Source organism: Microbacterium sp. GXF7504, assembly GCF_054798235.1.
The window spans coordinates 1-55,954 of sequence record NZ_JBSJZI010000004.1 but is presented as its reverse complement, the minus strand read 5'-3'; the positions used below and the strand labels follow the sequence as shown (position 1 = coordinate 55,954).

56 protein-coding genes (1 of these 56 cut by a window edge) are annotated in these 55,954 nt (G+C 71.0%); 34 read left to right on the top strand and 22 right to left on the bottom strand.

The annotated features are described in order from the left end of the window. The 4 genes from ACWAUO_RS10835 to dnaA all read right to left on the bottom strand — a co-directional run. Positions 1-54, bottom strand: partial view of a DciA family protein gene (locus ACWAUO_RS10835; protein WP_460775349.1) — the 5' end (the start) only. It extends 432 nt beyond the left edge of the window; only the first 54 of its 486 coding nucleotides appear in the window; it begins with the start codon at positions 52-54; its stop codon lies off the left edge, out of view. Next, the gene (gene recF, locus ACWAUO_RS10830) at positions 47-1,201 is read right to left on the bottom strand and encodes a DNA replication/repair protein RecF (RefSeq protein ID WP_460775348.1); all 1,155 of its coding nucleotides are present in this window, start codon (positions 1,199-1,201) and stop codon (positions 47-49) included. Before recF ends, ACWAUO_RS10835 begins: the two co-directional genes overlap by 8 nt. 40 nt (positions 1,202-1,241) lie before the next feature. After that, complete coding sequence (gene dnaN, locus ACWAUO_RS10825; RefSeq protein WP_460775346.1) at positions 1,242-2,387, bottom strand: DNA polymerase III subunit beta; 1,146 nt, start codon at positions 2,385-2,387, stop codon at positions 1,242-1,244. Positions 2,388-2,874: 487 nt separating this feature from the next. Beyond that, positions 2,875-4,284: a chromosomal replication initiator protein DnaA gene (gene dnaA, locus ACWAUO_RS10820; RefSeq protein ID WP_460775345.1), complete on the bottom strand. Its 1,410-nt coding sequence runs from the start codon at positions 4,282-4,284 to the stop codon at positions 2,875-2,877. A 289-nt stretch (positions 4,285-4,573) separates the two neighbouring features. On the opposite strand from dnaA, the gene rpmH reads away from it, so the two are divergent. From rpmH to ACWAUO_RS10775, 9 genes are all read left to right on the top strand, one after another. Beyond that, positions 4,574-4,711 carry a 50S ribosomal protein L34 gene (gene rpmH / locus ACWAUO_RS10815; protein ID WP_058724833.1) on the top strand — a complete coding sequence of 46 codons (138 nt, stop codon included), beginning with the start codon at positions 4,574-4,576 and terminating at the stop codon, positions 4,709-4,711. A gap of 8 nt (positions 4,712-4,719) precedes the next feature. Continuing rightward, complete coding sequence (rnpA, locus tag ACWAUO_RS10810; RefSeq protein WP_460775343.1) at positions 4,720-5,055, top strand: ribonuclease P protein component; 336 nt, start codon at positions 4,720-4,722, stop codon at positions 5,053-5,055. 2 nt (positions 5,056-5,057) lie between these two features. Further along, the gene (yidD, locus tag ACWAUO_RS10805; RefSeq protein WP_460775787.1) at positions 5,058-5,408 is read left to right on the top strand and encodes a membrane protein insertion efficiency factor YidD; all 351 of its coding nucleotides are present in this window, start codon (positions 5,058-5,060) and stop codon (positions 5,406-5,408) included. 16 nt (positions 5,409-5,424) lie between these two features. After that, complete coding sequence (gene yidC / locus ACWAUO_RS10800) at positions 5,425-6,540, top strand: membrane protein insertase YidC (RefSeq protein WP_460775342.1); 1,116 nt, start codon at positions 5,425-5,427, stop codon at positions 6,538-6,540. Between the two features lie 16 nt (positions 6,541-6,556). Next, positions 6,557-7,063, top strand: a complete 507-nt coding sequence (locus ACWAUO_RS10795) for a Jag family protein (RefSeq protein WP_460775340.1) — start codon at positions 6,557-6,559, stop codon at positions 7,061-7,063. After that, positions 7,063-7,713, top strand: a complete 651-nt coding sequence (rsmG, locus tag ACWAUO_RS10790) for a 16S rRNA (guanine(527)-N(7))-methyltransferase RsmG (protein WP_460775339.1) — start codon at positions 7,063-7,065, stop codon at positions 7,711-7,713. The genes ACWAUO_RS10795 and rsmG overlap by 1 nt, the downstream gene beginning before the upstream one ends. A gap of 88 nt (positions 7,714-7,801) precedes the next feature. Continuing rightward, positions 7,802-8,740 carry a ParA family protein gene (locus tag ACWAUO_RS10785; protein ID WP_460775338.1) on the top strand — a complete coding sequence of 313 codons (939 nt, stop codon included), beginning with the start codon at positions 7,802-7,804 and terminating at the stop codon, positions 8,738-8,740. Beyond that, positions 8,740-9,708, top strand: coding sequence for a ParB/RepB/Spo0J family partition protein (locus ACWAUO_RS10780; RefSeq protein ID WP_460775336.1), 969 nt, complete (start codon positions 8,740-8,742; stop codon positions 9,706-9,708). The genes ACWAUO_RS10785 and ACWAUO_RS10780 overlap by 1 nt, the downstream gene beginning before the upstream one ends. A gap of 37 nt (positions 9,709-9,745) precedes the next feature. Continuing rightward, positions 9,746-10,093, top strand: coding sequence for a tryptophan synthase subunit alpha (locus ACWAUO_RS10775; RefSeq protein WP_460775335.1), 348 nt, complete (start codon positions 9,746-9,748; stop codon positions 10,091-10,093). Between the two features lie 138 nt (positions 10,094-10,231). On the opposite strand, the gene trxA is transcribed toward ACWAUO_RS10775, so the two are convergent. The 4 genes from trxA to ACWAUO_RS10755 form a co-directional block, all read right to left on the bottom strand. Further along, a complete protein-coding gene (trxA, locus tag ACWAUO_RS10770) occupies positions 10,232-10,555 on the bottom strand; it encodes a thioredoxin (RefSeq protein ID WP_460775334.1) in 324 nt (107 codons plus the stop codon). Positions 10,556-10,620: 65 nt separating this feature from the next. Beyond that, entirely contained in the window at positions 10,621-11,598 is a 978-nt protein-coding gene (trxB, locus tag ACWAUO_RS10765) for a thioredoxin-disulfide reductase (protein WP_460775332.1), read from the bottom strand. Positions 11,599-11,722: 124 nt separating this feature from the next. Then, positions 11,723-13,324, bottom strand: coding sequence for a murein biosynthesis integral membrane protein MurJ (murJ, locus tag ACWAUO_RS10760; protein ID WP_460775331.1), 1,602 nt, complete (start codon positions 13,322-13,324; stop codon positions 11,723-11,725). After that, on the bottom strand, positions 13,321-15,459 hold the full coding sequence (locus ACWAUO_RS10755) for a DUF6049 family protein (protein ID WP_460775330.1): 2,139 nt from the start codon (positions 15,457-15,459) through the stop codon (positions 13,321-13,323). Before ACWAUO_RS10755 ends, murJ begins: the two co-directional genes overlap by 4 nt. Positions 15,460-15,571: 112 nt before the next feature. Between ACWAUO_RS10755 and ACWAUO_RS10750 the strand changes: the two genes are divergently transcribed. Beyond that, a complete protein-coding gene (locus tag ACWAUO_RS10750; RefSeq protein ID WP_460775328.1) occupies positions 15,572-17,035 on the top strand; it encodes a DUF7059 domain-containing protein in 1,464 nt (487 codons plus the stop codon). Positions 17,036-17,082: 47 nt separating this feature from the next. After that, the gene (locus ACWAUO_RS10745; RefSeq protein ID WP_460775327.1) at positions 17,083-18,510 is read left to right on the top strand and encodes a CCA tRNA nucleotidyltransferase; all 1,428 of its coding nucleotides are present in this window, start codon (positions 17,083-17,085) and stop codon (positions 18,508-18,510) included. A gap of 8 nt (positions 18,511-18,518) precedes the next feature. Here the strand turns inward: ACWAUO_RS10745 and ACWAUO_RS10740 are convergent, their stop codons facing one another. From ACWAUO_RS10740 to ACWAUO_RS10725, 4 genes are all read right to left on the bottom strand, one after another. After that, a complete protein-coding gene (locus tag ACWAUO_RS10740) occupies positions 18,519-19,136 on the bottom strand; it encodes a signal peptidase I (protein WP_460775326.1) in 618 nt (205 codons plus the stop codon). Then, a complete protein-coding gene (locus ACWAUO_RS10735; protein WP_460775324.1) occupies positions 19,133-19,819 on the bottom strand; it encodes an LPXTG cell wall anchor domain-containing protein in 687 nt (228 codons plus the stop codon). The genes ACWAUO_RS10740 and ACWAUO_RS10735 overlap by 4 nt, the downstream gene beginning before the upstream one ends. Continuing rightward, positions 19,806-20,588 carry a hypothetical protein gene (locus ACWAUO_RS10730; RefSeq protein ID WP_460775323.1) on the bottom strand — a complete coding sequence of 261 codons (783 nt, stop codon included), beginning with the start codon at positions 20,586-20,588 and terminating at the stop codon, positions 19,806-19,808. The genes ACWAUO_RS10735 and ACWAUO_RS10730 overlap by 14 nt, the downstream gene beginning before the upstream one ends. Positions 20,589-20,757: 169 nt before the next feature. Beyond that, positions 20,758-21,402, bottom strand: a complete 645-nt coding sequence (locus ACWAUO_RS10725) for an alternate-type signal peptide domain-containing protein (RefSeq protein ID WP_460775321.1) — start codon at positions 21,400-21,402, stop codon at positions 20,758-20,760. 374 nt (positions 21,403-21,776) lie between these two features. Here ACWAUO_RS10725 and ACWAUO_RS10720 point away from each other — a divergent pair, with 374 nt between their 5' ends. The 8 genes from ACWAUO_RS10720 (at position 21,777) to ACWAUO_RS10685 (ending at position 31,633) form a co-directional block, all read left to right on the top strand. Next, positions 21,777-23,102, top strand: coding sequence for a GAF domain-containing protein (locus tag ACWAUO_RS10720; RefSeq protein ID WP_460775320.1), 1,326 nt, complete (start codon positions 21,777-21,779; stop codon positions 23,100-23,102). A gap of 342 nt (positions 23,103-23,444) precedes the next feature. Continuing rightward, complete coding sequence (gene exaC / locus ACWAUO_RS10715; protein WP_460775319.1) at positions 23,445-24,995, top strand: acetaldehyde dehydrogenase ExaC; 1,551 nt, start codon at positions 23,445-23,447, stop codon at positions 24,993-24,995. A gap of 110 nt (positions 24,996-25,105) precedes the next feature. Continuing rightward, a complete protein-coding gene (locus ACWAUO_RS10710) occupies positions 25,106-25,507 on the top strand; it encodes a DUF779 domain-containing protein (RefSeq protein WP_460775317.1) in 402 nt (133 codons plus the stop codon). A gap of 42 nt (positions 25,508-25,549) precedes the next feature. Further along, positions 25,550-25,981 (top strand): cupin domain-containing protein, encoded by a 432-nt coding sequence (locus ACWAUO_RS10705; RefSeq protein ID WP_460775316.1) that lies wholly within the window; start codon positions 25,550-25,552, stop codon positions 25,979-25,981. 187 nt (positions 25,982-26,168) lie between these two features. Continuing rightward, the gene (locus ACWAUO_RS10700; protein ID WP_460775314.1) at positions 26,169-27,800 is read left to right on the top strand and encodes an ABC transporter substrate-binding protein; all 1,632 of its coding nucleotides are present in this window, start codon (positions 26,169-26,171) and stop codon (positions 27,798-27,800) included. Positions 27,801-27,864: 64 nt separating this feature from the next. Further along, on the top strand, positions 27,865-28,938 hold the full coding sequence (locus tag ACWAUO_RS10695; RefSeq protein ID WP_460775313.1) for an ABC transporter permease: 1,074 nt from the start codon (positions 27,865-27,867) through the stop codon (positions 28,936-28,938). Beyond that, positions 28,938-29,963: an ABC transporter permease gene (locus ACWAUO_RS10690; RefSeq protein WP_460775312.1), complete on the top strand. Its 1,026-nt coding sequence runs from the start codon at positions 28,938-28,940 to the stop codon at positions 29,961-29,963. The genes ACWAUO_RS10695 and ACWAUO_RS10690 overlap by 1 nt, the downstream gene beginning before the upstream one ends. Beyond that, a complete protein-coding gene (locus ACWAUO_RS10685) occupies positions 29,960-31,633 on the top strand; it encodes a dipeptide ABC transporter ATP-binding protein (RefSeq protein ID WP_460775310.1) in 1,674 nt (557 codons plus the stop codon). The genes ACWAUO_RS10690 and ACWAUO_RS10685 overlap by 4 nt, the downstream gene beginning before the upstream one ends. Before the next feature lie 107 nt (positions 31,634-31,740). Here the strand turns inward: ACWAUO_RS10685 and ACWAUO_RS10680 are convergent, their stop codons facing one another. Genes ACWAUO_RS10680 through ACWAUO_RS10670 form a run of 3 tightly spaced genes read right to left on the bottom strand, consistent with a single transcriptional unit; the run spans position 31,741 to position 34,210 of the window. Next, a complete protein-coding gene (locus tag ACWAUO_RS10680) occupies positions 31,741-32,046 on the bottom strand; it encodes an antibiotic biosynthesis monooxygenase family protein (protein ID WP_460775309.1) in 306 nt (101 codons plus the stop codon). 56 nt (positions 32,047-32,102) lie between these two features. After that, positions 32,103-33,236, bottom strand: coding sequence for a hypothetical protein (locus tag ACWAUO_RS10675; RefSeq protein WP_460775307.1), 1,134 nt, complete (start codon positions 33,234-33,236; stop codon positions 32,103-32,105). Next, positions 33,233-34,210, bottom strand: coding sequence for a hypothetical protein (locus ACWAUO_RS10670; RefSeq protein WP_460775306.1), 978 nt, complete (start codon positions 34,208-34,210; stop codon positions 33,233-33,235). Before ACWAUO_RS10670 ends, ACWAUO_RS10675 begins: the two co-directional genes overlap by 4 nt. 195 nt (positions 34,211-34,405) lie before the next feature. Here ACWAUO_RS10670 and rpsF point away from each other — a divergent pair, with 195 nt between their 5' ends. Genes rpsF through rplI form a run of 4 tightly spaced genes read left to right on the top strand, consistent with a single transcriptional unit; the run spans position 34,406 to position 36,042 of the window. Next, entirely contained in the window at positions 34,406-34,762 is a 357-nt protein-coding gene (gene rpsF / locus ACWAUO_RS10665) for a 30S ribosomal protein S6 (protein ID WP_460775786.1), read from the top strand. A gap of 5 nt (positions 34,763-34,767) precedes the next feature. Continuing rightward, positions 34,768-35,268 carry a single-stranded DNA-binding protein gene (locus ACWAUO_RS10660; protein WP_460775305.1) on the top strand — a complete coding sequence of 167 codons (501 nt, stop codon included), beginning with the start codon at positions 34,768-34,770 and terminating at the stop codon, positions 35,266-35,268. 54 nt (positions 35,269-35,322) lie between these two features. Further along, entirely contained in the window at positions 35,323-35,577 is a 255-nt protein-coding gene (rpsR, locus tag ACWAUO_RS10655) for a 30S ribosomal protein S18 (protein WP_133541417.1), read from the top strand. A gap of 12 nt (positions 35,578-35,589) precedes the next feature. After that, positions 35,590-36,042 carry a 50S ribosomal protein L9 gene (gene rplI / locus ACWAUO_RS10650; RefSeq protein WP_460775303.1) on the top strand — a complete coding sequence of 151 codons (453 nt, stop codon included), beginning with the start codon at positions 35,590-35,592 and terminating at the stop codon, positions 36,040-36,042. 127 nt (positions 36,043-36,169) lie between these two features. Here rplI and ACWAUO_RS10645 read toward each other — a convergent pair whose 3' ends face one another. Next, positions 36,170-37,741 (bottom strand): chaplin family protein, encoded by a 1,572-nt coding sequence (locus ACWAUO_RS10645; protein ID WP_460775301.1) that lies wholly within the window; start codon positions 37,739-37,741, stop codon positions 36,170-36,172. 83 nt (positions 37,742-37,824) lie between these two features. Further along, on the bottom strand, positions 37,825-38,793 hold the full coding sequence (locus ACWAUO_RS10640; RefSeq protein WP_460775300.1) for a hypothetical protein: 969 nt from the start codon (positions 38,791-38,793) through the stop codon (positions 37,825-37,827). 530 nt (positions 38,794-39,323) lie between these two features. On the opposite strand from ACWAUO_RS10640, the gene dnaB reads away from it, so the two are divergent. Beyond that, on the top strand, positions 39,324-40,694 hold the full coding sequence (gene dnaB, locus ACWAUO_RS10635; protein WP_460775298.1) for a replicative DNA helicase: 1,371 nt from the start codon (positions 39,324-39,326) through the stop codon (positions 40,692-40,694). Positions 40,695-40,754: 60 nt separating this feature from the next. On the opposite strand, the gene ACWAUO_RS10630 is transcribed toward dnaB, so the two are convergent. Beyond that, complete coding sequence (locus ACWAUO_RS10630; protein WP_460775297.1) at positions 40,755-42,422, bottom strand: catalase; 1,668 nt, start codon at positions 42,420-42,422, stop codon at positions 40,755-40,757. A gap of 247 nt (positions 42,423-42,669) precedes the next feature. Here ACWAUO_RS10630 and ACWAUO_RS10625 point away from each other — a divergent pair, with 247 nt between their 5' ends. Further along, the gene (locus tag ACWAUO_RS10625) at positions 42,670-44,013 is read left to right on the top strand and encodes an APC family permease (RefSeq protein WP_460775295.1); all 1,344 of its coding nucleotides are present in this window, start codon (positions 42,670-42,672) and stop codon (positions 44,011-44,013) included. A 39-nt stretch (positions 44,014-44,052) separates the two neighbouring features. Further along, entirely contained in the window at positions 44,053-45,528 is a 1,476-nt protein-coding gene (locus ACWAUO_RS10620; protein WP_460775294.1) for an SDR family NAD(P)-dependent oxidoreductase, read from the top strand. A 10-nt stretch (positions 45,529-45,538) separates the two neighbouring features. Here ACWAUO_RS10620 and ACWAUO_RS10615 read toward each other — a convergent pair whose 3' ends face one another. Next, a complete protein-coding gene (locus ACWAUO_RS10615; protein WP_460775293.1) occupies positions 45,539-45,874 on the bottom strand; it encodes a heavy-metal-associated domain-containing protein in 336 nt (111 codons plus the stop codon). Between the two features lie 147 nt (positions 45,875-46,021). Here ACWAUO_RS10615 and ACWAUO_RS10610 point away from each other — a divergent pair, with 147 nt between their 5' ends. After that, complete coding sequence (locus ACWAUO_RS10610) at positions 46,022-46,675, top strand: acyl-CoA synthetase (RefSeq protein WP_460775291.1); 654 nt, start codon at positions 46,022-46,024, stop codon at positions 46,673-46,675. Then, entirely contained in the window at positions 46,672-47,004 is a 333-nt protein-coding gene (locus tag ACWAUO_RS10605) for an amino acid transporter (protein ID WP_460775289.1), read from the top strand. Before ACWAUO_RS10610 ends, ACWAUO_RS10605 begins: the two co-directional genes overlap by 4 nt. Before the next feature lie 192 nt (positions 47,005-47,196). On the opposite strand, the gene purB is transcribed toward ACWAUO_RS10605, so the two are convergent. Together purB and ACWAUO_RS10595 are read right to left on the bottom strand one after the other, a co-directional pair. Continuing rightward, entirely contained in the window at positions 47,197-48,576 is a 1,380-nt protein-coding gene (gene purB / locus ACWAUO_RS10600; protein WP_460775288.1) for an adenylosuccinate lyase, read from the bottom strand. Next, positions 48,573-49,112 (bottom strand): low molecular weight protein-tyrosine-phosphatase, encoded by a 540-nt coding sequence (locus ACWAUO_RS10595; protein ID WP_460775287.1) that lies wholly within the window; start codon positions 49,110-49,112, stop codon positions 48,573-48,575. Before ACWAUO_RS10595 ends, purB begins: the two co-directional genes overlap by 4 nt. 115 nt (positions 49,113-49,227) lie before the next feature. Here ACWAUO_RS10595 and ACWAUO_RS10590 point away from each other — a divergent pair, with 115 nt between their 5' ends. Then, positions 49,228-49,497, top strand: coding sequence for a hypothetical protein (locus ACWAUO_RS10590; protein ID WP_460775285.1), 270 nt, complete (start codon positions 49,228-49,230; stop codon positions 49,495-49,497). Continuing rightward, a complete protein-coding gene (locus ACWAUO_RS10585) occupies positions 49,494-50,813 on the top strand; it encodes a hypothetical protein (protein WP_460775284.1) in 1,320 nt (439 codons plus the stop codon). The genes ACWAUO_RS10590 and ACWAUO_RS10585 overlap by 4 nt, the downstream gene beginning before the upstream one ends. Here the strand turns inward: ACWAUO_RS10585 and ACWAUO_RS10580 are convergent. Continuing rightward, on the bottom strand, positions 50,782-51,174 hold the full coding sequence (locus ACWAUO_RS10580; protein ID WP_460775282.1) for a phage holin family protein: 393 nt from the start codon (positions 51,172-51,174) through the stop codon (positions 50,782-50,784). The two genes, ACWAUO_RS10585 and ACWAUO_RS10580, sit on opposite strands and share 32 nt — an antisense overlap. 61 nt (positions 51,175-51,235) lie before the next feature. Here ACWAUO_RS10580 and ACWAUO_RS10575 point away from each other — a divergent pair, with 61 nt between their 5' ends. From ACWAUO_RS10575 to ACWAUO_RS10560, 4 genes are read left to right on the top strand one after another with little or no spacing between them, the layout of a single operon-like run. Beyond that, positions 51,236-52,336, top strand: coding sequence for a histidinol-phosphate transaminase (locus ACWAUO_RS10575; protein WP_460775281.1), 1,101 nt, complete (start codon positions 51,236-51,238; stop codon positions 52,334-52,336). Then, positions 52,314-53,495, top strand: a complete 1,182-nt coding sequence (locus tag ACWAUO_RS10570) for a thiamine pyrophosphate-dependent dehydrogenase E1 component subunit alpha (RefSeq protein WP_460775280.1) — start codon at positions 52,314-52,316, stop codon at positions 53,493-53,495. Before ACWAUO_RS10575 ends, ACWAUO_RS10570 begins: the two co-directional genes overlap by 23 nt. After that, complete coding sequence (locus ACWAUO_RS10565; protein ID WP_460775278.1) at positions 53,492-54,475, top strand: alpha-ketoacid dehydrogenase subunit beta; 984 nt, start codon at positions 53,492-53,494, stop codon at positions 54,473-54,475. The genes ACWAUO_RS10570 and ACWAUO_RS10565 overlap by 4 nt, the downstream gene beginning before the upstream one ends. 43 nt (positions 54,476-54,518) lie before the next feature. Then, positions 54,519-55,886, top strand: coding sequence for a dihydrolipoamide acetyltransferase family protein (locus tag ACWAUO_RS10560; RefSeq protein ID WP_460775276.1), 1,368 nt, complete (start codon positions 54,519-54,521; stop codon positions 55,884-55,886). Positions 55,887-55,954 lie beyond the last annotated feature (68 nt).

The following is a 55,954-nucleotide window of genomic DNA, read 5'->3' as shown; positions in this document are numbered from 1 at the left end:
ACCGCGCAACCGCAGATACGTGGTGAGCGTCTCGGGGAGCTGCTCGTCAGTCATCGTCGACGCTCCGGATGGTGCCGGCGGCGACCCTGACCGTGCGACCGCGGAGTCCGTCGGGCACGTCGGCCTCGACCGCGGCCGTGACGATGACCTGCTCGAAGTCGCCGACGAGGCCGGCGAGCCGGCTGCGTCGATCGGCGTCGAGCTCGGCGAAGACGTCGTCGAGGATCACGATCGGGTCGCCGATGAGCGACTCCGCACGCAGCAGCTGCGCGGACGCGAGCCGGAGCGCGAGGGCGACCGACCAGGATTCACCGTGCGAGGCGTACCCCTTCACGGGGAGCGAACGGATGCGGATGAGCAGGTCGTCGCGGTGCGGCCCCACGAGGGTGAGCCCGCGGTCGAGCTCGGTCGCCCGCTTCGCCGCCAGGGCGGTGCGGAAGAGGTCGGCCGTGGGGACCGTCCCCGCGGCGGGGAGGTCGACCGCATCCTCTTCGGGGTCGATGCCGTGGATCGAGCTCGCCCATTCGAGTTCGGGCCGGTGGTCGGCGCCGGCGATCGCGGCGTACGCCTCGGTGAGCGGGGCGTGGAGTTCGGTGGTGAGGGCGGCGCGGGCGTCGATGATCTGCGACCCGAGGGCGACCAGCTTGTCGTCCCACACGTCGAGGGTCGACAGCTGGGCGCCCTTCACGCCCCGGGCGCGCGCCGACTTCAGCAGCGCGGTCCGCTGCCGGAGGACCCGGTCGTAGTCGCCGAGAACACCGGCCATCCGGGGCAGCCGCTGCACGAGCAGCTGGTCGACGAACCGGCGGCGGGCGGACGGGTCGCCGCGGACGATCTGCAGATCCTCCGGGGCGAACAGCACCACCTGCGCGTAGCGGGGGAGTTCGGCCGTGCGCACCGGCGAACCGCCCACGCGTGCCTTGTTCGATCCCTGCTTCGCGATCTGGATCTCGAGCACGACGCGACGCTCGCCGTGCGCGAGCCTCGCCCGGAGGAAGGCGCTCTCCGCGCCGGCACGGACCAGCGGGGCGTCGGCCGAGACCCGGTGCGACCCGAGGGTCGCGAAGTACGCGATGGCCTCGGCGAGGTTCGTCTTGCCCTGCCCGTTGCTGCCGACGAAGAGGTTGGCGCCGGCCGCGAGCGAGACGTCGGCCGTGGTGTAGTTGCGGAAGTCGACGAGACTCAGCTGCTCCACGATCACCGCGTCACACTACCCGGAACGTCCGACGGCGTCGGACGGATCAGCGCAGCAGCAGGTTCGGCTGCAACAGGTACTTGAACGAGTCCTCGCCACCCTTGTCGATCGAGGTCTGCGGGGTGACCAGGATCGGGCTGAGCTTGTTCGCGTTCTCGCTCGAGGTGAACGTGATGCGGCTGAACTCGCTGCGCACCGCGGAGAGCGACTCGAGAAGGTACTGCGGGTTGAGGCCGAGGGTGACCTCCTCGCCCGTCAGCGTGGCGTCGACCGACTCGGTCGCGCGTGCCTGCTCCGTGCCGGAGGCCTCCATCGCGACGCTGTCCACGCCGAAGGTGAACCGCAGCGGCGCGGAACGGTCGAGCACGAGCGACACGCGCCGGACCGCCTCGATGAGCTCCGCGGTGTTGACCACGGCGTGGTGCTCGGTCTGTTCCGGGAAAAGGCGCCTGACCGGGGGGAAGTTGCCCTTGATGAGCAACGACGTCACGGTCTTGTTGCCCGAGCTGAACGCGATGATCTCGCGGTCGCCGGAACCGGAGAACGCGATCGAGATGTTCTCGCCGTGCGCGAAGGTCTTGCCGACCTCCTGCAGGGTCCGAGCCGGGACGAGCGCGGTCGCCTCTTCGGTGACGGCTGCACCGCCGTCCCACGGGATCTCACGGAGCGCGACCCGGTAGCGGTCGGTGGCGACGAGGCTGAGGCGGTTGCCGGTGACCTCGAGCTGCACGCCGGTGAGTACCGGGGTGACGTCGTCACGCGATGCGGCGAACGCGACCTGCGCGATCGCGGTCGCGAAGACCTCGGCGGGGACGAGACCGGACTCGCCGGTGACCTCGGGGATCGCGGGATATTCCTCGACCGGCATCGACGAGAGCGTGAACCGGGCGGAGCCGCAGGTCAGGACGATGCCGTCGTCGTCGACCGCGATCTCGATCGGGGCGTTCGGCAGTCGGCTCGCGATGTCCGACAGGAGCCGGCCGTGGACCAGGATCGTGCCCGGCTCGTCGACGGTCGCCTCGATCGTGGTGCGGGCGGACGCCTCGTAGTCGAACGCCGACAGCGAGAGTTCGGCATCCGAGGCCTCGATGAGCACGCCGGCGAGGATCGGCTGCGGGTTGCGCTGGGGGAGCAGCTTGACAACGAACGACACCGCGTCGCTGAACACATCGCGGTTGACCTGGAATCTCACGGACTCTCCCTCGTCGTCGGGCTGGGGTCTCCCATGCTAGTCCGGCAGTCGTCGGCGACGCAGCGCGGCATCGCCTCGAGCGTGCTGGTGATCGGATGTCCCGATTCGATGAAGAGATTTGTCATGGTGTTAACAGCTGTGGAAACTGTGGACAACTCGGTGGAGAGCTTGTCGCGACTGGGAACTACAAACTTGTGACTTGTGGACGGGCTGCGGATGCGATGGTGACAAGAATTCTTGTGAAGGCCCGTCGTCTCGCGGGTTTTCACGTGTCGTCCACCGTTCGTTCACAGATCCGGGCCGACGATTCACAGTTATCCACAAGTTGTCCACACTGTGCAGAAGCAGATATTGGCGAGCATGCCCGGGCGTGTCAAGGACGAATTCGGGCATGTGCGGGACCTCGTCGGGCAGGTCGAGGGGTCGTCCCGGGTGCACGAAGAAGCGCCGCCCCGGAGGGCGGCGCTCGAACGGGGTGTGCGCGGCGTCAGCGGCCGGCGCGGCCGAGCTGCGAGGTGATCTCGGTCACCTGGTTGTAGATCGAGCGGCGCTCCTTCATGAGGTCGCTGATCTTCTTGTACGCGTACATGACCGTGGTGTGGTCGCGGCCGCCGAAGAGCTGGCCGATCTTCGGGAGCGAGAGGTTCGTCCGCTCGCGGCACAGGTACATCGCGATCTGTCGTGCGATGGCGACGGCCTGCGACCGGCTGGAGCCGTACAGGTCGTCGACCGACAGCTTGAAGTACTGCGCGGTCGCCGAGATGATGTCGGTCGGCGAGATGACGTTGGCGTCGTCCTGGTCGACGATGTCCCGCAGCACCGTCTGCGCGAGCGAGATGTCGAGGCTCGAGCGGTTGAGGCTGGCGAAGGCCGAGACCCGGATGAGCGCACCCTCAAGTTCGCGGATGTTGCTGGAGACCACCGTGGCGATGTACTCGAGCACCTCGTCCGGGATCTGCAGGCGTTCGTTCTGCGCCTTCTTCCGGAGGATCGCGATACGCGTCTCGAGGTCGGGCGCCTGCACGTCGGTGATGAGGCCCCACTCGAAGCGGCTGCGCATGCGGTCCTCGAACCCGGTCAGCAACCGGGGCGGGACATCGCTGGTGATCACGACCTGCTTGTCGTGGTCGTGCAGCGTGTTGAAGGTGTGGAAGAACGCCTCCTGCGTCTCGGCGCGACCCTGCAGGAACTGGATGTCGTCGATGAGGAGGATGTCGACCTCGCGATACCGGGCCTGGAATGCGGCGCCGCGGTTGTTCGCGATGGAGTTGATGAAGTCGTTCGTGAACTCCTCGCTCGAGACGTACCGGACACGGACGCCCGGATACATGCTCAGCGCGTAGTCGCCGATGGCGTGGAGGAGGTGTGTCTTGCCGAGGCCGGAGTCGCCGTAGATGAAGAGCGGGTTGTACGCCTTGGCCGGGGCTTCCGCGACGGCGACGGCCGCGGCGTGCGCGAACCGGTTGGACTGGCCGATGACGAACCGGTCGAAGGTGTACTTCGGGTTGAGCCGGGTGTCGGAGCGCGGGGATGCCGGCGGGGGAGCGATGCTCTGCGCGGGCGACTCGATGACGGGCTCCGGATCGAGCTGCTGGACCGCGATCGGCGCCGTCTGGTGGGAGTCCATCAGCTCCGGGTTCACGACGACGCGGTAGTTCGTGACCGATTCGTCGTCGCACTGCGCGAGCGCTTCGAGGATCGGCATCCGCAGTCGCTTGCTCAGTTGCGCCGCGGTGAGTTCGTTCGGCACGTCCAGATAGAGGATGCCGCTGATGATGCCCTGCGCGACGGCGAGGTTGAGGAAGCCGTGCATCTGGGGCGAGACGCGGTCATCCGCTGCGAGCAGGCGCAGCACCGACGACCAGACAGGGACGTCCGGTGTCTCGTGCACTGACATTCGCCTTTCGCCTGCATGGGGGTCGGGCGCGATCGGGCCCGGACCTGTGGATAACCGCCGGAGCAACGGTAGTTCGCGCGGCCCTGGAGAGCAAACCCCCGCGGAAACTCAAGCGGTGTGTCGCGCGATCGGTCGCCGAGCGGGCTGTGGATAATGATCCTTTGGCCTGCCCCGGTTTGAGTTCTCGCGCGTGTCGTCGTAGCCTTAGTCGGTTGACTTATGCCTGCACAAGGCAGACCATCCAGCCCCGGTATGAGCGTTCCGGTGGCATCTGATCCGGAGTGATCCCATGAGCAAGCGCACGTTCCAGCCCAACAACCGCCGCCGCGCCAAGAAGCACGGCTTCCGCGCCCGCATGCGCACCCGCGCCGGCCGCGCCATCCTGGCCGCCCGCCGCGCCAAGGGCCGCACCGAGCTGTCGGCCTGACCGATCCGGTGCTTCCGCGGGCCAATCGACTGACCGACGGTGCCGAGTACAAGGCAGTCGTCCGTCGTGGTGCGCGGTGCTCCGGACCCAACACGGTCACCTACGTCGTCGCGTCCCCGCACGGGGGCGCGACGCGTTTCGGTTTCATCGTGAGTAAGCAGGTCGGCACGGCCGTCGTGCGCAACACCGTGCGCCGTCGGCTCAAGGCGATCTGCGCGGAGGCGATGCCCTCCGTCCGCCCCGGGACGCAGGTGGTGATCCGCGCATTGCCCGGTGCCGCCGGCACCGGCTTCCACGACCTTCGTCACGAGGTCGTCCGGTGCTTGGAACGGAAGGCCGCATGAGCGTGTCGACGCTTCCCGCCGCAGCCCTCGGCGACGCCCGGATGTCGGGACGGTCGTGGGTCGAGGCGATCCCGCTCCTCCCGCGGAACGCCGCCCTCGCCGTGCTGCACGGCTATCGCTCGACGATCTCACATCTGTACGGCGACGTGTGTCGGTACTATCCCTCGTGTTCGGCGTACGCCGTCGGAGCGATCCAGCAGCACGGTGCGGTCAAGGGTTCCGCCCTGGCCGTGGCACGGATCGCCCGGTGCCACCCCTGGGCGGCCGGTGGCGTCGACGATCCCCCGCAGCATCCGCGCTTCGCCAACGAGCTGACCCGGCACGGGTTCGTCGTGCCCCCCAGAAAGGACTGATCCCTTGGATCTGGTAATGGCCACCGCCGCGCAATCCTCCGGTGGTTTCGACCTGCTCGGCACGATCCTCTGGCCGCTGAAGTGGGTCGTCGAGCTCGTGCTCGTCGCGTGGCACGCCATCTGGACCTTCCTCGGCCTCCCGGCGGCGTCGGGCATCACCTGGGTGCTCTCGATCGTCGGCCTCGTCGTCGTCGTGCGCGCCGCGCTCGTGCCGCTCTTCGTGAAGCAGATCAAGAGCCAGCGCAAGATGATGGAGATCGCGCCGCAGCTCAAGAAGATCCAGGAGAAGTACCGCGGCAAGAAGGATCAGCTCTCTCGCGAAGCCATGAGCCGCGAGACGATGGCGCTGTACAAGAAGCACGGCACGTCGCCGGTCTCCGGCTGTCTGCCGATCCTCGTGCAGATGCCGATCTTCTTCTCGCTCTTCTCGGTGCTGAGCGATGTGTCCAAGCACGCGATCGCCGGCACCGGTGGTGTCGGACTCCTGGATCAGGAACTGACCACCGAGTTCTACAACGCGAAGCTGTTCGGCGTCGCCTCCCTGCACGAGACCCTCACGAACGCGATCTCCACCCAGTCCGACGGCTGGCAGGTCACCGTCACGATCCTCGTCGTGCTCGTGATCCTCATGATCGCGTCGCAGTTCTTCACCCAGCTGCAGATCATCTCGAAGAACCTCTCGCCCGAGGCCAAGACCGGCCAGGCGTACCAGATGCAGCGCATCATGCTCTTCATCATCCCGCTGGGCATGATCTTCTCGGGCGTGTTCTTCCCGCTCGGCGTCGTCATCTACTGGTTCATCAGCAACCTGTGGACGATGGTCCAGCAGTTCCTCGTCATCCGGAACATGCCCACCCCGGGCTCGGAGGCCGCGAAGCAGCGGGAGGAGCGTCTCGCCAAGCGTGGCAAGGCACTCGACGCCCAGGGCCGGATCATCTCCATGGAGAAGTACCAGGCTGAGCAGCAGCGTCTGCTGGAGGAGGCCGAGCGCAAGCGCGAGGCGGCACCCAAGCGGCAGCAGCCCGTGGGGAAGCAGCGCGCGAAGAAGCAGGCCGCCAAGCAGGCGCCGGCGCAGAAGCCCGGTGACCCGAAGCCCGCGGCGAAGCCCGACGCCCCCGCATCCGACTCCTGATTCCGAAGGATCACCGATGACCAGCACCCCTGACACCCAGGCGGCCGTCGAGCCGGTCCGCGACGAGGCCGAACTCGAGCGCGAAGGCGACATCGCCGCCGACTTCATCGAGGGGCTCCTGGACATCGCCGACATCGGCGGTGACCTCGACCTTGACGTGCGCAACGGTCGCGCGTACGTCTCGGTCCAGTCCTCCGACGACGATTCCCTCGACCGGCTGGCCGACCCGGACACGGTGAACGCCTTGCAGGAGCTGACCCGTCTGGCCGTTCAGAACCGCACCGGTCAGTTCTCGCGACTCATCCTCGACGTCGCGGGTTCCCGTGACGCCCGGCGCCGTGAACTCGAGACGCTCGTGGATCGCGCCGCCGAGCGGCTGGATGCGGGTGCGTCGCAGGCGTCGCTGCCTCCGATGTCCTCGTACGAGCGCAAGCTCGTGCACGACATCGTCTCCGCCCGCGGTCTCATCTCCGAGTCGTACGGCGAGGGCGCTGAGCGTCACACGGTGATCCGTCCCGCGTGATGGATGTTTCACGTGAAACACCGGGCGTCGAACCCGAGCCGGCCGCTGCGGTCGAACTCTTCGGCGACCGGATCGAGCGAGCACGTGCGTACACGGACGCGCTCGCTCGGGAGGGTGAGCTCCGTGGCCTGATCGGGCCCGACGAGTTGCCGCGCATCTGGACACGGCACGTCCTCAATTCCGCGATCATCGCCCCTCTGTTCCACGGACGTGTCGCGGACATCGGGTCGGGGGCGGGCCTGCCCGGTCTCGTCTGCGCCATCGCGCGGCCGGACGTGGAGTGGACGCTCATCGAGCCGATGGAGCGCCGGACGCTGTGGCTGCAGGAGCAGGCGGACGCACTCGATCTGACCAACGTCACCGTGGTCCGGGCTCGCGCGGAGGAGTGGGCGGGTGGCCCGGTGTTCGACGCCGTCACCGCGCGTGCGGTCTCCGCGCTCCGGACGCTGATCCCTTGGACCGCGCCGCTGGTGCGGGACGGTGGAGAACTCATCCTGCTCAAGGGTGCGAGCGCCCCGCTCGAGATCGAGAAGGCAGCCAAGCAGATTCGCGCCGCCAAGCTGAAGGATGTCCGGGTGGAGGTCGTCGGTGACGGCGTGCTGGCCGAACCCACCCGCGTCGTCCGCGCGGCGTTCCGCGCAACGGAATGAATGTTTCACGTGAAACGCGCCCGGGAGGTGTCCGGGGTGGCGGTTACAGTGGAGACACGGGGCGACGAGGAAAGGTGACCTGTTTCACGTGAAACATTCGGAAGACGCCACGACGGCGACCGCCTTCGACGACACCCCACTGGCCCGCGAGATCGCTGATCTGAGCGCACGGCGCCGTGCGCTGGAAGACGTGAAGGTCACACTGCCGCGTCAGACCCGCGTCATCACGGTGTCGAATCAGAAGGGCGGCGTGGGGAAGACCACGACGACCGTGAACATCGCCGCCGCGCTCGCTGCCGTAGGGGCACGCGTGCTGGTCATCGACCTCGATCCGCAGGGGAACGCCTCCACTGCTCTGGGCGTCCCGCACACTGCAGACACTCCGAGTGTGTACGACGTGCTGATCGACGAGTTCCCGCTCGCCGACATCGTCCAGCAGAGTCCCGAGTCGCCGAATCTAACCTGTGCGCCCAGCACCATCCACCTCGCGGGCGCGGAGATCGAACTCGTCTCGCAGGTCGCACGCGAGCACCGCCTGCGCCACGCGCTCCGCGACTACCTCCGTGATACGACGGAACGGCCGCACGTCGTGCTCATCGACTGCCCGCCCTCGCTCGGACTGCTCACGATCAACGCGTTCACCGCCGCGGAGGAGGTGCTCATCCCGATCCAGTGCGAGTACTACGCGCTGGAGGGGCTGAGCCAACTGCTCGGCAGCGTGCAGATGATCCAGAAGCACCTGAATCCCGCGATCCGGGTGTCGACGATCATGCTGACCATGTATGACGGACGCACCCGTCTCGCGCAGCAGGTGGCGGACGAGGTCCGCGGCCACTTCGGGGACCAGGTGCTCCGGACCGTCATCCCTCGGTCCGTGCGGGTTTCCGAGGCGCCGAGCTTCGGACAGACCGTGATCGCGTACGACCCGGGATCAGCCGGGGCCGTCGCGTACCGGGAGGCCGCGGTGGAGATGCTCTCGCGGGCAACAGCGTCGCCGGCGGTGTCGGCAGACGGGAAGGAGAACTGATGGCCAAGCGAACCGGACTCGGGCGGGGGATCGGCGCACTGATCCCGACGACCTCGGACTCGGGGGAGGCCCGTCCCGTCGACGTCTTCTTCCCGGGCGCGCCGCCCAAGCTCGCCGAACCCGTCGAGACGAACGAGGTGGAGCCGGGCGCGGACGAAGAACTCGTGCAGGTCCCCGGTGCGCGTCTGATCGAACTCGATCCGAACGGCATCGTCCCGAACCCGCGTCAGCCGCGGACGGTCTTCGACGAGGACGATCTCGCCGAACTCGTGCACAGCGTGAAGGAGTTCGGCGTCCTACAGCCGGTCGTCGTCCGTGATCGTGGCGACGGGGTCTACGAGCTCATCATGGGCGAGCGGCGCACCCGCGCCGCGCGCGAAGCGGGACTGGAGCGGATTCCCGCGATCCTCCGCGAGACGGCGGACGAGGACCTGCTCCGCGATGCGCTCCTGGAGAACTTGCATCGTTCCCAGCTGAATCCGCTGGAAGAGGCCTCCGCATACCAGCAGCTGCTGGAGGACTTCGGCATCACGCAGGAGGAGCTCGCAGCGAGGATCGGACGGTCACGGCCGCAGATCTCGAACACCATCCGACTCCTGCGGCTTCCGGTGCCGGTGCAGCAGCGCGTGGCTGCCGGCGTCCTCAGTGCGGGGCACGCCCGGGCCATCCTCTCGGTGGCCGAGCCGGAGGCGATGCAGCGGCTCGCCGACAAGATCGTGAACGAGGACCTGTCCGTGCGTGCCGCCGAGGCGGCCGCCAAGGCGGCCCCGGCGACGTCGCGCACCGCGCCGAAGGCCGGGGCCCGCCGTGCACACCTCGATGAGCTCGCAGCACGACTCGGCGACCGCCTGAACACCCGTGTGCGCATCAACCTCGGCTCGCGGAAAGGCCAGATCAACATCGATTTCGCCACGATTCAGGATCTCAACCGCATCCTCGCCGAACTGGGCGAGGAATCGCTTGGATGACGGCCCCGCGATGCGCGGCGGCGCGTACGCTTGAGCAGTGACCGAGTTCGATCCCCCCACATCGCGTCGCCGAGCGAGCCTCGAACTCCTGCGCGCGGAGGCGACGGACGAACTGTCCGTGCTCATCGCCGAACGCCTCCGCGCGGGGGAGGACCCGTGGGATTTCATGGAGGACCTGCCGTCGGTCGACGAACTCGTCGTGTTCACGCTCCGTGCCGAGAACATCGCCGAGGCGGGAGGTGCGAAACCGACCGCCGCGAGGCACTACCGGGTGCTCCGTCAGATCGCGCTGGACTACCCGCAGCTGACGACCGCCGTCTGGAAACTGCTGGGTGAGACGAACACCCACCGGCGGTGGGACGCCACCGTCCGCGACGCGTCCTGAGCCGTCGAAACACCGAAACCCGCCGAACCGGACGCCGAAACACCGCACACCCGAGCGCGTCTGCGGCGTCCGAAAAACCCAGGTCACCGCGGAAAAGGGCCCGCCGTCAGGCGAGCCCTTCTCCGATCCTCCGGCGGATCAGCCGAGGTAGGGGGCGAGATCCTGCTCGAGCGCGAACTTCGGCTTGGCGCCGATGATCGTGGTCTTCACCTCGCCGGCCTCGAACACCTTCATCGCGGGGATGGAGGTGATCTGGTACTTCATGGCCAGGTCGGGGTTCTCGTCGACGTTGAGCTTCAGGATCGTGATCTTGCCGGTGTGCTCGGCCTGGATCTCGTCGAGGACGGGGGCGACCATGCGGCACGGGCCGCACCACTCGGCCCAGAAGTCCACGAGCACGGGTCCCTCAGCCTCGAGCACATCCTGGGTCCAGGTGCTCGAGCTCGTTGCCTTGGCGGTCATGCGATCTCCTTCGATGGGAAGTCTTGTCGTTCGGTGTAACGGATGCGGGTGGCGGGTTGTTCCCGTCAGACGGCGGGGAGGCCCTCGATCTGGTCCGCGACGGGCTCCGGCTCGCCGGCCTCGCCGAGCGCAGCCAGGTAGTGCTCGACGTCGAGTGCCGCGACGGTGCCGCTGCCGGCGGCCGTGACGGCCTGGCGGTAGGTCGGGTCGATGACGTCACCGGCGGCGAAGACCCCGGGGACCGAGGTGCGCGACGAGCGCCCGTCGACCCAGACGGTGCCCTCGGGGGTGAGGTCGAGCACGCCGTGGACCAGGTGGGTCCGCGGGTCGTTGCCGATCGCGACGAAGACACCGTCGAGCGCCAGCTCGCGACGCGAGCCGTCGACGGTGTCCTCCAGCACGACACCGGTGACCGCCTCGTCGCCGATGATGTCGGCGACCGCACTGTTCCAGACGAACTCGATCTTCTCGTTCGCGAAGGCGCGCTCCTGCATGATCTTCGAGGCTCGCAGCTCGTCGCGGCGGTGGATCAGGTAGACCTTCGAGGCGAACTTCGTGAGGAACGTCGCCTCCTCCAGCGCGGAGTCGCCGCCGCCGACGACGGCGATGACGCGCTCACGGAAGAAGAAGCCGTCGCAGGTCGCGCAGTACGAGACGCCTCGGCCGGACAGCCGCGATTCGCCCTCCAGTCCGAGCTTGCGCGGCGCGGAACCGGTCGCGAACACGACCGCCGCCGCCTCGTGCTCGGCTCCGCTGCCCAGGACGACCTTCTTCGTGGTGCCGGAGAAGTCGACGGACACGACGTCGTCGTAGACGATCTCGGCGCCGAACCGCTCGGCCTGCTGCTGCATCTTCGTCATGAGGTCGGGCCCCATGATGCCCTCGGGGAAGCCCGGGAAGTTCTCCACCTCGGTGGTGTTCATCAGTTCACCGCCGGCCTCGACGGAGCTCGCGATGACGAGCGGGGAAAGATTGGCGCGGGCCGCGTAGATCGCAGCGGTGTATCCCGCCGGGCCCGAACCGATGATGATGAGCTGACGCACGTGAATTCTCCTTGTCCGAGGTGCTCAACACATGCTATCCGCGGGGCATTCCCCGAGGGCCGGGGCTTTCCGTGCCGTGGGAACGGGCGGCCCGCGGGCGGGTCCGGCTTCCGCGGACCGGTGATCAGCGGCGCAGGAGGATGCGGCGGGCGAGCGCGACCGCCGGCGAGAGTTCCGGTGCCCTGACCGCGGCCAGCACGCCGAGGTAGACGACGGCGGTGACCCCGCCGACGAGCGCCGTGCCGAGCGCACCGTAGATTTTGTCGGCCGTCATCCAGCCCTCGTCGCCGCCGCAGAGCAGATACACGCTCCAGCCGGCGAGTCCCGCGGGGACCGCCGCGAGCACGAAGCGTCCGAGCGACAGCATCCAGGAGGCCGTGTGGAGCCCGCCGATCCGTCGACGCAGGATCATCGCGGCGATGACGACCTGGACGAGGCTTGCGAGCGACTGTCCGAGGGCGACGCCGGCGGCGAGCCACGCGTCGTCGAGGACCGCGCCGGCGACGATCGCGGTCGTGATGACGAGCGCGCCCTGGACGAGCGTGAACAGGAACGGCGTTCGGGTGTCGTCGTAGGCGTAGAAGGTGCGCTGGATGATGAAGATCACTGCGAGGGGCACGAGTCCGACGAGGTAGGCGAGCAGCACGGGCGCGGCGGCGGCGGCGTCCGTGGCGGAGTTCGTGAAGACGCGGGACGCCGGCACGGCCGCGACGACGAGGGCCGCTGCGGCAGCGACGACGAACAGGTTGATGAGGCGGATGCTCTGCCGGATGTCGTCGCGGACCGCGTCGGTGCGGCCGGCCGAGGCGTGCTCGCTGAGCTGGGTGAAGTACGGGGTGCCGATCGAGAGCACGATGACCGAGTAGGGCAGCATGAACACGAGCCAGGCGTTCTGCATGACGGCGATCGACGCGCCGGCCTCGGACGCATGGGTTGCGACGCGGGTCTGCACGAGACCCGCGATCTGGCCGACGATCACCATGAGGGTCGTCCAGCCGGCGAGCCTGGCCATGTTGCGGAAGCCGAGTCCGCGCCAGTGGAAGTCGGGGCGGATGCGCAGCCCGGTGCGCCGCCAGAAGAGCAGCAGGACCGCGGCCTGCACGACGATGCCGGCGGTCGCGGTGCCGCCGAGGGCGGCGATCATGCCGGGGGTCCACGCCGAGACCTCGCTGAGGTCGGAGCCGAACGCGAGCATGATGGCGACGAATCCGCCGATGGAGATGACGTTGTTCACTACGGGCGCCCAGGTGAACGGGCCGAACACCCGGCGTGCGTTGAGCGCTTCGCCGAGGAGCGCGTACAACCCGTAGAAGAACAGCTGGGGCAGGCACCAGTATGCGAATGCGGTGGCCAGGGCCTGCTGCTCGATCGAGAATCCGTCGCCGAAGAGGGCGATGAGCAGCGGCGCGCACAGCGTCGCCACGAGCGTCGCGACGAGGAGCACGACGGTGCCGGCCGTGAACAGTGCGGACAGGAACCTGAGGCCGCCGTCGGCGCGTGCCGACTCCCGCACGATCTGCGGCACGATGACGGCGGTGAGCACACCGGCGGAGATGACCGCGTAGATGTTGTTCGGCAGCTGGTTCGCGAGGCCGAACGCGTCGGCGACGCCGGAGGCCTGCGATCCGATCACGCCGACGAGGACGATGGAACGGATGAGGCCGGTGACACGGGAGACCAGGGTCCCCGCGCCCAGCAGCACGCTGGCGCGACCGATGCCGCTCACGGACGCGGCTCCGCCGGTTCGTCGTCGCCCGGGGACTCCGCGGCGAGGGCCTTCGCGCGGCGGCGGCGGACGGTGCGGATGACACCGACCGTGAGGAATCCGGCGACGAGCAGGGCCATGAGGACGAGGCCGACGTTCTCCCAGTCCGCGCGGACGTTCACATCCACCACCTGGTCGACGCCGATCGGCTCGCCGGTCGCGCTGTGCAACGAGAGGAAGATCTGCACCTCACCGTTCGCGATGCGTGCCCGGACCGGGATCTCGACCGGGGTGTTGCTGCCCCCGGAGGAGTCGGCGGCGGCGACGACGACCGAGGTCTGCGGGTCGACGGACAGGCGCAGGTCGTCCGGGCTCGCCGACAGCACCACGTTCGCCGGGTACGGGAGCGAGTTGTGGATCCAGAACTTCAGGTTCGTGCCGGCGGTGAGGAGGTTGATCGAGGTCGGCGGCACGATCGACACGGAGGTGAGGCGCTCCGAGGTGCGCGACTCGTACGCCGTGCGGGCATCGCCCCAGGCGTCCGGACGTTCGGTCCAGGCGGTGCTCAGCAGCTGGAGTCCCTCGGCGCGCTGCTGGCCGGTGAGCAGCGACGGATCGTCGAGGATCGTGGCGAAGCGGCCGATGCGGTCCTCCGCGTCGAGGAGCATCGGCACGGCCTCGGTGAGCGATGCGTCGACGACGCCCTCGGTGGCGCTCACCTGCACCGCTTCGGCGCCGACGAGGGTGGGCAGGTCGACCGGGGTGACCCCGTCGAGTGTCGTGACGGCTGCGATCGCGGAGCGCAGACCCGACCGGGTGGGCTCGGCACCGCGCTCGACCGCGACCAGCAGCGGGCGACCGGTGGCCGCGGCGTCGGCGGTCGCGAAGGCGAGGTACGCGGATGCGGCGGCGAGGGCGGCACCGCGCATCGTCGCGTCGGATTCGGCCGCCGCATCCTGCAGGGCCTCGGAGACCCGGGTGTCGTAGACGAGGAGGTCCGCGCCCTCGGGGGTCGTGCCGCGGGCCGCCACCGTGGCACCCGCCGCGCCCTGCTCGGTCGCGGCGGAGGTGACGAGCGTGAGGCTCCCCGGCGTGGCGGCGGCGAGGCCCGTCAGGATGCCCGGGGTCGTCGAGCCCGCGCCCGGCCAGTACACCGTCTCCGAGGTCGGCCCCACGTCGAGGAGGGTCTCCAGGTCGGGGACCGGCGGGGCGAGGTCCTCCGAGGGCGTCGCGGAGGGCGAGGGCTGCGGCTCGGGGAAGTCCTCGGCGCGGGTGGCCCACGCGAGCGACGTCGGCTGCAGCGGGGCCGCGAGCCCGGCGGCGAGCTGTGGCGAGACGTCGGCGTCACCGAACTGCAGCGCGAAGCGTGTGTTGGGGAGCGTCTCCAGCCGACGCAGCCACGACGTCGCCGACTCGGGCGCGCGGGTGCCGAGCGCCCGGATGGCGGCCGGGAGCGCGGGGTCCACCGCCAGGATCGCGTCCGTCCCCGCGACGGCCTCCAGCTGCGCCGTCAGCGCGCCGTCGGGGCCCGTGAGTGTCTCGAGCCGGTCGATCCCGAGGAGTCCCGCCTGCTGCACGCCGGCGGTGATCGGCACGACGACGCCGACGGCGGCACCGGCGCCGGAGGGGATGACCACGACGCTCCGCGAGACGTGACCGGCGACGTCGGCCCAGACCGGGTAGACACCCGGACCACGCTCGGTCAGGGCCGGGTCGGAGGGTGCGACGGTGAGACCCACGGCCTCCGCGGTGCCGGAGGCGACGCCGTCGACCGCGGACGTCGCCACGACGGTGCCCGCGGGCAGCGCGCCCTCACCGGCGAGCCAGGCCTGCAACGCGGCCTCGTCGCCGAGGGGTGCGTCGGCGAGCAGGAGGCTGGCGACGCTCGCGGGGACGGCGCCGCTCGTGCCGTTGTCGACCGTCACGGTCGCCCCGAGGGTCTCGCCGGCGCGGACGACGCCGGTGCCGACGGGGGAGAGCACCGTCGTGACCTCGCCGCTCAGCGTGGGCGTGGGAGTGGGGGTGGTCTCGGCGGACGCGCGTCCCGGCAGGAACGAGGCGGCCAGGACGACGCCCGTCAGGACGGTCGCCAGAAGTCCTCGTCGGAGGCGCGTCGCGGTGCTGCCCGCGTGGGCGGAGGTCAGGGTCTCGCTCATGATGGCTGGGTGCGATCCGCGACCGCACGCTGCTGCGATTGTACGGGGCCGACCCTGCGGAGCCCCTCAGGAACAGGCCGTGACCGGCCGGAGCACGCGGTTGAATGGTCGGATGGACCTCTCGCCCGCCCCCGCGCTCGCCGGCGCACTCCGTGACCGCGACTTCACCGTGGACGGGCTCGCATCCCGCTGGGGTGCCGTGGCGGACGCCGCGATCCGACGCGCCGACCCGGTCCCGGCACTGCGTGCGCTCGGCGACGGCCCGCTCGATGTGCTGGCGCGGCTGCTGTTCCTCGGCCGCGAGGTGCCGGCGGCCGTGTTCGCCTCGGCCATGCCGGAAGCCGCCCGGGATGCGGCGGTCGCGCTCGGGATCGTACGGATCGACGGCGACGTCGTCGTCCCGGAGGCCGTGGTGCGACCCGTGCGCATCGGCCCGGACGCACGGGACGCCTGGGTCGTCTCCGATCGCGACGAGCTCGCCGGGGTCTCGCCGCTGCGACCGGACCACGTGCTCGGCGTCGGCGGCGCCGGCCGTACCCTGTCGTCGCTCCTGCCCGGAGCCGGCGCCGGACGAGCGCTCGATCTGGGGTGCGGATGCGGGATCATCGCGCTCGAACTCGCCGTCCGGGGCTACGAGGTCGTCGCCACCGACATCTCCGAGCGGGCGCTCGCCTTCACCGCGCTGAACGCCGCCCTGAACGGGCTCGCGGATGCGGTGGAGCCGAGGCTCGGCAGCCTCTACGACCCCGTGGCCGGGGAGCGGTTCGCGCTCATCGCGTCGAACCCGCCGTTCGTCATCACGCCGCGCACGGACGACGTGCCGAGGTACGAGTACCGGGACGGCGGCCGGGCCGGTGACGCGCTCATGGCGCAGGTCGTGGGCGGGTTGGGTGCGCACCTCGCGCCCGGCGGCCAGGCGCGCCTGCTCGGCAACTGGGAGGGACCGGCCGAACGCGTGCTCGGATGGGCCGACGACCTCGGCCTCTGGGTCGTGGAGCGGGAGCGGCTCGACCCCGCCGCGTACGCGCAGCTGTGGATCCGCGACGGCGGCACGGTCCCCGGCACCGACGGGTACCGGCGCCTCATGGGCGCCTGGCTCGACGACTTCGCCGCGCGGGAGGTCGCATCGATCGGCATGGGGTGGGTGCTGGCGACGACGGCCGACCCGACGCTGCGGCGCACCGAGCAGGTCGGCGCGCAGGTGGGGCCCGAGCTTCTCGGGGAGCACGTGTCGGCCGCGCTCGACACGCACGTGCGGCTCGCCGTGCTCGACGACGCGGGCCTCGCCGCATCCCGACTCGTCGTCGCCGGCGACGTGACCGAGGCCCGGCACCACCTGCCCGGGCAGGAGTCGCCGTCGGTCATCGAGCTGCGACAGGGCGGCGGCCTCGGCCGGACGGTCGACGCCGACCCGGCGCTCGTCGCGCTCGTGGGCGCCTGCGACGGCGACCTCGCCGTGGGCGCCCTCGTCGACGCGATCGCGCAGCTCATGGAGGTCGACGCCGCGGCCCTCCGGGCGGATGTGCTGCCCCGCGTGCGGGAGCTGCTGTTCACCGGGATGCTGCGCTTCGCCTGAGCGTGCACCGCACGGGCCCGACCGGGTCGGCGGATAGGCTCGAAGGCATGCTGAACATGGCCGAGGGAGTGGCGCGCCTGGGCGCGCTCGCACAGTCGCCGGTGGTCGACACCCTCGCGCAGGCGTTCGCCGCGGCCGGGTACGAACTCGCGATCGTCGGCGGTCCCGTCCGCGACGCGCTCCTCGGCGTCGGCACGCACGACCTCGACTTCACGACCGACGCGCGGCCCGACGACATCCTGCGGATCGTCACGCCGATCAGCACCGCCCAGTGGGACATCGGGCGGGCCTTCGGCACGATCGGCGCCCGCATCCGCGGCGAGCAGGTGGAGATCACCACCTATCGCGCGGACAGCTACGACGGCGAGACCCGCAAGCCCGAGGTCGCGTTCGGCGACACGCTCGAGGACGACCTCGTCCGCCGCGACTTCACCGTGAACGCCATGGCGCTCCGCATCCCCGGTCCCACGCTCGTCGACCCGACCGGCGGTGTCGAGGACCTCGTGCGGGGCGTGCTCCGCACCCCCGTCGACCCGCGCATCAGCTTCGGCGACGACCCGCTCCGGATGCTGCGCGCGGCCCGGTTCGCGTCGCAGCTCGAGTTCGAGGTCGACGCCCCCACCGTCGACGCCATGACCGACATGCGCGAGAGCCTGCGGATCGTCAGCCCCGAGCGGGTGCAGGCCGAACTCGTGCGGCTGCTGCAGACCGACGACCCGCTCCGCGGCATCCGGCTGCTCGTGGAGACCGGGCTCATGGCCGAGTTCCTCCCGGAGGTCCCGGCGCTCCGACTCGAGGTCGACGAGCACCACCACCACAAGGACGTCTACGAGCACTCGCTGACGGTCCTGAGGCAGACGATCGACCTGGAGCACGAGCGGCACCCCGGCGAGGCGCCCGACGTGCCGCTGCGTCTCGCCGCGCTCCTGCACGACATCGGCAAGCCCGCGACCCGGCGCCTCGAGCCCGGCGGCGCGGTGACGTTCCACCACCACGACGTGAAGGGTTCCCGCATGGCGCGCAAGCGCCTGCGCGAGCTGCGGTTCGACGGCGCGACGATGGACTCGGTGTCGAAGCTCATCGAGCTGCACCTGCGGTTCTTCGGGTACGCCGAGGGCGCCTGGTCGGACTCGGCGGTGCGCCGGTACGTGCGCGACGCCGGGGACGAGCTGGAACGCCTGCACATCCTCACCCGCGCCGACGTCACCACGCGCAACAAGCGAAAGGCCGCGCGCCTGCGCGGTGCGTACGACGACATCGAGCACCGCATCGCGGCCCTGCGCGAGCAGGAGCAGCTCGACGCGATCCGGCCCGACCTCGACGGCAACGAGATCCAGCGGATCCTCGGCATCACCCCGGGGCGCGAGGTCGGCGAGGCGTACCGGTTCCTCCTCGACCTCCGGCTGGACGAGGGCCCCCTCGGCCCGGAGGAGGCCGAGCGGCGCCTCCGCGACTGGTGGGCCGCCCGCGCCTGAGTCCGGCCTTACGGCGTCGGTCCGGTCCCCACGCCCACGTCGGACGGATCGGTCTGCGCAATCCGCACACGGCGGTCCCGCGCCGCACTCACGAGCGACCAGCCCGCGTAGCCGAAGAGCGCCACCACCACCACGGGGACCACGACCGCCCGCACCGGGCCGGTCATCACGGCGTTGACCCACCCGAGGAACGGGATGCTGTACCAGAGCCGTCCGCGGATCTGCTCGGCCTGGACCGTTCCGGCGTCCGCACTCCCGTTCGCATCGCCCTGGGTGACGAAGGCGCGCTCAGCGCCCAGACCGACGCCCACCACGCGATGTGTGGCGACCGTCGCCTTCCCCGATTCGAGTTGGAAGGTGATGATGTCGCCGATGGCGATCTCGTCCGGATCCACGGGCTGCGTCACGATCAGGGTGCCGATCGGCAGCGTCGGTTCCATGGAGCGGCCGCTGATCGTGAAGGTGCTCGCACCCGTCACGAGGGGGACGCCCACCACGAGGACGATGAGGAGCAGGAGGAGCGCGAGGATCCCGGCCCTCGCCCCGCGCCACAGCGCCGATGCCAGTGACCGCGACGTGGACTCGGTGTCCGTTCCGTGGTCCGTGACCTGTTCCGTCGTCGTCATGTGTGCCGCCTCCGTCTCCGAACCGCGAACGCCCCGCCGAGCAGTGCCGCGATCGACGCCGCGCCCAGGAGCATCGGAAGGTCCGAACCGGTGGACGCCAGGATGCCGGCGCTGCCGGTGTCGGGACCGGCCAGCAGCGGGATCACGGCCGGGTCGACGGGGCACCCGTTCGGCAGCGGCACGGCGCCCGTGTCGCTGAGGGCGACGAGGATGTCCAGCGACACGGTCACGTTCTCGCCGTCGGTCAGTTCGGGGGCGAGCGCGACCTCGATCGGCACCTGCATCGCTTCGCCGCGCTGCAGCACGGTCTGCGGCGCCAGGGCGCTGCAGGCGACGGAACCGTCGACAGCGACGTCGCGGTCGCCGGATCCGGTCACCCGGAGGGCGTCGATGACGTCGGGGTCCTCGGCGACCGCGGGAGCGGCGAACACTGCGACGAGGGTGGCTCCGGGGCGCTCGGCGCGCAGGTGCAGGGTCGCCCGCTGCGAGGCGCCCGGGACGGCGATCCATCCCGACGGGAGGAGCGACGCCGGCGGCGACGACGACCAGGTCGTGCCGTCCAGGCTGTACGACAGGTCGGGGACGCCGGTGGTCGCCGCGGCGGGCGCCGTCGAGAGCATCGCCGCGACCGCGCCGACGACGAGTGCGGCGCCGGCGAGCGGGTGCCGATCACTCCTGCGCATGCGACTCCTCCGGCTGGGACACGCGTTCGTCGACAGGAGGATCGGATGCCGGTGGCACGACCGGACCGTCGTCCGCCGGTGGTGCGGGAGGGACCGGGGCGGTGCCAGGCACCGTGAACGCCAACGGCACCGTCATCCCGCCGGTCGTGCACTCGTCGACCGTGCCCTCGAAGGTGACGTAGACCGGGACGTCGACGTCGCCGACCTGATCGACGGGACCGAGGTGGGTGACCGTCACGCAGAGGGTCAGCGATTCCCCCGGCGCGAGCGCGAGCGTCGCATCGTCGACGGGGCCCTGATCGATCAGGATGCCGTCGGACACCGCCGTGTCGCAGGCGCCGTGCCGGTACCGCACCTCGACCTCGGAGGGCGGCACCCGGTCACCCGCGAGCTGGATCCGCATCCCGGTCCACGTGGTCGTGGCGCCGATGTTCGTCACGGTGACCGGTACGGACGCGGCGCCGTCGGCGACGAGGGTGACGGTGCTCGGGGCGGACACCCGAAGGCTCCCCTCGATCGGTTCGGCGGCGGGGGTCGGATCGGGTGGTGCCGGCTCATCCTGGGCGGGCGGCTGCGGGAGCGGAGCCTCCGGTGCCGTGGCCGGATCCTCGTCGGACGGCCCGGTGCCCGCATCCGACCGTTCGGGAGCGAGCTCGAAGGGGTCGTCGTCAGCCTGCAGCGGCTCGGCGGCGGCCCGCCCCTGGGGGAGCGGGGGTGGCGCGTCGCCACCCTCGTGTCCGCCCTGTGTCTCGAAAGTCCCGGTGACCACGGTGCTGATCTCGAGCGTCGTAACCCATGACGCCATGCTCCCGGGCGCGGTGAAGACGGTCGCGACCAAGACGGCGGTGCCGATGAGGAACGCGCCCGAGCCTCCGCGCCCACTGGAGGGGCGCGGAGAACCGGGGCGTGACGAACGGGACATGAGGATCACGCGCGGCTCAGTTCACCTCGTCCAGCGGTTCCGCCACCTGGCGCAGCGTGATGCTCGTGCTGAGTCTGGCTTGGACTTCCATCGTGTCGGGGTCGTCGACCGTGTCGGCGTCGAACGGCCACTGCCAGGTGACGGTGATGTAGAAGTCCCCGATCGTCGTCCCGTGGAGATCGACGCCGTACGTGTCTTCGACGTCCGTCCCGAAGAACGTCGCCCAGGGGTGATCGTGGCCGCCCGCTTCCGCATCGTCCGGGTCCGGGGTGGACGTGATCGTGTACGTAGGGCCGAAGGCCGCATTGATCGCGGCCGACTTGTCCGGGAGGACATGGTCCTCGTGCCACGGGGTGGCCGTCATGTCACCGAGGGCCACATCTGCGGCGACATACAAGTTGTCGCCGGCCGCCTCCACACGGATCCGTTGCTTGTACACGACCGTGTCGCCCGGCACGATGATGGCCTCGTGCATCGGGCGTCCCTGCTTCTCGCCATTGAGGTACCAGGCGTTCCACATGTCCTGCAGCGAGACGAAGCCCGTCTGGAACCGTGTGTTGCTCTCGCTGGTCTTCTGCCAGTAGGCCAGCGATCCGCCGCCCCCCAGCATCAACACGATCGCCGCGCCCACTGCGACCATCGCCTTCGTGGTCTTCTGCATGTCCCCGCTCCTCCTGACGACGACACCTCTGGTCATCTCGTCCTGACGCTACGGAGCGGGGCACCAGGGGGAGAAGGTCCTTCAGCCACCAGAATCGGTGGATTTCGCCCCGCGACCGCATCCCCGACACGAAACACGCGTGCACAACTGCGGAGGCCGTCCGCGACACGCCGTGCCACCCGCATCCGGATGCGGCGTGTCGCCCGTCACCTCCGCAGTTGTGCACGCGGACGACGGCGGTCGCCCGTGCACGACGGTGGTCGCATGCGCGCGGCGGTGCCGCCCGGCGCCGGGCGCGGACGCGGGGTCTGTCGCGCGCGGAGGCCGCCACCTACACTGGTGCGCGACCTCGCATCGCCGCCGATCGGAGGGTCGTGTCGTCTCCGTGGACCCCTGCCCGCGCCGTCCGTCCTGACGCGTCGCGGCTGCTCATCGAGCGCGCGCACGAGGAGTTCCTGCTCGGCAACGCCGACGACCCGCGGCTGGGCGACGTGCGCGGCATGGTCCGGGACAGCTGGCGACGTTCGCTCGAGAGCCTCGTCGGGGCTGAGGCCCTGCCGCCCCTGGACCTCACCGCCGAGCAGCTGCAGCACCTGCGGCGGCAGCATCCGCTCGCTTCGGTCATGGACATGATCCGGACCCTCCTCATCCCCGGCACCCCCGAGGAGTCCGGTGTGGTCGTGGCCGTCGGTGACGCGGCCGGGCGGCTGCTGTGGGTCGAGGGCGACCGGGGCGTGCGCAGCCTCACCGGCGAGATGGGGTTCGTCCCGGGCGCGAACTGGTCGGAACCGGCCGTGGGCACGTCGGCGCCCGGCACGGCGCTGGCACTCGGCCGGTCGGTGCAGATCCGCGGGGCCGAGCACTTCAACCGCCTCGTGCAGCCGTGGTCGTGCACGGCCGCGCCCGTGCACGACCCCGAGACCCGCCGCCTCCTCGGCGTCATCGACGTCACCGGCGGCGACCAGGTCGTCACCGCCCAGGCGCAGCTGCTCGTCGACGCCACGGCACGTGCGGTCGAGGGCGAACTGCTCCTGGCACGGATGCGGGAGCGCGAGCGGACGCCGGCTCGCGGGTCCCGCCGCCGCCGTCCTGCGGGGGAGACCCTGCACGCGACGCTGCGGGTGCTGGGGCGCGACCGGGCGCTGCTGGAGGTGGCGCAGGACGGGACGGAGCGGGTGACGGAACTCACCGCCCGGCACGCCGAACTGCTGCTCATGCTCGCCACGCACCGGCAGGGGCTGTCGGCGGAGCGGCTCGCCGAGCTCGTCTACGGCGATCCCGACGCGACCGTCACCCTCCGCGCCGAGCTCGTGCGGCTCCGGCGAACCCTGGAACGGGCGGCACCGCCGCTCGTCCCGTCGTCGCGGCCGTACCGGCTCGGGATGCCGCTGGAGACCGACGCGCACCAGGTGTTGTCGCTCCTCGACCGCGGCGCGCACCGCGTGGCGCTCGCCGCCTACCGGGGCGACGTGCTCCCGGACTCGCACGCCCCCGGTGTCGAGGAGGTGCGCGAGACGGTGCGGGCGGGTCTGCGCGAATCGATCATGTCCGAGGCGGGTGTCGACGTGCTCCTCGCCTACGCCGACACCGACATGGGCGCGTCCGACGCCGAGGTGCTGCGGCTGTGCCTCGGGATGCTGCCGGCGCGCTCGCCGAAGCGGCCGGGCCTCGTCGCGCGGCTCGAGCAGCTCGAGGCGTAGCCGCCCCGCATCCGTCCGCCCCGCACCGTCCCCCGCCCCGCCCCGGATGCGGCGTGCACAACTGCGGAGTTCGTGCGCGACACGCCGGGTCGCCCGCATCCGTCGTCGGAGTGTCGGCGGCGATCTCCGCAGTTGTGCACGAGGGAGGCCCATCAGTCGTGCACGGGGAGGTGGGGCGTTGTGCACGGGATGCCGCCCGCTGTGCACCGGGGGGAGGCCGCGCGTCGTGCACGGGGCGCAGGCGCGGGCAACGGATGCTGCAACGCGATGCAACCTCCGCCGACCTACCGTTGCGGTACGCGGCGACGGCGCCGCGAGTTCATGACAGTCGAAGGAGACACCATGACCATCGTCGAAGAGGGCGTCTCGAGCGTCTACGCGGCCCCCGGCCAGCGCGGCTCGGTCGCCGAATACCGCGCCCGGTACGGCCACTACATCGGCGGCGAGTTCGTCGAGCCGATCAAGGGCCAGTACTTCGAGGACATCACCCCCGTCACCGGCAAGCCGTTCTGCGAAGTCGGCCGCGGCACCGCAGAGGACGTCGACCGTGCCGTCGAGGTGGCGTGGCAGGCGTTCGAGTCGTGGAAGCGCACCACGCCGGCCGAGCGCGCCGTGATCCTCAACAAGATCGCCGACCGGATCGAGCAGAACCTCGAGAAGATCGCCGTCGCCGAGACGTGGGAGAACGGCAAGCCCGTCCGCGAGACGCTGGCCGCCGACATCCCCCTCGCCGTCGACCACTTCCGCTACTTCGCCGGCGTCCTGCGCGCGCAGGAGGGCACGCTCAGCCAGCTCGACGAGAACACTGTCGCGTACCACTTCCACGAGCCGCTCGGCGTGGTCGGTCAGATCATCCCGTGGAACTTCCCGATCCTCATGGCGACGTGGAAGCTCGCACCGGCGCTCGCCGCGGGCAACTGCGTCGTGCTGAAGCCCGCCGAGCAGACGCCGGCCAGCATCCTGTTCCTGTTCGAGCTCATCGGCGACCTGCTGCCCGCCGGTGTCGTGAACATCGTCAACGGCTTCGGCATCGAGGCGGGCGCGCCGCTCGCCCAGCACAAGCGCATCCGCAAGGTCGCGTTCACGGGAGAGACCACCACGGGCCGGCTCATCATGCAGTACGCCTCGCAGAACCTCATCCCGGTGACGCTCGAGCTCGGTGGCAAGAGCCCGAACCTCTTCTTCGAGGACGTCGCCCGCGACCGCTCCGACGCCTACTACGACAAGGCGCTCGAGGGGTTCACCCTGTTCGCGCTGAACCAGGGCGAGGTGTGCACCTGCCCGTCGCGCTCGCTCATCCAGCGCTCGATCTACGACAACTTCCTCGCCGACGGCCTGGAACGGGTCGGCAAGATCGTGCAGGGCAACCCGCTCGACCCGAACACGATGATCGGCGCGCAGGCCTCGAACGACCAGCTGGAGAAGATCCTGTCGTACATCGAGATCGGCAAGGAGGGCGGCGCGAAGCTCCTCACCGGCGGCGAGCGGGTCGACCTCGGCGGTGAGCTCAGCGGCGGCTACTACGTGGCACCGACCGTGTTCGAGGGCACGAACGACATGCGCATCTTCCAGGAGGAGATCTTCGGGCCGGTGCTGTCGGTGACCTCGTTCGAGGACTTCGACGACGCCATCTCGATCGCGAACGACACGCTGTACGGCCTCGGGGCGGGCGTCTGGAGCCGCTCCGGCGACACCGCGTACCGTGCCGGTCGCGCCATCGAGGCCGGCCGCGTCTGGACGAACACGTACCACCAGTACCCGGCGCATGCCGCGTTCGGCGGGTACAAGCAGTCCGGCATCGGCCGCGAGAACCACCTGAAGATGCTCGACCACTACCAGCAGACGAAGAACCTGCTGGTGTCCTACGCCGAAGGCCCGATGGGCTTCTTCTGATCCCACGCACCCCCGACCGTGTCCCACTTCCTGCCGCTCTGCGCACCGGATACCGGCAGGAAGTGGGACACGTTCCGCAGAAAGTGGGACATGCAGAGGAGGAGGACGGGATGACGCAGACGACGTACTCGCGGGTCGCGGTGACGGACGCCGCCGCGGCCCTGCTGCGGGACCTCACCGCGCAGCACGGGCCGCTCATGTTCCACCAGTCCGGCGGATGCTGCGACGGCAGCGCGCCCATGTGCTACCCGGTGGGGATGTTCATCACGGGCCCCTCCGACGTGCACCTCGGCACCCTGCGTGTGGACGGCCTCGACCCGATCGAGGTGTACATCTCGCAGGCGCAGTTCGAGTACTGGAAGTACACGCACATCACGATCGACGTGGTGCCCGGCCGCGGCGCCGGGTTCAGCGTGGAGGGCCCGACCGGCAACCGGTTCATCATCCGGTCGCGGATGCTGACCGACGCCGAGCTCGCGCACTTCGGCCTCGCGCCGGACCTCACCGCCTGACCGGTTCACGCCGGCGTAACGGCCGGGGTCTAGCCTGACGCCGTGGACACGCCCCGCCCGACCCTCGCCGAACACCTCGACCTCGCCCCGCACCCGGAGGGCGGCTGGTTCCGCCGCACTTGGACCGCGCCGGCCGCGGTGGAGACGCCGAACGGCGTGCGGCCGGCGGCCACCTGCATCCACTACCTCCTGACCCCCGAGGAGCGCAGCGCCTGGCACGTGGTCGCGAGCGACGAGATCTGGCTCTGGCACGGACCCGGGATGCTGGAGCTCAGCCTCGGCGGTGACGGCGACGCCCCGGGCGGGACCGAGACCGTCGTGCTGGGTCCCGACGTCGCTGCCGGCCACCGGGCGCAGTGCGTCGTCCCGGCCGGGGTCTGGCAGGCGGCGAGACCGCTGGAGGACCGCGACGTGCTGGTCACGTGCATCGTCTCGCCCGGATTCTCGTTCGACGACTGGCGGTTGGCGGACTGATCCCGCGCACGCCCGGGAATTGCGCAATCCGCGCGATTCGGCGGGACGGGGTTTCGCGTCCTGCGGGTTGCAGTCTCATTACGAAACGTCACCGGGCATTGGACCCGGCGACTTCGGCGGGTGAGGATGAGCGCCAACGTCGCGCGAGCGCGCGGCGTCCCATCCACCCCAGCAGAGGTAGCAACATATGTCACTGCATCACAGCGCGCGCGGCCGCCTCGGCCTCGTGGCCGTCGCCCTCGGCGGCTCCGCCCTGGTCCTCGCCGGCTGCGCCGGCGGCGGGAGCAACGGCGGCGGCGACTCGGCCGCCGGCGGCGACCTGATCATCGGCACCACCGACAAGATCACCTCGATCGACCCCGCGGGCTCGTACGACAACGGCTCCTTCGCCGTCATGAACCAGGTCTACCCGTTCCTGTTCAACAGCCAGTACGGCACCGCCGACGTCACCCCCGACATCGCGGAGTCGGGCGAGTTCACCTCCCCGACCGAGTACACGGTCAAGCTGAAGGAGGGCCTGACCTTCGCGAACGGCCACGAGCTCACCTCGTCCGACGTGAAGTTCTCCTTCGACCGCCAGGTCGCGATCGCCGACGAGAACGGCCCCTCCTCGCTCCTCGGCAACCTCGAGTCCGTCGAGGCCCCCGACGACACCACGGTCGTCTTCCACCTCGTGAACGGCGACGACCAGACCTGGGAGCAGATCCTTTCCAGCCCCGCCGGCCCGATCGTCGACGAGGAGGTGTTCTCCGCCGAGGAGGTCACCGCCGACGACGACATCGTCGAGGGCAACGCCTTCGCCGGTCAGTACGTCATCGACTCGTACAAGGTGAACGAGCTCATCTCGTACGTCCCGTTCGAGGACTACCAGGGCGCGCTCGGCGCCGCCGAGAACAGCAGCGTCACGGTGAAGTACTACGCCGACGCCTCCAACCTGAAGCTCGACGTCGCCGGCGGCGACATCGACGTGGCCTTCCGCAGCCTCAGCGCCACCGACATCGACGACCTCGCCTCGAACGACGCGGTGAAGATCGTCGACGGCCCCGGCGGTGAGATCCGCTACATCGTCTTCAACTTCGACACGCAGCCGTTCGGCGCCGCGACGGAGGAGGCCGACCCGGCCAAGGCGCTCGCCGTCCGTCAGGCGATGGCCGACCTCATCGACCGCGACGCGCTCGCCGAGGACGTGTACAAGGACACCTACACCCCGCTCTACTCCTACGTCCCGCAGGGCCTGACCGGCGCGATCGAGCCGCTGAAGGACCTCTACGGCGACGGCGAGGGCGGTGCCGACCTCGAGGCCGCCACCGAGCGTCTCGCCGCCGCGGGCGTCGAGACCCCGGTCGTGCTGAACCTGCAGTACAACGGCGACCACTACGGCCCGTCGTCGGGTGACGAGTACGCGGCGATCAAGTCGCAGCTCGAGGAGGGCGGCCTGTTCACCGTCAATCTCGCGCAGACCGAGTGGGTGCAGTACGCCAAGGACCGCACCGCCGACGTCTACCCGATGTACCAGCTGGGCTGGTTCCCGGACTACTCGGATGCCGACAACTACCTGACGCCGTTCTTCTCGCTCGACAACTTCCTGGTGAACCACTACGACAACCCCGAGGTGCAGCAGCTGATCACCGATCAGGCCACCCAGACGGATGCCGCCGCCCGCCAGGCCGACATCGAGAAGATCCAGGAGCTCGTCGCCAACGACCTGTCCACCCTGCCGCTGCTGCAGGGCACCCAGGTCGCGGTCGTCGGCACCGACGTGGAGGGTGCCGTCCTCGACGGATCCTTCAAGTTCCGGTACGCACCGCTCCACAAGTAAGACCGCCGGGGGCCGGAGGACGCAGCGTCCTCCGGCCCCCGCTCGTTCCCGTAAGGTTCCCCCCATGGTCACAGCGGTCGACGCCGCGGACGTCGTCAAACCCGTCGCGCCACAGCGCGGCGGCATCTGGCGCTACATCCTCATCCGTCTCCTCCTCATCATCCCCACGGTCTTCATCCTCGTGACGGTGGTGTTCCTGCTGATGCGCATCACCGGTGACCCCATCACCGCGGCGCTCGGCGGGCGCCTCCCCCCGGCGCAGCTCGCCGAGCGCATCGCCGAGGCCGGGTACGACCGTCCGCTCCTGGTGCAGTACCTCGAGTACATCGGCGGGGTCTTCCGCGGCGACTTCGGCACCACGATCACCGACGGGCGCCCGGTCGTGACGATCCTGCTCCAGTACGGGTCGGCGACGCTCGAGCTCGCGTTCTACGCCCTCATCGTCGCGTTCATCCTCGGCATCCCCCTCGGCATGCTCGCCGCCTACCGCCGTGACAAGTGGCAGGACGCCGCGCTGCGGATCGCCGCGATCCTCGGGTACGCGACCCCCATCTTCTTCCTCGGCATGATCCTGAAGCTCATCTTCTCGGTGGGCCTGGGGATCCTCCCCACCTCCGGGCGTGCCTCGACGCGCACCGAGCTGCAGCTGCAGCGGCTGGACGGGCAGACCGGCATCTACCTCATCGACGCCATCCGCACCGGCGACCCGAACGTGGTCGGCGACGTGCTGTGGCACGCGGTGCTCCCGGCGGTGGCACTCGGCATCCTCACCGCCGGCATCTTCCTGCGGCTCGTCCGCACGAACGTCATCGGCACCCTCGGCGCCCAGTACGTCACCTCCGCGCGCTCCCGCGGCGTGGGGGAGTACCGGCTCGTCACCAAGCACGCCTACCGCCCCGCGCTCATCCCGATCGTGACCGTCATCGGTCTGCAGATCGCGATGCTGCTCGCCGGCGCGGTCCTCACCGAGACCACCTTCGAATGGAAGGGCATCGGCTTCATGCTCTCCGAGTACCTGAAGGCCCGCGACTTCGTGGCCGTCCAGGGCATCGTCGTGATGATCGCCGTCGTCGTCGCCGTCACGAACTTCATCGTCGACGTCGTCGCCGCCTTCATCGACCCGCGAGTGAGGTACTGATGACCGACACCGCGCACACCCCGTCCCTCGACGAGGTCACCACCCGCAAGACCCCGCTGCGCGACCGCATCCCGGTGCTCTCGCACCTGCGCCGCAGCGTCGGACTCCAGCGCGGGATGCTGGTGACCGGCCTCGTGCTCACCGGGCTGTTCATCCTCGTCGCGATCCTCGCACCGTGGATCTCGCCGTACGGCTTCGCCCAGCGCGGCGTCGACGGCCAGGACTTCGGCACCCTGCAGCCGCCGAACCCGGTGAACCTGCTCGGCACCACGGTCAGCGGGTTCGACGTGCTCTCGCGCACCCTGTGGGGAGCGCAGACGGCGCTCCTGGCGATCCTCTGCGCCATCGCGTTCTCGATCTTCCTCGGCGTGTTCCTCGGGCTGGTCGGCGGCTACTTCGGCGGCTGGCTCGACCGGACCCTGGTCGTGCTCTCCGACGCGATCTACTCGTTCCCGTCGCTGCTGCTCGCGATCGTCATGTCGATCGTCATCAGCCGCGGGCAGTCGACCCTGCGGGGCGGCATCCTCGCGTCCGCGATCGCGATCACGGTCGTGTTCGTGCCGCAGTACTTCCGTGTCATCCGCGCCGAGGTGGTGCGGGTGAAGGCAGAGCCGTTCGTCGAGTCGGCCCGCGTCATCGGCGTGCCGACGCCCCGCATCCTGATCCGTCACGTGCTGCGCAACTCGACCCGGTCGCTGCCGGTGGTCGTCACGCTGAACGCGTCGGAGGCCCTCCTCACCCTCGCCGGCCTCGGCTTCCTCGGCTTCGGCATCGAGGCCACCGCCGCCGCCGAGTGGGGCTACGACCTCAACCGCGCGGTGTCCGACGTCACCAGCGGCATCTGGTGGACGGCGGTCCCCCCGGGGATGGCGATCGTGCTCGTCGTGCTCGGGATCACCCTTGTGGGCGAGAGCCTGAACGACCTGAGCGACCCGCGCCTGCGCACCCGCCGCCGCGCCGCGTCCACCGGCCGCGGGAAGGGCGCCGCTACGCCGGCAGCCGACCCGAAGGAGGTCGCGGAATGAGCGACATCGCACGCATCGACGACCTGCGGGTGACCTTCGCCACGGATGCCGACCCGGTCGTGGCGGTGGACGGCATCTCCCTGGTGGCGCACGCCGGCGAGGTGCTGGCCATCGTCGGCGAGTCAGGTTCCGGCAAGACCGTCACGGCGAACACCCTGCTGGGCCTGCTCCCCGAGACGGCCACGCTCGACGGCGCGGTGGTCATCCGCGGCCGTGACGGCGGCGAGACCGACGTGGTGCACGCCTCCGCGACGCAGCTGCGCGCCATGCGCGGCCGCGACGCGGCCATGGTGTTCCAGGAGCCCTCGACCGCGCTGAACCCGGTCTACACCGTGGGCTGGCAGATCGCGGAGGGGCTGCGCGCGCACGGCGACGTCTCCAAGAAGGAGGCGCGCGAACGGGCGATCGAGATCCTCCGCAAGGTCGGCATCCCCGACCCCGAGCAGCGGGTCGACGACTACCCGCACCAGTTCTCCGGCGGGCAGAAGCAGCGCGTGGTGATCGCCATGGCGCTCGTGCTGAACGCGGGCCTCATCATCGCGGACGAGCCGACCACCGCGCTCGACGTCACGGTGCAGGCCGAGATCCTCGAACTGCTGCGCGCCTGCCGCGACGAGTTCGGCGCGACGGTCGTGCTCATCACCCACAACATGGGCGTGGTCGCCGACCTCGCCGACCGGGTCGTCGTGATGTACCGCGGCGACATCGTGGAGCAGGCGCCGGTGCGCGAGCTGTTCGAGCATCCGACGCAGCCGTACACGCGGGAGCTGCTCGCGGCCGTGCCGCACGTCGGCCGCGGGAAGAGCGTCACGCAGGACCCGGCCGCCCCGGCGCCGGTCGCGCCGCCCGAGGGCAGTCTCGTCGTCGCGACGGACCTCGAGATCGCCTACCCGGGCCGCTTCGGCAGCGCAGGGGTCGTCGCGGTGCACGGGGTGGACTTCTGGATCGGACCCGGCGAGGTCGTCGGTCTCGTGGGGGAATCGGGCTCCGGCAAGACCACGATCAGCCGCGCCATCGTCGGGCTCACACAGGTGGTGGGCGGCTCGCTGCGGGTGCTCGGCACCGAGATGCGCGGGGCGAAGCCGCGGCACCTGGCCAAGCTGCGGCCCGACATCGGGTTCGTGTTCCAGGACCCGGCGACGAGCTTCAACCCGCTGCTCACGATCGCCGAGTGCATCGCCGAGCCGCTCATCGTGCACCGGCGGGCTCGGAGCGCCGGCGGTGCACGCAAGCGCGTCGACGAGCTGCTGGATGCGGTGCGTCTGCCGCGGGCGTTCGGTGACCGCTACCCGCACGAGCTCAGCGGTGGGCAGCGCCAGCGCGCCTCGCTCGCCCGCGCGCTCGCGCTCGACCCGAAGCTGCTCATCGCGGACGAGCCGACGAGTGCGCTCGACGTGTCGGTGCAGGCCACCGTGCTGGATCTGTTCGCGACCCTGCAGCGGGAGCTCGGGTTCGCATCGCTGTTCATCAGTCACGATCTCGCGGTGATCGATGCGGTCGCCGATCGGGTCGTGGTGCTGCGACAGGGCCGCATCCGGGAGCAGGGGACGACCGCGCAGGTGCTGCTGCAGCCCTCGGACGACTACACGAAGCGGCTGCTCGCCTCGCTCCCGGTGCCGGACCCGGTCGCCCAGGCCGCCCGCCGCGCCGAGTGGCAGCGCCTGCGCTGACCCACGTCACACGCAGAACCGCGAGACTGCATCCGGCCGCCGAGACAGCGGGGTAACCCCGCAGTCTCGGCGCGCAGATGCAGTCTCGCGGTCCGCTGGGGGTGGGGTCAGGCGGGGACGACCTCGATGAGGGTGTGCTGCTCGATCGCGGACTGGGACGCGAGGCGGTTGGCGTCGGCGTTGGCGTGCGAGTTGCGGAACGAGTCCGACCGCATCCAGCCCATGAACGCATCCTTGGAGTCGAACTCCATGGTCGAGACGTAGGGGAGGCCGTCGGCCTCGGGACGCAGCAGCGTCGCGCGCTGCAGACCGGGGACGCCACCGAGGTGATCCCGCATCGAGGCGCTGAAGGTCTCCTCGAACGCGGCGGCGTTCTCGGGGGCGACGGTGATGCGGTTGGTGACGATGAACACGGGTACTCCTTCGGTCGGGGCTGCCGGAAGGATATCGGCCGCTCCTGGGCCGCCCCTCAGCGGAAGAGGAGCCCCAGCACGCCGGAGTTCAGGACGAACCAGGCCGCCACGACCACCGCGCCGATCACGATCGGCACCCACGGCACCCGGCGACGGAGCCGGCGTCCCTCCCGGGCGACGCCGGGCGGCGGGGTGAGTGCGCGCGCAGGTGCGTCGAAGGGGAGGGATGCCGCGGGCGCACCCGGTGCGGACGCCTCGAGCAGCCGGTCGTCGCGCCATCGCGCCCACTGGTCGAGCTTCGTGAGCAGCGCGCCGACGACGGAGAAGAGCCACGCCCACGTCGCCGGGTCGAGGGTCGTGACCGGCCGCTTCGTGTAGAGGAAGAGCCAGTCGTCGACGATCTCGACGTCGAGCGCCGCGGCGTTGTCGATGAAGCGGGCCATGATGTCCGGCGTGAACAGGTACAGGGCGTCGCGCTCGTACCCCTCGGGGCAGTACAGCGCGAAGGAGCGGTCGAAGTCGCCCTCGAGGCTCAGGCGCTGGTCCTTGCGGAACGACGCCGGGAGGTTGCTCGCCCCGAACAGCGCGTTGTTGCCCACCGCGTCGAGCACGATGTGCGGAAGCGGCGTCTCGAGCTTGATCGCGACGTACCCCCACCGGTGCGTGGTGCGGTTCTTGCCCGACCCGGTCGTGTAGTGGTGGTTCGCGAACTCGACGAACCGCGGCTGCACGCCGCGGACGACGTCCTCGGTGCGACGGGAGTCGCCGATCGAGAAGATCATGCCCGGCAGTGGCGGGTCGGGGATGGCGGGGAGGAACGTCATGCCGTTGGCGTGCGCGAAGCGGTCGAGCCGGTACCAGCGCTCCTGCGCGGCCCGGCGGGCGTGCACCCACCACCAGACGGCGAGTCCGATGAGCGCGCCCACGACGATGATCGGGAGCACCGCCGTCAGGACGCCGAACCAGGCCCCCGTCCCGTTCCGGGCGAGCAGGCCGATGAACACGGCGGAGACCGAGCCGAGCACCCCGAGCACGGCCACCCCGAACACGGCCGCGACCACGAGCGCGATCGCGACACCGGCACCGGATGCGGGGACCGCCCCCTGGGCGCGCAGCCGTGCGATGAACGTGGCGACGTCGCGACGCTGGACGCGATCTGTCAGCGCACGCGCGTCGAACGTGCCGCTCACACGTTCACCCGGTCGGCGTCCCACCGCAGGTCCGCCTCCGGCGGCAGCGGCAGCGCCTCGACCGCCGGGTCGGCGCAGAGCGCCTCGACGACGGATGCGGGGCCGCCCACGATCGTGGAATCCCAGTCGACGTCGGTGACGAGCACCCACGAGCGGTCGGCGGGCCACAGCAGGGAGGGGGAGCGGGTGCCGAGCCGGCCCAAGTCCGGATCGCGCCACGGCACCGCATCCGCCCATCCGGGGTCGGTGAACAGCGCGAGCACACCGTGGAACAGCACGTGCTCACGGCCCGGCAACGCCAGGAGCGTTCCACGTGAAACCTCGTCGGGCAGCATCCCCGGCTGCCACTCCGCCTGGGCGTACGGGCGGTTGAACGGGTCGATGACGCTGTGGGCGAGCGTCTCCCGGACACGGCGCTGCGCAGGGTCGTCGGGGGTCTCGAACAGCACCGCGGCGGGGTTCGGGGCGATCCCCTCGTGCCCGAGGAGTCCACCCCAGCCGGCCCACACGGCCGCGAACCCCGGGGCGGGGTCGTCGCCGACGAGCCCGGCGACCACGGCGGCGAGCGTCTCGGCATCCAGCTCACCGGCGAGCGGCGGGTCGTACGCCCAGCCGTCGCGGGAGAGTGCGGTCGCGGTCTCGCCGGGTGCGAGGTGGCGGGTGCCCACGAGCGAGGCCCACTGGGCCAGCGGATGCAGTGCGGTGCCGAACGCATCGGCGGCGTCGCCCCAGCGGGCCGCGACCGTCTCGATCTCGGGGCGGCTCGCGGCGAAGGCGTCCCACTCTCGGCGGTGACGCTCCTCGGGGAACGGCGGCCACGGTCGATCGACCGGCCGCGACCGGGTGGTGGGGTGCAACACCCTCGCGTAGGCGGCGAAGCCCCGGGGGACCGCGTCGTGCATCGTGCCGCGCCACGGGGCGTCGATCCGCTCCCGCAACCAGGCGCCGGCGGAGACGTCGTCGGTCCACTGCATGCGGGCCACGCTACCTGCAGGATTCCCGGGTGCGACGGAAGATCGCGTCCGGTAGACTGATGCGGTTGTCCGACTGCGCCCCTGCGCGCATGCCGTGACGACGTGCATTACACCCTCCTGCTCCCGGGAGATACCCGGGAGCCGTTCTAGTCCGAAGGAGGTGGGTTAGTGACGCACACGCACCAGTACGAGCTCATGGTCATCATCGACCCCGAGATCGACGAGCGTCAGGTTGCCCCCAACCTCGACAAGTTCCTGAAGGTCATCACGAACGATGGTGGCTCGATCGACAAGGTCGACGTGTGGGGCAAGCGCCGTCTTGCGTACGAGATCCAGAAGAAGAACGAAGGCATCTACGCCGTCGTGAACTTCACCGCCACGAGCGAGGCCACGCAGGAGCTCGACCGTCAGCTGAAGCTGGCCGAGATCATCATGCGTACCAAGGTCCTGCGCGCCGAAGAGGCGATCGCCATGATCGCGTCCGAGGCCAAGCGCGCCGAGGAGAAGGCTGCCCGCAAGGCTGCCGCTCCCGCGAAGGCTGCGAAGGCGTAACGGTCATGGCCGGCGAAACGATCATCACCGTCGTGGGCAACCTCACGGCGGACCCGGAGCTGCGCTACACGCAGAACGGGCTCCCCGTCGCGAACTTCACGATCGCATCGACGCCGCGCAACTTCGACCGTGCCTCCGGCGAGTGGAAGGACGGCGAAGCGCTGTTCCTCCGTGCGTCGGTGTGGCGTGAGTTCGCCGAGCACGTGGCGGGTTCGCTCACCAAGGGCATGCGGGTCATCGCGACCGGCCGCCTGAAGCAGCGTTCCTACCAGGACCGCGAGGGCAACCAGCGCACCTCCATCGAGCTCGAGGTCGACGAGATCGGCCCGAGCCTCCGGTACGCCACGGCGCAGGTCACCCGCGCCGCCGGCGGCGGTGGTGGCGGAGCGCCGCGTGCCCAGGTGGCCGCAGCGGAGGAGCCGTGGGCGACCCCCGGCTCGGCCGGCGGCAACACCGCGGACGCGTGGGGCGCCCCGGGCGCCTACGGCGACGACACTCCGTTCTGATTCATTCCGGATGCGGTCGCACACCGCATCCGAACACTCTCGTAAGGAAAACCAATGGCTGGAAAGTCGAGCGGCGACCGCCGCAAGCCGCGGAAGGGCGCGAAGAACGCCGCTCCCGCGAAGGCGATCCGCGTCGGCGTCATCGATTACAAGGATGTCGCCACGCTTCGCAAGTTCATCTCGGAGCGCGGGAAGATCCGTGCCCGTCGTATCACCGGTGTGTCGGTGCAGGAGCAGCGTCTGATCGCCAAGGCGATCAAGAACGCGCGCGAGATGGCGCTCCTGCCCTACGCCGGTGCGGGCCGGTAAGGGGTACCCACCATGGCAAAGCTGATTCTCACGAACGAGGTCACCGGGCTCGGTAGCGCCGGCGACGTTGTCGAGGTCAAGAACGGGTACGCCCGCAACTACCTCATCCCGCAGGGCTTCGCCGTCGCGTGGTCGCGCGGTGGCGAGAAGCAGGTGGCGTCCATCCGCGCCGCCCGCGAGGCCCGTGCGATCCACGACCACGAAGAGGCCGTGGCGCTGAAGGACTCGCTCGAGTCCAACAAGGTCAAGCTCACCGTCAAGGCGGGTGCCGAGGGTCGTCTGTTCGGCGCCGTCAAGACCGCCGACGTCGCCGAGGCCGTCAAGGCCGCGGGGCTGGGCGAGCTCGACAAGCGCAAGATCCAGATCACCAAGGCGATCAAGGCCGTCGGCCAGCACGAGGCGACGGTCCGTCTGCGCGACGACGTCACCGCCGTGATCACCCTCCAGGTGGTCGCTGCGAAGTAACGCGACGCGCTCCCACGACGCCCCGGGCCGGTTCGGTCCGGGGCGTCGTGCGTGCACGGGGCTGTTCGCCGGAGGGCAGGACGGATGCCGCGGGGTCACCGGGACCCCGCGGCATCCGTGTCCGCGGTCAGTCGCGGAGTGCGCGACGGGCGCCGAGCAGGACGATGCCGGCAGTCAGCAGGGCTGCGGCCAGCACCCCGGGGAACGCCAGGTCGCCGCCACCGGTCTGCGCGAGGCCGCCGTCCGTGCGGACCGCCGCGGCGACCCCGCCCGTGAGCGCGCTCGAGCCACCGGGACCCGTCGTGCCGGGGACGCCGCCGCCGGGCGTGGTGCCCGGATCGCCGTCACCGGGCGTGGTGCCCGGATCGCCGTCACCGGGTGTCGTGCCCGGACCCGTGCCGGGGTCCGTACCGGGGTCGGTACCCGGGTCGGTACCGGGGTCGGTACCCGGGTCGGTGCCGCCGGGGGTGGTGCCGCCGGGGACGGTGACCGGATCTGTCGTCGTGCTGTCACCGATGACGGAGACGGCGTTGCCGCCCACCGTGATCGGAAGCGCGATCGGCAACACGACCTGCGAGCCGCCGAGGACGCCCTCGTCGCCCGAGGTCACCGGGGTGCCGGGGGCCGCGCCGCCGGGGGCGGCGACGGCCGAGCCGTCCGAGACGCTGTCGCCCACGACCGAGACGGCGTTGCCGCCCAGCGTCGCCGGCAGCTGCATCGGGACCACGACCTGGGTGCCCGACGCGACGCCGTCGGTGCCGTCGGTCACCGGACCGGCGCCGGCCGTCCCGGCGGCGTCCTCGACCGATGCGCCGGTGGTGCTGTCGGTGCTCTCGCTGTCGCCGAGCACCGAGATCGCGTTGCCGCCGACGGTGACCGGCACCTGGACGGGGGCCACGACCTGCGTGCCGGACGCGACACCGTCCGTCCCGCCCGTCGTCGGCTCGACGGTGCCTGCGGAACCGGCGCCGGCGCCGGTGGTGCTGCCGGTGCTCTCGCTGTCGCCGAGCACCGAGATCGCGTTGCCGCCGACGGTGACCGGCACCTGGACGGGGGCCACGACCTGCGTGCCGGACGCGACACCGTCGCCGCCGTCGGTGGACGGGGCCGCGGTGCCGCCCGCGGATGCCGGTGCCTGGCCCGCCGGCGTCGTCACGGCGCCGGAGGTCGCGCTGTCGCCGACGACCGAGATGCCGTTGCCCGCGACCGTGACCGGGACCGACACGTCGAGCAGTGCCTGGGTGCCGCTGAGGATGCCCGACAGGCCGTCGGTCACCGGCGCCACGCCGACGCTCGGTGCGGCCGGCGACGGGTCGCCCCCGGTGACGGCGCCCTCGGAGACGCTGTCGCCGAGCACCGACACCGCGGTGCCGGAGAGGTTCACCGGAAGGTCGACGCTGATGAGCGCCTGCGTCCCCGACGCGGCGCCGTCCGCCCCGCTCGTCGACGCATCCGTCGCGGCCGGAGCCGGGGCGGACGGTGCCGCGGTCCCGGCGTCGGTGGTGGCGCTGTCGCCGACGACCGAGACCGAGTCGCCGCTGATGGTGACGGGGACGTCGACGCCGATGAGCGCCTGCGTGCCGGACAGCAGTCCGTCCGCCCCGTCCGTCTCCGCCGCGTTCGCGACGGTCGCCCCGAGGACGGCGATGCCGCCTCCCAGGACCACGCCCAGCAGGGCGCGCGTGATGAATGTCTGCATGATGCTGCCTTCTTGATCGATCGGATGTCGCGCGGATGCGCGGTGTCACCTGTGCCGCGCGCGGAGGCGCGGCCGGGTGCCGGTCAATCGGGCGAGCAGTCGGTGCCCAGGACGGGTGCGGACGGGACGGAGTCGTCCCCGGCGCGTGCGGTCAGGCGCCCGTCGTGGGGGACGTGCGCGGTCACGCCCACGACGGCGGCCGCATGAGGGCCCCATGCGCCGGAGCCGGAAGCCATGGCGCCCCCCGGCGCGCCGTCGGCGCCCGGCACGAGGGGTGAGGACGGCGCACCGGGGGAAGCGGGAGTCGGCTGGACCGCCTCGTCCGCGAGGCTGCCGAAGGCTGCGGTCGCGGGTGCGGGCGTCGGCGCGGAACGGAAGGCGATGTCGTGGACTGCGCGCGAGGCAGGGTCGATCGTCGACTCCGGTGCGGTGTCGACGTCGTGCCCGGGGACTGCGGGGGAGGGCGCGGCATCCGCACCCGCGTCCGGCTGCGGGCGGTGCACGCCGGGCGCGGCGGGCTGAGCGGGGTCCGCCGCCCCCGGCGAGACGGCGGAGGGACCGGACACGACGGCGGAGACGGTCTCGTCGAGTGCGTGGGTGGTGTCGGAGACCGCCGGGACGAGGCCGGTCGCGTCGACGACCTCGTTCACGATCGGCACCTCGTCGACCACGCCGTCGACGAGGCCCAGCACGGGGTCGGTGACCGCGCTGACCGGGACGGCGTCCACGACCTGCGACACGGTGCCGGTGGTCGCGCCGACCGTGCCCTGCACGACCTCGAGCGTGGCGGAGACGACGGGCGTCACGGGCTGGAGCACCGGGACGGCTTCGCCGACGGTCGAGACCGTCCGGTCGACGGTACCGACGACGCCGTCCACGACGCCCTGGACGAGTCCGAGCACACCGCCGTCGGGCGACCGGTCCCCGTCGTCGGCCGAGGCGGAGGATGCGGGCGCGAGGAGCGAGAGGAGGAACCAGACGGCGGCGGCGCCGAACCCGAGCAGCACCGCGCGCAGCACGCCGTGCGTGCGGTGCGTCGCGGTCCGGTCCATGCTCCGTGCCCCCTCGATACGGGTGCGGTTCGCTCGATCCGCGCGACGATACGCCCGTTCGGCGCGGTCTGCTCGGAACACGTCGGACGACTGTGGATAACAGCGCGTCCCGTGGATGCCGGGAACCCGGTCGCACGCCACATCATCCACACCTCGCGCACCAACTCTCAACCGGCTCTTCAACAACTTTTCCTCCACAAGCTGGGGAAAACAAAACCCCAGATGAAAGGGAAATCCGTACCAGAATTACACCGTTGTACGCCACTTTTCCACAGGCCTTCTGCACAGGAAGGGCGGCGTGTTCCGCAGCTTCTCCACACAGTTATCCACAGGCGCATTTGCTCCTCGGAAAGCGGCCGCATACGTTGAGGGAGACCTTCTGGGGAACACGGCTTGGGGACGACGATGTCGGTGGTCCGTGATCCGCTGTGCGTACGTCGCCGAGGTCGTCGGCGTGCGTGACCCGACCGGGTCATTGAGGGGTGCAGACGCTGTCCCACCGTCGTGTGGGAGGAGGAGGACGAACGCGCGTGTCGATCGCCGACATCTCGGAGGAACGACTCGGGGGACCCCGTGAGCACGAGCGGACCCCGCCGCACGACATGCTCGCCGAGCAGTCCACGCTCGGCGGCATGCTGCTGTCGAAGGACGCGGTCGCCGACGTCATCGAGACGCTGCGCGGCACCGACTTCTACATCCCCAAGCACGAGGTCATCTTCGAGGCGATCCTCACGCTCTACTCCCACGGTGAGCCGACGGATGTCATCGCCGTCACCGACGAGTTGATCAAGACCGGCGACCTGCAGCGCGCGGGCGGCGCGGATTACCTCCACACGCTCACCTCGATCGTCCCGACCGCGGCGAACGCCGGCTACTACGCGTCGATCGTGTCGGAGCGCGCGCTGCTGCGCCGCCTCGTCGACGCCGGCACGCGGATCGTGCAGATGGGGTACTCGGGCCAGGGTGAGGCGCTCGACCTCGTCAACACCGCGCAGGCGGAGATCTACAACGTCACCGGTGCCGAGGCGGCCGAGGACTACGTGCCGCTCACGATCGCGGTCGACGCCGCCGTCGAGGAGATCGAGGCCGCGCGCGGCCGAGACGGTCAGATGACCGGAATCCCCACCGGCTTCGAGGGACTCGACCAGCTCACGAACGGTCTCCACGGCGGACAGATGATCGTCGTCGCGGCCCGTCCGGCCATGGGAAAGTCGACGCTCGCGCTGGACTTCGCCCGCGCCGCGGCGATCAAGCACAACTTCCCGACGATCTTCTTCTCGCTCGAGATGGGGCGCAGCGAGATCGCGATGCGCCTCATGAGCGCCGAGGCCGCCATCCCGCTGCAGGCCATGCGCAAGGGCACGCTCGACCAGCGCGACTGGACGACGATCGCCTCCACGCGCGGTCGCATCAACGACGCGCCCCTCTACATCGACGACAGCCCGAACATGTCGCTCGTCGAGATCCGTGCGAAGTGCCGTCGCCTGAAGCAGCGCGCCGGGCTCCGCATGGTCGTCATCGACTACCTCCAGCTCATGAGCTCGGGCAAGCGGGTCGAGTCGCGTCAGCAGGAGGTCAGTGAGTTCTCGCGCGCGCTGAAGCTGCTCGCGAAGGAACTGCAGGTGCCGGTCATCGCGCTGTCGCAGCTGAACCGTGGTCCCGAGCAGCGGCAGGACAAGAAGCCCGCGATCTCCGACCTGCGTGAATCGGGTTCGATCGAGCAGGACGCCGACATGGTGATCCTGCTCCACCGCGAGGCGGCGTACGACAAGGAGAGCCCCCGCGCCGGCGAGGCCGACCTCATCGTGGCCAAGCACCGTAACGGTCCGACCGACACCGTGACCGTCGCGTTCCAGGGGCACTTCTCCCGCTTCACCGACATGGCCCCCGGGATGCAGTGACCCCTCGGGCCGACCCCCGGGACGACGCATCCCGCGACGCCCCGGGGTCGGCGCCGCCGGTCAGGACTCCCGGTCCACCATGTTCGCGCGGGTGTCCGCCACGCAGTGGGTCATCTGCAGGCCGGCGACGTCGCGCGGGCCGTTGTGGCCGAGGCTCGCCAGGCGCGCCAGTTCCTCGTCGTTCAACGTCTGGGACTGCAGCGGCGGCAGGTCCTTCACCTCGTCGAGGGTGATGCCCAGGCCCTCCCCGACCCGGCGGCCGAGGTCGTCCTCGACCATGTAGAAGTGCCACAGCATCCGCTCCTGCACCGGGCGTGCGGCCTGCGAGATGAGCTCGACGAAGTTGTGGACCAGGTCGTCGCGCTCCCAGTCCTCCAGGAGCAGGTACCGCTGCCCGGCCTGCGTGTAGTCGTTCGTGCGGGGGATGCGCTTTCGTGTCAGACGCCCGACGATCTCCGGTCCCTGCTCGTCGTGCGTGGGGAACTGCGCCTCGCGGAGCCCGCCGGTGATCGACGGCTCGTAGTTCACGTGCGGGTTCTCACCGCCGCCGTCCTGGTGGTACGCCATCTGCCCGTCGCGCTGATTGGTCGCCACCCGCGCGTGCTTCGGGGAGTTGACCGGCAGCTGCAGGTAGTTCGGCCCGACGCGGTAGCGCTGGGTGTCGGAGTAGGAGAACGTGCGGCCGACGAGCATCTTGTCGTCGGAGAAGTCGAGTCCGTCCACAAGCACCCCGGTGCCGAACGAGATCTGCTCGTTCTCGGCGAAGAAGTTCGACACGTTGCGGTTCAGCACCATCCTCCCGACCGGCTGGGGCGGGAACTCGTTCTCCGGCCACACCTTGGTGTCGTCCAGCGGGTCGAAGTCCAGCTCCGGGTGGTCGTGGTCGTCCATGAGCTGCACGCGCAGCTCCCATTCCGGGTGGTCGCCGCGCTCGATCGCCTCGTACAGGTCCCGGGAGGCGTGGCCGAGGTCGCCGGCCTGGACGGCCGCCGCATCCGCCTCCGTCATCGAGTGCACGCCCGCGGAGGGGATCCAGTGGTACTTCACGAGCTTCGTCTCGCCGGCGTCGTTGACCCACTTGTAGGTGTTCACGCCGAAGCCCTGCTGGGTGCGGTAGTTCGCCGGGATCCCACGCGGACTGAACAGGTTCATGAGCATGTGCATCGACTCCGGCGTCTGGGACATGAAGTCGAAGATTCGCGCCGGCTCCTGCCGGAACGTCACCGGGTCGGGCTTGAGCGAGTGGATGACGTCGGGGAACTTGATCGCGTCGCGGATGAAGAACACCCCGAGGTTGTTGCCGACGAGGTCCCAGTTGCCGTCCTCGGTGTAGAACTTCACCGCGAAACCGCGGGGGTCGCGGGCGGTCTCCGAGGAGTCGCGGCCGCCGATGACGGTCGAGAACCGGACGGCGAGGTCGGTGCGCTTGCCCGCCTCCTGGAAGAGCTTCGCGCGGGTGTAGCGGGAGATCGGCTCGTCCCCCCACATGCCCGTCGCCTCGAAGTAGCCGAACGCGACGAAGCCCCGCGCGTGCACGACGCGCTCCGGGATCCGTTCGCGGTCGAAGTGACTGATCTTCTCCAGGAACTGGTAGTTCTCCAGCGTCGCGGGCCCGCGGGCGCCGACCGTGCGCTGGTTCTGGTTGTCGTAGACCGGGTGGCCCTGGCGGTTGGTCAGGATGGGGCGGTCGTCGCCCTCGGCGGGTCCCTGGCTCGAAACGTCGGTCATCGTGCCTCTCCTCGTTCGCGGCCCGCGGCGGATCGCGCGGCCTCGGATGGCCGAACGCTACGCGCCGGTCCGGTCGGGCGGTAGGTGGTTACGCACGCGTCGGCATCCTGCGTCCCCGGCACCTCGACGACCGGATGGTGACGGTCGCCCGGCTCCTGCTCACGGCCCCGCAGGAGGGCTGAGGCGGGCGCCGGGCGTCGCTGTCAAGGCCCGACGGTCCACGCCCGGGCGTTCATAGGGTGACGGGATGAGTTCCGAGCACACCGCCGAGCGCGCGCCCGCATCCCAGCCGGAGAAGCTGCGCCGCGGCATCACCGGCCCCCTCCTGTTCGCGTTCATCCTCGGCGACGTGCTCGGCGCCGGGATCTACGCCCTCATGGGCGTGCTCGCGGGCGAGGTCGGCGGGATGCTGTGGGCGCCGCTCATCGTGGCGCTCCTGCTGGCACTGCTCACCGCCGGGTCGTATGCGGAACTCGTGACCAAGTACCCGCGGGCCGGCGGGGCCGCCGTGTTCGCCGAACGCGCCTTCAAGGCGCCGATCGTGTCGTTCCTGGTCGGGTTCAGCATGCTGGCGGCCGGTGTGGTGAGCGCCGCCGGCCTGTCCCTCGCCTTCGCGGGCGACTACTTCGCCACCTTCATCGACCTGCCGCCGATCCCCGTCGCGATGGCCTTCCTCGTGCTCGTCGGCGCGCTGAACGCCCGCGGCATCCGCGAGTCCATGGGGGCCAACCTCGTGATGACGGCGATCGAGCTGAGCGGCCTCGTCATCGTCATCGCCGTCGTCGCGATCATGGTCTCCGCAGGCGGCGGAGAGCTCTCGCGGGTCGCAGAACTGCCCGAGGGTACGGGCCTGGCCACCGCGGTGCTCGGCGGTGCGATCATCGCCTACTACTCGTTCGTCGGCTTCGAGACCTCCGCGAACGTCATCGAGGAGGTCAGGAACCCGCGGAAGGTCTACCCGCGGGCGCTGTTCGCGTCGCTCATCACCGCCGGGGTGGTCTACGTGCTCGTCGGGGTCGCCAGCGCCATCGCGCTGCCCGCATCCGACCTCGTCGACTCGAGCGGCCCGCTGCTCTCGGTCGTCGAGGCGACCGGCGTGCCGATCCCGTCATGGCTGTTCAGCCTCATCGCGCTCATCGCGGTCGCGAACGGCGCGTTGCTCACGATGATCATGTCGAGCCGGCTCACATACGGCATGGCCGAGCAGGGCCTCCTGCCGGACGTGCTCGCGAAGGTGCTGCCCAAGCGGAAGACCCCGTGGGTCGCGATCGTCGCCACCACCGGCGTCGCGATGCTGCTGACCCTCGTCGGCGACCTCGGCACGCTCGCCGAGACCGTCGTGCTGCTGCTGCTCATCGTGTTCATCAGCGCGAACGTGTCGGTGCTGGTGCTCCGGCGCGACAAGGCCGAGCACGACCACTTCCGGGTGTGGACCTTCGTGCCGGTGCTCGGCATCGCCTCATGCGTGCTGCTGCTCACCCAGCAGCGGCCGATCGTGTGGCTCTTCGCCGCGATCCTGCTCGCCGTCGGCGTCGTGCTGTTCTTCCTCGCCCGGTGGAGCCGCCGCCGCAGCGAGGCGAAGGCCCGCTGACACCCGGCGTTCACTCGGGGAGGCTCGATACACTTCCCTGTGCCCTCCGAGATCGTCGACCCGCCCGCCACCGCCCCGATCTCCCCGGACGACCTCGCCACCGCCATCCGAGTGCTGGAGGCCGCGGAGGCGCTGGAGAAGGACGCCCCCGAGTACCGCGCGCTGCAGCGCGCCACCGGCAAGCTGTACAAGGCGGTCAAGAAGCAGAGCCGCCGCGACAAGCGGCAGCGCATCGCCGACGCCGACCGCGCCGTGGTCGCGGCGACCGCGACCGGCGCCCCCGACCGCATCGACGACGAGACGCGGGGGATCCCGCTCGCGGCCCGCGTCGCCGCGCCCATCGCGGGGGAGCTCATCAAGCCGCGCGCCTGCTACATCTGCAAAGAGCTCTACACCCTGGTCGACGCGTTCTACCACCAGCTCTGCCCGGACTGCGCGGCCCTCAGCCACGCCAAGCGCGAGGCGCGCACCGACCTCACCGGACGCCGGGCCCTGCTCACCGGGGGTCGCGCGAAGATCGGCATGTACATCGCGCTGCGGCTGCTGCGCGACGGCGCCCACACCACCATCACCACGCGGTTCCCGCGAGACGCGGTGCGTCGCTTCTCCGCACTGCCCGACGCCGCGGACTGGCTGCACCGGCTGAAGGTCGTCGGCATCGACCTGCGCGACCCGGCACAGGTCATCGGCCTCGCCGACGAGGTCGCCGCGGCCGGGCCCCTCGACATCCTCATCAACAACGCCGCCCAGACCGTCCGCCGCTCGGCCGGCGCCTACAAGCCGCTCGTGGACGCGGAACTCGCGCCGTTGCCGGACGGACCCCTGCCGGAGCTCGTCACCTTCGGGCACACGAACGACGCGCACCCGCTCGCCCTCGCGCAGTCGGTGTCGTCGCACCCGCTCCTCGCCGGCGCGGCCCGCACCGCCGAGGAACTCACCGCGGAGGCGATGGCCGCCGGTTCGTCCTCCCTCGAGCGCCTCGCCGCGGGCACCGCCATCGACGCCGGCGGACTCGTGCCGGACGAACTGCACGTGAACAGCTGGACCCAGCACGTCGACCAGGTCGACCCGCTGGAGATGCTGGAGGTGCAGCTCGCGAACACCACCGCGCCGTTCCTGCTCGTGAGCCGGCTGCGGGCGAGCCTGGCCGCATCCCCCGCCCGACGCACCTACATCGTCAACGTGTCGGCGATGGAGGGCGTGTTCGGTCGCGGCTACAAGGGCCCCGGGCACCCCCACACGAACATGGCCAAGGCCGCGCTGAACATGCTCACCCGCACCAGCGCGCGCGAGATGTTCGAGACCGCCGGCATCCTCATGACCGCCGTCGACACCGGCTGGATCACCGACGAGCGGCCGCACTTCACCAAGGTCCGGCTGGCCGAGGAGGGCTTCCACGCACCGCTCGACCTCGTCGACGGCGCGGCGCGCGTGTACGACCCGATCGTGCGCGGTGAGGCCGGCGAGGACCTCTTCGGGGTGTTCCTGAAGGACTACCGGCGCAGCTCCTGGTGAGCCGGACCGCTCAGTCGGGGAGCGTCGCCAGGCGGTAGCCGGCGTCCTCGATCGCGGCGCGGACCGTCTCGCGGTCGAGCGGACCGGCGGCGACCACCTGGACGCGCGAGCGCCCGCCGGGGACGAGGTCGACGTGGACGTCCGAGACGTCCGGGATGGCGGAGAGCTCCTCGGTGACGGCCCGCACGCAGTGTTCGCAGGTCATGCCGTCGACCTGCAGCTCGACGCCGCCGCGCGACGTGCCCGCCCCGCCGTGGCCGCCGCACATGCAGGCGCCGCCGCCGCACCCGCATCCGGCGTGCGCCGCCTCGCCGGGTCTTCCGAACTCGATCCGCTGAATCGCCATGGTGACTCCTTCCGCGGAGGCAACGATACCCCGCCCGGGTATCCCTCGGCCGCGTCCGAGCGCGGATCCGCCCCGGTGTGCGCAGGGTTTCCGCAGCCTCCGCCGACGTAGACTGGGGACATCCCGTCCTTCGTCCAGGAATCCGCTGTGTCCAACGCCCCCGCCGCCCGCGCCTTCGAGATCCGGCACGTCCAGCTCGGCCGCGCCTTCTTCGCCGCGGTCGCCGCCGTGATGATCACGTTCTCCCCGGATCACTCCGCCGCACTCGGCCTCTCGGTGTTCAGCGGCTTCGCGATCGCCTCCGGCCTCGTCCTGCTGCTCGGCGCCTGGCTCGCCTACCCCGCAGGGCAGCGCGGACTGCCCATCCTGCTGGGTCTGCTGAACGGCGTCGCCGGGATGATCGGCGGTCTCCCGCCGCTGCGGACCACCGAGATGTTCTTCATCCTCGTGATCATCTGGGCGCTCGTCGTGGGACTCGTCGAGACCATCGCCGGCGCACGGGCGATGCGCGGCACGGCGCGACGCTCCACGGCCCGCTCGGACGCGCGCGACACCCTGTTCACCGGCGCGCTCGGACTCCTGCTCGGGCTCGGGATGCTGGTCGTGCCCGCACAGTACGCGCTGAACTACTACATCGAGGAGGCCGGCCGGGGCTTCACGCTCACCGGCATCACGATCGCCGTCGGCCTCTTCGGCTTCTACACCGCCTTCGTCGCGGTCAACCTCGGCATCGCCGCGTTCTCGCCGCGCCGGGAGCCCGCCGACGCCGCCCCAGCCCCCGTCGAGGACGGTCGCCCATGAACCAGAAGCCCACCACCACCCGCCGTCAGCTCATGCGGCCGGTGCAGCTGCTCGGCATGGCGTTCGTCGCCGCGCTGTTCGCCGGGCTCGTGACCCTCATGTCCATGGGCGCGTTCCAGGCGCACCCCGCCGAGGACGTCCAGCGCGCGGTCCTCGCCGCGCTCGTGGTCGGCGGCATCACCTTCATCGTCGTGCTCGTCGGCATCTCGCTGCTCATGCTCGCCGTCGACCCGGCCGACGTGCAGCGCACGGTCGACCGCCCGGTGCTCCTCGACAAGGAGCCGGCGCAGGACGCCGACGCGGACGGCGACGCCCCCGCATCCCGCTGACCTCCGTTCCGTCGCGCTGAGGTCCCACCCGTCTCCTGTTCGAAACTCAGGACGGATGCCGCTCGGCGCCCGCCGTCCCGCGTGATCCCGGGGGTCGCCCACCGGATGTCCTGAGTTCTGCACGGCGCGGACGCCGCAGCGACGGGAACGCCCCGGCACCGCGAGCGGTCCGGGGCGTTCCGTGTGCGGGGTTCAGGCGTCGGCGACGAGCCGCTCCGCGAGGCCGGTGTAGGTGGCCGGGGTGAGCGCCAGCAGGCGCGTCTTCGCGGCGTCGCCGATCTCGAGCCCGGAGACGAACTCCGCCAGCTCGGTCGCCCCGACGCGGCGGCCGCGGGTGAGGTCCTTCAGCAGGGCGTACGGGTCGGTGATCGTCGACCGGCCGGCGACGACCTCGGCGCGGACGACGGTCTGGATGGCCTCGGCCAGCACCTCCCAGTTGCCGTCGAGGTCGGCCAGCAGCACGTCGCGCGAGAGCGAGATCTCGCCGAGCCCGCGCAGCAGGTTGTCGAGGGCGAGCAGCGAGTGGCCGAACGCGACGCCGATGTTGCGCTGCGTCGTGGAGTCGGTGAGGTCGCGCTGCATCCGCGAGGTGACGAGCGTCGAGGCGAGCGTCGCGAACAGGCCGCCCGCGATCTCGAGGTTCGCCTCGGCGTTCTCGAACCGGATCGGGTTGATCTTGTGCGGCATGGTCGAGGAGCCGGTGGCGCCGGCGACCGGGATCTGCGCGAAGTAGCCGAGCGAGATGTAGGTCCACACGTCGGTCGCGAGGTTGTGCAGGATGCCGCCGGCGTGCCGGGCGCGGTCGTAGAGCTCGACCTGCCAGTCGTGCGACTCGATCTGCGTGGTCAGCACGTTGAAGCCGAGGCCGAGGCCCTCGATGAACGACCGGGACAGCTCGGGCCAGTCCACGTCGGGGTCGGCGGCGAGGTGGGCCGACCAGGTGCCGGTTGCGCCGGAGAACTTCGCCAGGAAGTCGTTGCCCGCGATCTGCCCCGCGACGCGCTCCAGGCGCCAGGCGAACACCGCGAGCTCCTTGCCCATCGTGGTGGGGGTCGCCGGCTGACCGTGCGTGCGCGAGAGCATCGCGGCGTCGCGGTGCTCCTCGGCGAGGTCACGGAGCTTCGCGATCACGGCGTGGAGCTTCGGCAACCAGACCTCGAGCACGGCCCGCTTGACCGTGAGCGCGTAGGCGGTGGAGTTGATGTCCTCGCTGGTGCAGGCGAAGTGGGTGAGCTCGGCGACGGCGTCCAGGCCCAGCTGCGCGAGCCGGTCGCGCACGAGGTACTCGACCGCTTTCACGTCGTGGCGGGTGACGGCCTCACGCTCGGCGAGCCAGTCGATCTCGGCCTGGCCGAAGTCGCGGTACAGCGCCCGCAGGCGGTCCTTGTCCGCGTCGGCGAGGGGCGACGAGCCGAACACGCCGCGGTCGGTGAGGGCGATGAGCCACTCCACCTCGACCTCGACACGGGCGCGGTTGAGACCCGCCTCCGAGAGATAGGCGCCGAGGTCGGAGACCGCTGCGCGGTACCGTCCGTCGAGCGGGCTGATCGGCTGTACGGGGAAGGACGTCACGGTGCTCCGGGGGATGCGGCCGCCACTGCGGCCGAGCCGGCCGAGCGGATGGCGGGTTCCAGTTGCCGGAACAGCGCCCGGCTTGCGCTCTCGATCATACCGAGCACCTCATCGAATATCTCCGGGCCCGCGTAGTACGGATCGGGCACGTCGAGGTCGTCGCCGGCATCCGGATCGAAGCTGCGCAGCAGCACGACCTTGTCCTCGTCGGCCTCGGTCGGCGCCCACTCGCGGAGGATCCGCTCGTGCGTCCGGTCGAGCGCCACGATGAGGTCGTTCGCGCCGAAGTCCGTGAGCTCGAACTGCCGGGCGCGGTGGGCGGACCCGTCATACCCGCGCGCCGACAGCGCGGCCAGCGTCCGGTGGTCGGCGGCCTCGCCCACGTGCCAGTCGCCGGTGCCGGCGCTCGACACCGCGACCCGGGCGCCCAGGCCCACCGAGGCTGCGAACCAGCGGAACACGATCTCGGCCATGGGGGATCGGCAGATGTTCCCCGTGCACACGAAGACGACCCGGAACGGCGCGGATGCGGTCACCTGCTCATTCTGGGGGTGCGCCACCGTTCCTGCACAGTCCGGATCCGGCCGCGCGTCGTGCACGGGACGGTGCCGGAGCCGGTCCACGCGCGGGTGCGCGCCCGACGATCGGGGGATGACGACGGATCCGGGCGCCGACCTGTTCGTGTTGGAGGCCGCGCGCGCGGCGCTGCAGGAGGTGGGGGAGACCCTCCGCCGGGTGGGGGCGCGCACCGTCGGACTCGGCGACACGGTGAGCTGGGCGTCGCCGGTGGCCGAGGCGTTCCGCCTGGCGTTGGTCGGATGGCTGGACGAGCTCGGGTCGACGGCCGCAGCGGTGGACGCGGCCGAGGAGGAGGTGCGGCTCGCGCGGATCAGGTCGCTCCTCGGCGGGAGCGACCGGTGAGCGACGTCGTCATCGGCTCGGGCGGGGCCATCGCCGTCGACCCGGAGGACCTGCGGCGTCTCGCCGACGACCTCGCCGTCGCCGCGGCGCCGCTCGCCGACGCCGAGACCGGGCTGACGCGTGCCGCCGCGCTGCTGCACGACGCGCCCGCGGCCGACGGGTGCGCATCCGTGGCACGGGCGGCCGCCTCCCTCCGCGCCGCCGCCGCCGGCGCCGATCGCCTGGTGGGGGCCGTCCGCACCTCGGCGGCCGCGTACGAGCTCGTCGAGCTGCGGATCGCGCGGGATGCGGCCGACGCCCGCGGCGGGCGCACGGTCGTCGACCACCTCGACGCCCGCATCGCGGCGCTCCTGCGGGAGCACCCGGATGCGGCCGGGCTCGCGTCGGACGCCCTCACCGAGGCGCGGCGCACCGGCGAACCCGCGATCCACCAGCTGCTCCTGCTCGGCGGGATGCTGCCGCTGCTGGCCAACGCCGCCTGGCTCGCCGCCGCGATCGCCACGCTCCGGGCGACCGGGATCGGCCGCATCCCGCGGGGTGCGCGGATCGGGCCGACCGTCCCCGCCCCGCCGCTCGCCACCGTCCCGCCGTCGACCACGGTGCCGGCCGGCCCGCCCGCCGACCTCGCCGCCGCGGTCGCGCGCATCCCCACCGGGGGTGACAGCCGGGTGCGGGTGGAGCGGTACGACCTGCCCGACGGCACCCGCGCCTTCGCCGTCTACGTCGCCGGCACCCAGGCCTTCATCGACCGCTTCGAGTGGATGGACATGCCCGCGAACGCCCAGCTGTTCACCGGGCACGACGCCGAGTCGCTCGCGGCGGTGCGGGCGGCGCTCGCCGCCGCCGGGGCGGAGCCGGGCGACGAGCTGTACGCGTTCGGGCACTCGCAGGGCGGCATGATCGTCGACGCGCTCGCCGCCGACGGCACCTACCGCACCGAGGTCCTGGGCACGGTGGGCGCGCCCACGTCCTACGACGCCGGCTCGGACACGTTCAGCGTGGAGGTGCGCCACGACGACGACCCGATCGCCGCGCTCGCCGCCGGCGGGCACGCGCAACGGGTCGGCGCGCAGGGGAGCTTCGTCGCCGCCCGCACGGTCGACCCGATGGTGGGTGTGCGTGACCTTGCGCTCGAGGCGCACCACCTCGAGCGCTATGTGGAGACCGCTGCACTGGTGGACGCGTCCGGTGACGACCGGCCGGTGCGCCTGCGGGAGCGACTGGCCGTGCTCGCCACGGCCGGCACCGTCACCGTGACGGAGTACGCACCCGAACTGACGCCGGTCAGTCCCGATCGCGGTCGGGACGCAGGATGATCCCGAAGATCCAGTTGATGAGCGTGATGACGAGCGCCGCGACGACACCGAGCCAGAAGTCCTCGACCCGCAGGCCCCAGTCCCATCCGCTCGTGATCCAGGCGGTGAGCCAGAGCAGGAAGCCGTTCACGATGAGCGAGAACAGGCCGAGCGTGAGGATGTAGAGGAGGAAGGTGAGGACCTTCACGATCGTGCCGACGACGGTGTTCACGATCGCGAAGATCGCGGCGACCGCGAGGAGCGTCAGCACCAGCTGCAGCGTCTCGCCCGGTGCGAACGGGATCACCGCGACGCCCAGGGGCAGCAGGGTGACGACCCAGATCGCGAAGGCGTTCACGACCACGCGGATGAGGAAACGCATGCACGCAGTGTGGCACGCGGCCGGCCCCGCCGCACCCGGAGGATGCTCCTAGACTCGACGCGTGACCGAGCCGATCCCCGTCCGCGTCCGTGCCGACATCGCCGCGCTGCCCGCGTACAAGCAGGGCAAACCGGCCGGGGCCGACGCGTTCAAGCTGTCGAGCAACGAGAACCCGTTCGACCCGCTGCCGAGCGTCCTCGACGCGATGCGCGCGCACGGGGCGGTGAACCGCTACCCCGACAGCGCCGCCGGCCGGCTGTCCGCCCGGCTCGCCGAGCGGTACGGCGTCGCGCCCGAGGAGGTGCACGTCGGTGCGGGCAGCGTCTCGATCCTCTACCAGCTCGTGCAGGCGGTCGCCGGGCCCGGCGACGAGGTGGTCTACGCCTGGCGCTCCTTCGAGGCCTACCCGCTGCTGGCGATCGCCGCCGGGGCGACCCGCATCGAGGTGCCGCTGCGCGCCGACGGCACGCACGACCTCGACGCCATGGCCGCCGCGGTGACCGACCGTACGCGCGCGGTCATCGTGTGCAGTCCCAACAACCCCACCGGCACCGTCGTCACCCAGGACGCCTTCGACGCGTTCGTCGCCCGCATCCCGGAGGACGTGCTCGTCATCCTCGACGAGGCGTACGCCGAGTTCGTCACCGACGGCGACGCCGTCGACGGCCTCCGCGCCGGTGTCACCCGCCCGAACGTCGTGGTGCTGCGCACCTTCTCGAAGGCGTACGGGCTCGCCGCGCTCCGCGTCGGCTACGCGATCGGGCACCGCCGGGTGCTCGACGCCGCCCGCGCCACCGCCATCCCGTTCTCGGTCACCTCGCCCGCGCAGGAGGCCGCGATCGCCAGCCTGGATGCCGAGGCCGAGCTGCTCGAGCGGGTGCGCGTCATCGTCGAGCGGCGCGACCGCCTGGCCGAGGCGCTGCGCGGACTCGGCTGGGACGTCCCGGAGGCGCAGGGCAACTTCGTCTGGCTCCCCACGGGCGACGAGACCGTCGCCGCGGCGGCCGCATTCGACGAGGGCGGCATCATCGTCCGGGCGTTCGTCGGCGACGGGATGCGGATCTCCGTGGGCGAGGAGGAATCTGTAGAGAAGGTCACACGGATCGCCGCATCCGTTGTGGAGAGGCTTCCAGAGGGGCATGCAGGGCGGCGGCTACGGTAGGACCGTGACCTCAGCCGACACGGTGAACGTCGTGCCCGCCGATGACCCGGACCTCGTCCGCGTCCTGGCCGCCGACGGATCCTTCGCCCCCACGCCGGCCGCGGAGCCGTACCTCGAGCTCGTCGAGGCGCTCAGCGAGGCCGACCTCGAGACGTTCTACCGCGACATGGCGGTGATCCGCGCGTTCGACCGGCAGGCGACGAACCTGCAACGGCAGGGCCACCTCGGCCTGTGGCCGCCGAGCCTCGGCCAGGAGGCCGCCCAGGTCGGATCGGCCCGTGCGCTGCGCCCGCAGGACCACGTCTTCCCGTCGTACCGCGAGCACGTGGTGTGCCGCATCCGCGGGGTCGACCTCATCGACATCATCCGCGTGATGCGCGGCGTCAGCCACGGCGGCTGGGACCCCACCGACCCGGCGAACGGCAACACGCACATCTACACGCTCGTGCTCGGCTCGCAGACCCTGCACGCCACCGGCTACGCCATGGGGCTCGCCTTCGACGGGAAGTCCGGCTCCGGCGACGCCGACCGCGACGAGGCCGTCATCGTCTACTACGGCGACGGCGCATCGAGCCAGGGCGACGTGCACGAGGCGATGGTCTTCGCGAACAGCTTCCAGACGCCCGAGGTGTTCTTCCTGCAGAACAACCAGTGGGCGATCTCCGTGCCGGTGCGCACGCAGTCGCCCGCGCCGCTCCACCGCCGGGCCGGCGGATACGGGATGCCGAGCGTCCAGGTCGACGGCAACGACGTGCTCGCGAGCTACGCCGTCACCCGGCGCGCGCTCGAGGAGGCCCGCGGCGGCGCCGGCCCCCGGGCGATCGAGGCGATGACGTACCGCATGGGCGCGCACACCACGAGCGACGACCCGACGAAGTACCGCACCGGCGACGAGGAGTCGGCGTGGGGCCGACGCGACCCGATCGCCCGGATGCACACGTACCTGCGCTCGCGCGGCGCCTCGGACGCGTTCTTCGCCGACGTCGACGCCGAGGCCGCCGCCTACGCCGAGGACATCCGCACCCGAACCGTCGCGCTCGGCGGCATCGAGCCCGAGAGCATGTTCGCCCACGTCTACAGCGAACCGCACCCCCTCATGGACCGGCAGCGCGCCTGGCTGGCCGAGTACGAGGCGTCGTTCGGGGAGGAGCAGGCATGAGCGGGCTGACCAGCATGTCCATGGGCAAGGCGCTCACCGCGGGCCTGCGCGCCGCGATGGAGCACGACGACCACGTCGTGCTCATGGGCGAGGACATCGGCCCGCTCGGGGGCGTCTTCCGCATCACCGAAGGCCTCCAGGCCGACTTCGGCCCCCGCCGGGTCATCGACACGCCGCTCGCCGAGTCCGGCATCGTCGGCACCGCGATCGGCCTGGCCATGGCCGGGTTCCGCCCAGTCTGCGAGATCCAGTTCGACGGGTTCGTCTACCCGGCGTTCGACCAGATCACCAGCCAGCTGGCGAAGCTCACGAGCCGCACCCAGGGCGCACTGCGCATGCCCGTGGTCATCCGCATCCCGTACGGCGGGCACATCGGTGCGATCGAGCACCACCAGGAGAGCCCTGAGGCGTACTTCACGCACACCGCCGGCCTGCGCGTCGTGAGCCCCTCCACGCCGAACGACGCGTACTGGATGATCCAGGACGCCATCGCCTCGGACGACCCGGTCGTGTTCATGGAGCCCAAGAGCCGTTACTGGCCCAAGGGCGAGGTCGACCTGTCCGACCGGGCGCTGCCGCTCCACGCCTCGCGGATCGTCCGCCGCGGCACCGACGTCACGCTCGTCGGCCACGGCGCCATGGTCGCGATGCTCCTGCAGGCCGCCGCGCTCGCCGAGTCCGAGGGGGTCTCCGCCGAGGTCGTCGACCTCCGCTCGCTCTCCCCGGTCGACTACGGTCCCATCCTCGACTCGGTGCGCCGCACCGGCCGGATGGTCTACGCCCAGGAGGCGCCCGGGTTCACCTCGCTCGGCTCCGAGATCGCGGCGACCGTCATGGAGCAGGCGTTCTACGCGCTCGAGGCGCCGGTCATCCGGGTCTCCGGGTTCGACGTGCCCTTCCCGCCGGCGAACATCGAGGGCGCGTACCTCCCCGATCCCGACCGCATCCTCGAGGCCGTCGACCGCGCACTGGCGTACTGACCCACCGGGGCCCGTCACGGGCCGTCCCGGCGAAAGGAACACGATGAGCAGCCAGACCTTCCACCTCCCGGACGTCGGCGAGGGCCTCACCGAGGCCGAGATCGTGCAGTGGCGCGTCGCGCCCGGCGACACGGTCGCGGTGAACGACGTGCTGGTCGAGATCGAGACCGCCAAGTCGCTCGTGGAACTGCCGTCGCCGTTCGCGGGCACGGTGGGCGACCTGCTCGTGCCCGAGGGCACGACCGTCGAGGTCGGCACCGCGATCATCACCATCGCGGATGCCGAGGGCACGGAGGCGCCGCCGCCCGCATCCGCGTCGGCGCCCGAGAGCCCCGAAGGGTCCGGCTCCGTGCTCGTCGGCTACGGCTCGGCCGGTGAGGTGGCCTCGCGCCGCCGCAAGCCCGCGGTGCGCCCGGCGGTGAACGCGGCGGGCGTCGTCGCCAAGCCCCCGGTGCGCAAGCTCGCCCGCGACCTCGGCGTCGACCTGACCGCCGTGACCCCGAGCGGCGAGGGCGGCGAGGTGACGCGCGACGACGTCATGCGGCACGCGTCGCAGGCGTCGGTGTTCCGCAACATCGAGACGCCGGAGTGGCCCGAGGTGCGCGAGGAGCGCATCCCGGTCGCGCCCGAGGTCGCCGCGACCGCCGTGGCGCCGCCGATCCAGACCGCATCCACCTCGCCGCGCATCGCCCCCGGCCCCGCGGGCGAGCGCGAGGAGACGATCCCGGTCAAGGGCGTCCGCAAGGCCACCTCCAGCGCCATGGTGCGCTCCGCCTACTCGGCGCCGCACGTGTCGGTGTGGACCGACGTCGACGCCACCCGCACGATGGAGCTCGTCAAGCGCCTGAAGGCCTCGCCCGACTTCGCCGACGTGAAGGTCTCGCCGCTGCTCATCGTCGCCCGCGCCGTCATCTGGGCCGTCCGTCGCACCCCGATGGTGAACGCCGCGTGGGTCGACCTCGAGGACGGCAGCGCCGAGATCCGCGTGCGTCACTTCGTGAACCTCGGCATCGCGGCGGCGACCCCGCGGGGCCTGCTCGTGCCGAACATCAAGGACGCCCAGAACCTCAACATGCGCGAGCTCGCGCATGCGCTGCAGAACCTCACGGTGACCGCGCGAGAGGGCCGTACGACCCCCGCCGACCAGCAGGGCGGCACGATCACGATCACGAACATCGGCGTGTTCGGGATGGATGCGGGCACCCCGATCATCAACCCGGGCGAGTCGGGCATCATCGCGTTCGGCGCGATCCGGCAGAAGCCGTGGGTGGTCGACGGCGAGGTGCGCCCCCGCTGGGTCACGACGGTCGCGGGCTCGTTCGACCACCGCGTCATCGACGGCGACGGTATGAGCCGGTTCGTCGCCGACGTCGCGGCGGTGCTCGAGGAGCCGGCGCTCCTCCTCGACTGATATGTAGGGCTTTCTGTCAAGTGGGCAGGGTGAAGCGCCGCCGGGCTGGCTGCTCGGCGGCGCTTCTT

What these genes read in the sequence shown, in the direction of transcription:
- dnaA (WP_460775345.1), bottom strand. Translation starts at nt 4,284, where the DNA reads ATGTCAGTGCACGAGACACCGGACGTCCCTGTCTGGTCGTCGGTGCTG.
- rpmH (WP_058724833.1), top strand. Translation starts at nt 4,574, where the DNA reads ATGAGCAAGCGCACGTTCCAGCCCAACAACCGCCGCCGCGCCAAGAAG.
- yidC (WP_460775342.1), top strand. Translation starts at nt 5,425, where the DNA reads ATGGCCACCGCCGCGCAATCCTCCGGTGGTTTCGACCTGCTCGGCACG.
- ACWAUO_RS10795 (WP_460775340.1), top strand. Translation starts at nt 6,557, where the DNA reads ATGACCAGCACCCCTGACACCCAGGCGGCCGTCGAGCCGGTCCGCGAC.
- rsmG (WP_460775339.1), top strand. Translation starts at nt 7,063, where the DNA reads ATGGATGTTTCACGTGAAACACCGGGCGTCGAACCCGAGCCGGCCGCT.
- ACWAUO_RS10780 (WP_460775336.1), top strand. Translation starts at nt 8,740, where the DNA reads ATGGCCAAGCGAACCGGACTCGGGCGGGGGATCGGCGCACTGATCCCG.
- trxA (WP_460775334.1), bottom strand. Translation starts at nt 10,555, where the DNA reads ATGACCGCCAAGGCAACGAGCTCGAGCACCTGGACCCAGGATGTGCTC.
- ACWAUO_RS10755 (WP_460775330.1), bottom strand. Translation starts at nt 15,459, where the DNA reads ATGAGCGAGACCCTGACCTCCGCCCACGCGGGCAGCACCGCGACGCGC.
- ACWAUO_RS10750 (WP_460775328.1), top strand. Translation starts at nt 15,572, where the DNA reads ATGGACCTCTCGCCCGCCCCCGCGCTCGCCGGCGCACTCCGTGACCGC.
- ACWAUO_RS10745 (WP_460775327.1), top strand. Translation starts at nt 17,083, where the DNA reads ATGCTGAACATGGCCGAGGGAGTGGCGCGCCTGGGCGCGCTCGCACAG.
- ACWAUO_RS10740 (WP_460775326.1), bottom strand. Translation starts at nt 19,136, where the DNA reads ATGACGACGACGGAACAGGTCACGGACCACGGAACGGACACCGAGTCC.
- ACWAUO_RS10735 (WP_460775324.1), bottom strand. Translation starts at nt 19,819, where the DNA reads ATGCGCAGGAGTGATCGGCACCCGCTCGCCGGCGCCGCACTCGTCGTC.
- ACWAUO_RS10725 (WP_460775321.1), bottom strand. Translation starts at nt 21,402, where the DNA reads ATGCAGAAGACCACGAAGGCGATGGTCGCAGTGGGCGCGGCGATCGTG.
- exaC (WP_460775319.1), top strand. Translation starts at nt 23,445, where the DNA reads ATGACCATCGTCGAAGAGGGCGTCTCGAGCGTCTACGCGGCCCCCGGC.
- ACWAUO_RS10710 (WP_460775317.1), top strand. Translation starts at nt 25,106, where the DNA reads ATGACGCAGACGACGTACTCGCGGGTCGCGGTGACGGACGCCGCCGCG.
- ACWAUO_RS10700 (WP_460775314.1), top strand. Translation starts at nt 26,169, where the DNA reads ATGTCACTGCATCACAGCGCGCGCGGCCGCCTCGGCCTCGTGGCCGTC.
- ACWAUO_RS10695 (WP_460775313.1), top strand. Translation starts at nt 27,865, where the DNA reads ATGGTCACAGCGGTCGACGCCGCGGACGTCGTCAAACCCGTCGCGCCA.
- ACWAUO_RS10690 (WP_460775312.1), top strand. Translation starts at nt 28,938, where the DNA reads ATGACCGACACCGCGCACACCCCGTCCCTCGACGAGGTCACCACCCGC.
- ACWAUO_RS10685 (WP_460775310.1), top strand. Translation starts at nt 29,960, where the DNA reads ATGAGCGACATCGCACGCATCGACGACCTGCGGGTGACCTTCGCCACG.
- ACWAUO_RS10670 (WP_460775306.1), bottom strand. Translation starts at nt 34,210, where the DNA reads ATGCAGTGGACCGACGACGTCTCCGCCGGCGCCTGGTTGCGGGAGCGG.
- rpsF (WP_460775786.1), top strand. Translation starts at nt 34,406, where the DNA reads ATGGTCATCATCGACCCCGAGATCGACGAGCGTCAGGTTGCCCCCAAC.
- ACWAUO_RS10660 (WP_460775305.1), top strand. Translation starts at nt 34,768, where the DNA reads ATGGCCGGCGAAACGATCATCACCGTCGTGGGCAACCTCACGGCGGAC.
- rpsR (WP_133541417.1), top strand. Translation starts at nt 35,323, where the DNA reads ATGGCTGGAAAGTCGAGCGGCGACCGCCGCAAGCCGCGGAAGGGCGCG.
- rplI (WP_460775303.1), top strand. Translation starts at nt 35,590, where the DNA reads ATGGCAAAGCTGATTCTCACGAACGAGGTCACCGGGCTCGGTAGCGCC.
- ACWAUO_RS10645 (WP_460775301.1), bottom strand. Translation starts at nt 37,741, where the DNA reads ATGCAGACATTCATCACGCGCGCCCTGCTGGGCGTGGTCCTGGGAGGC.
- ACWAUO_RS10640 (WP_460775300.1), bottom strand. Translation starts at nt 38,793, where the DNA reads ATGGACCGGACCGCGACGCACCGCACGCACGGCGTGCTGCGCGCGGTG.
- ACWAUO_RS10630 (WP_460775297.1), bottom strand. Translation starts at nt 42,422, where the DNA reads ATGACCGACGTTTCGAGCCAGGGACCCGCCGAGGGCGACGACCGCCCC.
- ACWAUO_RS10625 (WP_460775295.1), top strand. Translation starts at nt 42,670, where the DNA reads ATGAGTTCCGAGCACACCGCCGAGCGCGCGCCCGCATCCCAGCCGGAG.
- ACWAUO_RS10615 (WP_460775293.1), bottom strand. Translation starts at nt 45,874, where the DNA reads ATGGCGATTCAGCGGATCGAGTTCGGAAGACCCGGCGAGGCGGCGCAC.
- ACWAUO_RS10605 (WP_460775289.1), top strand. Translation starts at nt 46,672, where the DNA reads ATGAACCAGAAGCCCACCACCACCCGCCGTCAGCTCATGCGGCCGGTG.
- ACWAUO_RS10590 (WP_460775285.1), top strand. Translation starts at nt 49,228, where the DNA reads ATGACGACGGATCCGGGCGCCGACCTGTTCGTGTTGGAGGCCGCGCGC.
- ACWAUO_RS10580 (WP_460775282.1), bottom strand. Translation starts at nt 51,174, where the DNA reads ATGCGTTTCCTCATCCGCGTGGTCGTGAACGCCTTCGCGATCTGGGTC.
- ACWAUO_RS10570 (WP_460775280.1), top strand. Translation starts at nt 52,314, where the DNA reads ATGCAGGGCGGCGGCTACGGTAGGACCGTGACCTCAGCCGACACGGTG.
- ACWAUO_RS10565 (WP_460775278.1), top strand. Translation starts at nt 53,492, where the DNA reads ATGAGCGGGCTGACCAGCATGTCCATGGGCAAGGCGCTCACCGCGGGC.
- ACWAUO_RS10560 (WP_460775276.1), top strand. Translation starts at nt 54,519, where the DNA reads ATGAGCAGCCAGACCTTCCACCTCCCGGACGTCGGCGAGGGCCTCACC.